Raw genomic sequence first — 50,026 nt, 5'->3', positions numbered from 1 at the left:
GTCTTGTTAAATAATCATTTCTAGAGAATTGACATAGGTAAGTGTTTTGTACATTTGATAATTTATAAATGAACAAAAATTTAATTTTTAAATCAATTCCTAATTTACTAATTTCTGATTTTTACATCCATATTAGAGTTGGCTTGTCTAGAAATGGATATAGCTAATAATCAAAAAAATGCCCATGCACATTTCTACTGGTCTTTGCCCAGTTTACTGGAATATGCTTTATTCATGGCTCTCAATAGTGCTGTATCTACTTGTTTACAGCTTATATCCTAAGAGCTTTTTTGAGTAGACCTCTTGCAAAAAAGTTTTGTGGTAAATTAAAGCGTTAAACAAATTGTCAAAAATTTAACTAGCATTTTGAAGGTCATAGTTATAAATGCCTGCAATTAAGGTATTTAACTAAATGTAATTGTTGTTATTACTATATTGATCTATAAAATCTATACCAAATTTTAGTTCTATGTGTCATGCCAATTTGGCACAAGTTTTTTTGTAACTGGGAGTTTAGACCAGCGCGAACGTATCTTAGGTGATTTCTAAGAAGGAATTTACCAATAAAATTCAGGAAGTTACCCTCCTGACTTAGGCATCCACATAGCAATTACATTAGAGCAGTTAGCTACGTTGGGGAGTTGAACTATTGTGGAAGTTTTTAAAGATGCACTTAAAACTTGACAAATTAATTACCAAAAACGTCTTTGATTTTTCATCTACTTTTACTTGTCCCAACACTAATTTATTTGTAGTCGCCCAAGCGCTTACCATTATAATTGCGCTTTGGTTACTACTTGTATCATAAGAACCGCGTAAAGTTTTCCCATCAATTACAACCACTTCCTTAGAAGTTATCTTCTGTATTGATTTTATCCAATCTAGAAAACATGACTGAAACTGTTGGGGATTTATCTGTGCAAATACTCGTGCGAATGTATCATGTCACGAGATACCATTTGGTAGGTCTAGAAATGTTTTTAATCACTCATACTTGGCACATCCATAAGTCTCTATTGCCACCCAACCATCTGCCCCAAAAATCACAGCACACACGGCAATCGTTATGATATCCATTAAGTTGTGTCGCTTTGTTCGATCTATTCGTGGGTCTTCTATTCTCAAAAAATGGTCAGTAATTGTTATTTTTGGCTTCAGCTTCATAGAGAGGAGAATCAGAATGAAATTCTTTTTGAGAGCAACTGTTAAAATACCATGTTCTTTAACCACTCCCTCTATAATGATTATCATTACTATATAGGTGAATATTTAATTTCCTCAAAGCCTTATTTGATTAGGGTTATCCTAAATTCTACTCTGATTCAGGCTCGTCAATATTTAGATGCGTTTGCTCTGTTAGTAAGTGCAAAGCGGCGCTATGATCCTGATAATTTGCTAACTCCAAGTCCAGGGATTCTTGAAGCATCAGCACCCAAGCAAGAAACGATTACTTGAGATAGCTGTTGGGGAAGTGCGTACTTCTGATAAATGCTTATTTTTTCGATGTCAACAAATCAAAAACAGCGATCGCTTTCTGAAAGAGATTCACTCGAAAAAGCGGCGTTGCATAAATACGGAATGAATTGGCGGGTGAAAGCATTGATAACTCATTCCAAATTTGGCTAAATTATCCCATGATTCAGCAACGCCTGAATCGTTTGTTGCCCTTGTCTTCTTTGCTGATCCAATAGTATCTTTTCAAGATTGGATTGTTAATTAATTATTTTTCGCCTCACCATCCCATAAATTTAACCTATTAACCAGAGTCAATAATTACAAGGTCATAGGCTTCTATAACTGTAATGTGGAGACTATAAAGTCTATTACCTCTTAATACAAACCATTGAAATTAGTTTTTTGACCGTTACAAACTATGCCTAATATATTCAACCGATAAATTTTCAGGTTATCTAAAGCTATTTTTAGTATTGAAGAATTTGTTTTGTGAATTCGAACTACTATCAAGAGTCCATCAGTGTGGGGTGCTATCAGGCTAGCATCAGCTAATCCCACTAGGGGAGGTGCATCATAAATCACTAAGTCAAAATTCTTCTGAAAATCTGTCATTAATTGCTTCATTTTTGAAGATGAGAGCAACTTTGTGGGATCGGATGGTACTGGTCCAGCTGTGATTACAGATAGTTTGCTCATAGAAGGTAGTTGTCGAATTACTTCTCCCACTGGCAAGTTTGTAGAAATTAAATTGCTTAATCCCCAGAGATTATTTAAATGTGAGAGATTGTGAATTGTGGGTTTACGAAGATCAGCGTCTACAAGTAAGACTCGTTGCCCCATTGCTGTAGCTATCTGAGCTAGATGAAGGGCTATGGTAGACTTGCCATCACCAGGCATAGCTGAACTAATAACTATGGAACGAAACGGGCTATCAGAACTGAGTAGTTTAATATTTGTATAAACTACCCTTAAAGCTTCGGAAAAGTTGGAAGAATACTCACCATGTTCTTCCTTTGGTAAAACACTCAGTTTAGCAGTCTCCTTAGAAAGAAAATTTGGTATCCTTAATAAAGAAAAAATTTGCTGAGAAGTGTGGTTTTGCTGAGTTTGAATTTGCTGTTCAAAAGGAATATTTCCTAACAATGGCTGCTTAACTTTTCTTTTCAGATCATCGACAGTATGATAGGCATTATCTAGCTTTTCCATTAGTAAGACAATACCAATTCCTGAGATGATACTTGCAACTAATACTAATACAAAACTGCGTAGGGTATCAGAAGAAGAAATAGGAATGTCCGGTGTAGTTGGTACTTGAAGTAATTGCCAGCCCAGCTCTGTTTGGGATATTTGAATTTGGAGATTCTCGCGGGTTGATAAAAACCGATTCAAACTCTCATTTGCAAATTGCAATTTACGCTGTAATTCAGTGTACTGTCTTGTTAGAATTGGCAGTTGGTTGCGTCGCTGTGCAAGTTTCTGTTCTATTTTGGTAAGTTCTTGACTTTGCACTTCTAATTTCTGAAGTTGCATCTCTACTTCTGCAAATTTTACACCCAATAATTGCTGTGCCTGTTTACCTAGCAAAGGTAAAAGACTAGCTCGTTTCTCTTTCAATGTTTGAATGGTTGGGTTTTTGTCCTGTAAACGAGTTGATTCAGTTGCAATCTGAATATCAAATTGACGTATTTGAGTAATTAACTGCTGATATAAAGGAGCATTATTCAGCATTGCTGTTGCGCCATTTTTTTCTTTTAGACTTGTTAAATTAGCACGAGCTTGAGCTAACTGTAGATCAATCTCTTGTCTTTTTTGAGATAATTCAACGGTTTGTGATGAGATTTGCTCTGCTTGGGATTCTGGATTGTCAAAATTGTAGTTTTGTCTAAAAAATTGCAACTCTTTTTGGAGTTGATCTACCCGATTTTGTGTTAAAGGTAATTGGTATTCAACAAACTGAAGTCCTTGACGTAATTTGGTTTGCCTCCTGATTTTGCTGTAGTCTAAGTAATCTTTAGCGAGCCTCTGTAGTACGGCTTGAGTTTGATCTTGATTGTTACTGTGATAGCTAACTAATATAATCTTGGTTTCACCTAATCGAGTAATTTTTAGAGAATCGATCAGAGAATAATAGTTTAATTCTGGATAAGAAGCTTGTAGCCGTTTAAGAGTATCTCTCATCAGTTCAGGACTTTTAAGAACCTGAATTTGGCTTTCATAATCTAGACTAGACATCTGTGAGTTAGAGTCTTTGACAACATCCACATCTGTGGAGTCATCATTCACAGGTTCCACTAACAGTTGAAAATTGCCTTCATATTCTGGGGGTTTCTGCTTTAGCACTAAGCTAATAACTGCAATTGTCATAACAGTAATAGTTACACCTGTCATAACTAGCGCTCTTCGCCGTAAAACACCCAGAAATTTTTGCACACTCCATTCTTCTTCCTCTTCAACCCACGGAACAAGTTGATTTTGTTGATTTTGAAGAGATGGAGATACAGAATTATTACTGCTATCAGAACTGGAAGGTTGGGAAGGATAATTCTCTATCATATTCTTAAATATTTGGTAATAAGTTAAACAGAATTTAGTAGAAAGAGTTTTATAAGCTTCTGTGAGATAAATTTCGATACGACCAACAATCTATACTATATTTGATATTTACTTAATAAACTTATGATGAAATTACAAGTCTGTATTCTTTAATCCATTACACAAATAACGCAAGCTGCTAGTTAGGCTCGTTAAATAGTATGAAATAATACAAGCAATTTAGTTTAAGTATAAGAAAGTACAAAATTTTAAATTTTCTACTTAATAAACGTGAATTTTGCTAATGATATCCAAATTATTCTCTCATAAAAACAATTTATTTTTGGATTCAGTGGAAACACAGGCAATAGTTAAGTGCTTAAGTTAATAATTAAGGGATATAAATTATTGATGCTTGGCATCAAGTGGAGTTTTCGCCATACTTTTACTACGGCTGTGGCAGCTTGTAAATGCTGATTTCTACCAAATTCTAAGTAAATGCACCGAATAATTAATTCCTCGGTCGATCTCTTTCTTTGCATACTTTGCAGTTCATTAAATAAACATTAAGTATGTTTTAATACAAATGCAGTACGACCTTATTTATTATACTTTTATTTTCCCAGTATATTATCTAAGTCCTGTTCAACAATCAAACAGGAGTCCCGATAGCCCATAAAACTATTATTTTATAAAGTTTTAGATTAGATATACTTTAAAAATATAAATTTTTAATGAAGTAAATGATTCGATATGTAAACATGATATTGTGAAATTCTCAGTGTTGCATATAAAAAGTAATAAAGCCTAAAAGCTTTAGTTATAAAGTTATATGTAACTAGAGAAGCTCAAACAAAAACTAAACACTACTCAAAACAAAACATTCTAGAATCAAATTGTGAATAGTAATCATAACTCCAAATATCTCAGTTGACTGAATGTTACTCAAACAATAGAGACTGCCACCAACTATTAAATCTCTTTTTAGAAGTTTAAGTAAGTACCTGCTCAACCTGTCAAGGACTTGCTTTACCACATAAAAATATTACCTTCTCTCTAAAATAATTTGTTCTCGGCTAGAAGTATTTTCATCATTTTTGTGTTCTCGTATCTGTTAGAGAAGTGTGTATATAAACTAGAAAGAGTGTTCTGTTAGTTAGCCTTAATAGGTTATAAGATAATGCCTAAATGTGCAAGGTTCAGAGGTCTTTTAAGCTATTGTGGGGTGACGAACTATACTCTACTTGGGAGCGTGAACTAAACAAACTACAAGGTTTTCAGTTTAGTTAGGGTATGCCAAGCTGTGGCTAACGTGCCGAAACAAAACTAGTCTTGATAGTAGTTTATATCAATGAATTAGTTTTACGAAAATTGTAGTTTGTTGAGTCAAGCTTTCTTAGTGAATATTAAGCCAGATTTGTAAATTCTTACAATATAGTCTAGATGTGTTTTCTAGATTATTTCGAGTTTATACGGGTTTTGGATAACAGTTTTTTCTATTTCAGACGAGGCCATAGACTATGAGACTTAATCAATGGATTAATCAAAATTTTTTGAAATCCATTTCTACTCCTTTAGATGCAAAAAAAGATACAAAAAACAAGCCTTCTGTAAAAGCTCAACAATCAATTAAGTTATCTGTAGTTACCCAATTTTTCCCTCCGGATTATGCCGCTACAGGGCAGTTGATTGAAGAATTGGTGAAACAGTTAGGGCAGCAAGGAGTGGATATTGAAATTTTTACAAGTCAGCCAGGATATGCATTTCGTTCTGATACGGCCCCAGCAGTTGAATGGGCTGACCAAATCCGAATTCAGCGATCGCGTACTGCTCAACTCTGGCCGGGAAGAATTCGTGGCAAAGCCATTAATGGTGTGCTATACACCTTGCGGGCGACGCTCTATTTGCTGAGAGGTTCGCGTCGCAACAATGTATTATTGCTAACTACAGCGCCCCCATTTTTGCCAGTGATCGGATATCTAGCCTATATCTTATTCAAGTTACCTTATGTATGCGTATTGTACGATTTGTACCCTGATATTGCGATCGCGCTAGGTGTAATTTCAAAGAGTAACTGGCTGGTGCGATTGTGGCGTGCAATCAATAAACAGGTTTGGTTAAAAGCCAAGGGGATCATAGTACTTAGCCCAGCGATGAAACAACAGGTAGTTGCACATTGTCCCCAAGTAGCTGATAAAGTTTCTGTAATTCACAGTTGGGCTAACCCAGAAGCGATCATACCGATTGCTAAGAAAGAAAACTGGTTTGCCTGGAAGTATAACCTAGTTAACAAATTTACCGTACTCTATTCTGGCAATATGGGTCGTTGCCATGATATTGACACCATGTTGGAAGCTGCAAAGCAATTGCAAGATGAGCCAATTCAGTTTATCTGCATTGGTGGTGGTGCCAAACGCCAAGAATTAATTATGGAAGTGGAGCGGTTAGGACTGACCAATTTTACATTTCTACCTTATCAAGATAAGCAGGTATTACCTTATTCTCTAACAGCTTGCGATCTATCAATAGTCAGTGTAGATGCAGCTACAGAGGGTTTAGTTGTTCCCAGCAAAATTTACTCAGCTTTAGCCTCTGGTCGACCAATAGCAGTAATTTGCTCCAAGACTTCATATTTGAGACAACTCGTAGCTGATGCTAGTTGTGGTAGCACATTTGACAATGGAGATGGTCAAGGTCTAGCGCAATTTATTCGCTTTCTGAATCGAGATCCCCAAATAGGAGAGCAGATGGGCAAAGCCGGTCGTCAGTATTTGCGATCGCACTTCACACCTAAAGTGATCTCTAAACAATACTTGCATGTTTTACAGCAGGCAGTATTTGATGAAATAATCACCATGTCTCGAAGCGATGTAAAGTAATCATATTTAGGTTTATTAAATTTCTATGATTTTGATAAACCTTAAACAATTCGATCCACAAATTTTTGGTTGCATGGTATAAGACTATTAGGAGAAAAATAGAGCATTAAAATCTTTTAATCTAGTCAAAAACTAACTCTTTGCAAAATCATTTTTTCAATTGCAGAGGAAGTAAATTAATTAAAAAACAAGGTAAAATAAAAACAAAATCATCATTTATTATTGAATATTTTTGCAATATTTTTTAGGAGTAGGGCTTTGATGGTCTTATTGATCTCAGTCCCTCCAACATAGCCTTCCTTGCTCATGGTTTTTGTCTATACAGGAGGTGAAATTACAGATGAGGTGTGACCGAAATCGGAAACGTTCCAAGCGAAGAGCAATTTACTGCCCGATTCATAGTTGCTATATAGATAGCGTCAGTCAAAAATATAAAATGTTTGCTGACCAAGCAGGTCAATTACAGCAACGAGGTATGAGTCGACGGAATGCTTTGATGTTAGTAGCGAACCAAACCACAGTTCCTATAGAAGGGGAATGGTTAGAAGCTTTCTGGTGTGAAGGATGTCAGCAAACAACTTGGTATCACATTCGTAAGTGTGATGATAGTAATTATGAAATTTTGGTAGCACCACAAGAACTATGGCGGCAAGTCACAGGAGTGATTGATTCTCTAGGGAACCCTTCCGTTGGTGAGTTTACTCGTAAAAGCGCCAGGCAATTTGGTTATCAAGGTCTTAGAGGTTTCCAGTTCGTAAGTTAAGAATTATTAGTTTCATTTAGTTAAAAATATTAATCTTCAATCAAGAACTATGAATAGTCCAAAAATTGTCTCCCAACAGGAGTTAGTGATTGAAGCTGGACGTACAGAGCAGCAATATTGGAAAGATATATGGCGCTATAGAGAATTATTCTATTTTCTTGCTTGGCGTGACATTCTGGTGCGGTATAAGCAAACAGTGATTGGTATGCTCTGGGCACTCATTCGACCATTTTTGACGATGATCGTGTTCAGCGTCATCTTCGGAAGTTTGGCAAAATTACCTTCAGAGGGGTCAGCACCGTATCCAATACTGGTATTTGCTGCTTTGTTACCCTGGCAATTTTTTTCCAATGCTCTAAGTGAGTGTAGTAACAGCCTAATTAGTAATGCCAATTTGATTTCTAAAGTCTACTTTCCGCGCTTAATTGTGCCTGCCAGCTCAGTAATTGTCAGCTTTGTGGACTTTCTAGTTTCTGCAATGATTCTCTTAGGGCTAATGGCCTGGTATAATTTTGTTCCCACTTGGCGGATATTATCATTACCGCTATTTATTGGCATTGCCTTTGCTGCTTCATTAGGAGTAGGACTGTGGTTGGCAGCTTTAAATGTGGAATATCGAGACTTCCGGTACATTGTGCCGTTTATTGTGCAGTTTGGTCTATATGTATCACCCGTCGGTTTTAGTAGCAGCATTGTACCAGAGCAATGGCGTTTGCTCTACTATTTGAACCCAATGGTAGGCGTGATTGATGGTTTTCGCTGGGCAATTTTAGGGGGAGAATCCAAACTTTACTGGACTGGATTCACGTTATCTCTAGGACTAGTTGCTTTGTTACTGGTAAGTGGCATTTGGTACTTCCGAAAAATGGAACGGACATTTGCTGATGTGATTTAGGAGGGATTTGAAATATTTGATCATAACCACATCAATTAGTTAGTCTACTACCCACTCTAAAGATTTTGTACTTCAACTTTTTTATATTAACTAACGTGTTAAGAAAATTAAATTTCTGAACAGCAATGACTCAGCAAAACGATTTCGATAAAATACTTTTAGCCCAATCTCAGACCACCTCGCAAACTTTATTTACAACTCAGGTTCCTGGGTTTGAATGGAGTGATGGCGTATCCTATGAACTTGGAATGAAGTTCCAAAGTGCCAAGAGTGGTCAAATTACCGCAATCCGCCATTGGAAAGCGGTCAATGAGACTGGCAATCATATAGGCAGAATTTGGTCGGCAACAGGATCTATACTAGGAAGTGTTACTTTCTCGAATGAAACTTCTTCGGGTTGGCAGCAACAGGATCTCAGCACACCTGTAAATATATTAGCCAATAGCACCTATATAGTGACTGTCAGTTGTAATAGCTATTTTGGTGTAACTAATAACGCATTAGCTAGCCCAGTTGTAAATGGCGATCTCAGTTCAGTTGCTGATGGCAACAATTCAGTCTTTGGTAGTCTGAATTCTTTCCCAACTAATTCCTATCAGAACAGTAACTATTTCCGCGACATAGTATTTGTGGTTGGTAACAGTCTGACTAAAGTAAGCGGCGATAATCAAACTGGTACGGCAGGTTCTGCCTTAGCGAACCCGTTCGTTGTGAAAGTTACAGATAGTAATGGGAATCCTCAGTCAGGAGTGACAGTCGACTTTGCTATCACCAGTGGTGGAGGTTCGGTTTCATCCGCTAGTGCGGTAACTGGTAACGATGGTCAAGCCAGCACAGTCTTAACTCTAGGCACAACAGTTGGTATAACAAACACTGTGAGTGCAACAGCTTCTGACATAGGCAGCGTGACCTTCAGTGCCAGGGCTAACCCAGCAAACACTAATGCGATTTATTTAGAAAACCAAAAACCTGGTACTACAGATTGGCGGATTCCCCAAGTAGGTCAATCGGATATTGCTGGCTATACGACAGCAACTAGTGTAAACAAGGGCGGCTCGTTGCCAATTAAAGTTTCTCTAGCACAGGCCGGAAATTACACGATTGATGTGTATCGCTTAGGTTACTACGGAGGACAAGGCGGCCGACTAATACTGAGTAGCGGTCAGCTTAACGGAATTACCCAGCCCGCATGTAATTTCGACAGTTCTACCCGCACAGTCTCATGTGAAAACTGGTCAACTTCCTACACGCTACAAGTTGGCAATGACTGGACTAGTGGTTTGTATATTGCCAAGCTAACTGACCAGAGAAGTGGGAGTAAGTCCCAGGTAGTGTTTGTTGTTCGTAATGACAGTGAAAGGTCTGACATATTATTCCAGAGCAGCTTCAATACTTTGCAGGCTTATAACCTCAGTGGTGGTTACTCTCTATACCCAGAACAGAGTACTGGAGGTCAAAGGGGGTTTAAGCTTTCCTACGACAGACCATTCGCACAACATAGCACGTTAACTGGTAGTAACCCTTATAACAACATTATCTTGTCTTGGGAGTACAATATGGTGCGGTGGCTGGAGTCCCAAAGCTATGACATCTCCTACGTAACTAACGTGGATGTCCACGCCAACCCAAGTTTGCTGCAACAGCATAACGTATTTCTGTCAGTCGGTCACGATGAGTACTGGTCGCTAGAGGAGTTTAATAGTGTCCAGTCCAGCAGCATCAACAAGGCTTTTTTCTCAGGGAACAGTGTCTATCAGCGAGTGCGGTTTGAAAACTCTAGTATGGGAGTAGCTAACAGGGTTATGGTTTGCTACAAAGATGCCTCAGATCCTGTGGCACCAACCAACAAATTCCGCAGCCCAGAAAACAACAAGCCAGAGAGTGCCTTGAAAGGCAATATGTACATTGGAGGTAGATGGCGGGATTTCTTTTCTGATGGGTTCGATTTTGTGGTAAAAAACAGTACTCACCCCTACTATGCCAACACAAACCTGAATGATGGGGATAAATTAAGTGGTTTGGTGGGCTTTGAATGGGATGCAATCAATTTAAATGCATCTCCAAGTGGGTTGGTCGTTCTCGGCGAATCCATACAGTTGCAAAACTTTGATCAAGCTGAACTAGAGGGTTTTCCTGCTGGAACAGACCCACGGATTTGCCAAGCAGTTTGCTTCACTTCTGCTAGTGGTGCCAAAGTCTTTTCGACTGGCTCTATTCAGTTTATGTGGGGGTTAGACAGCGAGGGCGTTAGTGGACCACGCGAAGATACTCGCGCCAAGCAAATGGTTGTCAATATCTTAGCAGACATGGGAGCTAAACCTTTGACTCCCGGTTCCGGCATAATTGTGCCTTGAAAAACCGTAACAAAATTCACAAATATTATGCTCTACCCTTGCGGGAGTACTGTCTGTACCACCTAAATGGATGCATCACAGTTATCTTTCATAATTGAGCAAATACTAATCCCAGTTGCTTAGGTAGTGTAGGTTATGAATTTGAGAATCAGACGACGAAGATTTGGGCAGTTGGCTATCGTCAGCGCTGTCACCGCAGCAAGTGCTAAATTTACATCTAAGGTGTTTGCACAAGAGTCGGAGCAGCTTTATGGAGTGACCCTTTCTTCAGCTAGCAAAAGTAAAACACAAGACTTAGTTGACGCTGCTACTGCTAACACCATACCAGGAATTATCTTTCAGTCTATAAACTTTACCACTGGTCAGGTGTTATTAACTGCCGAAATCGCCGCCGACAGCGTTACTAACTCCCTAGAAACCACTGAGACTGTTGCTAAAGCCTTGGTTGTTAAAAAGCCCAGCGAGCGGATAACTGCTTTTACTGTCCTACCCGATAACACATTTGTTATTGCCGCTGTTGCAGCCACTAAGAAAGGCGATTTTAGTCGCCTGATATCTATTGCACCTCCTAAAAAAAGTGAGATAAAGTCTCCAAAAGGCTTGAAAATCAAAAAAACCAAGGACAAGAAGTATAGTACTGTTGAAGGGTTATTATCAACCAATATAAAAGGTAAGCAGGTATTACTTGGTGTAATTAGTCTTGCAGAAGGTAGCCCCCCTTTTGAGTTGGCATTTATTGACCAAAACTCAGGGCAAGTAGATTCTAGTGTTACAACAGGTCTACCATATATTTCCCTCAAGGAGAGGCTCGGTAATCTTGCTCAATCTCCATTAGATGGAAAAATTTACGCTACTAGTGTCGGCGGTGAAGGTAATCTAAGTTTAGTGCAACTAGACCTAGAGAACAGGGCAGTAGTTAGTGGCAGAGGAAAGATTATCAGACTGGTGGAATTAAGCTTCAAGAACAAACCTCTGGAAAATGACTTGGCAAGTTTAGCCTTTTCTTCATCAGGTCAACTATTTGCACTTGCTGACCCCAAATATGAGGGAACAAATTCCCTATTTACTGTGGATATAAAAACCGGAGCTATGACTCTGGTGAGAAAATTTGCGGTCGATAAAATTTTATTTGCGCGAGCCTAAGAAGTCCTTGTTATCTCAGTGATTATCATATACAAGTATGAAAAAATATTGCTGCTTAAATAGTTTATAGTATTTTATGCTTAATCTCTGAGAACCGATTCACGAAACAACCGGCAGAGATTTGCATGCTTAGATGTTTGGAAGTTGAAAAATATGCTCCACATTCGTTTACCTGGTTTTGCTATCAAAATACTATACGGGGCTGTATTCATATTTTTTCTGGCTTTTACCTTTACTCTTCCTGTGTCCGTACAAGCTAGGAAATATAGAAACTACATCAATACCCAACATCCCGTGGGAACTGTGGTCAAAGCCTCCGGCCCCTGCTTCAATAACAGCGATCGCTATGTAGACTGTGGTAATGGCACGGTGACTGATACTGTGACTCGACTTATATGGCTCAAGAAGGCAGATTGTCTTGAAGCAACAGATTGGGCAACAGCCAATTACAAAGCAGCTGAGATTAAGAGCGGCGACTGCAATCTGTCGGATAACTCTTCTTCTGGCGATTGGCGTTTGCCGACCAAAGACGAGGTTACGGCGATATTACCTCCTTCAAATCTAAACTGTACTACTCCGACATTGGTAGACCAAGAGGGTTCAGGCTGCTTTGCACAGGGGACACAGTGGGCTACTGGCATCCAATTCAACTACTGGTCTAGTACTACGGGACCTTACCAGGAGGCTGGGAATTCCGCCTGGGCAATCTTCCTAAACTTCGGCGGCGTTGTAAACACCAGTAAGCCGAGCCTCGTCTACGGTTGGCCTGTCCGTGGTACACCATAGTAGCTTGGGTGTTTTAAAAGAAAAGTTTTCGATCTACTGAGAGTAATTTAATAATGTCTGATACAGTAATTAGGGTTGAAAACCTCAGTAAAAAATACGTGTTGAGTCATCAACAAGAAGGAAGCAGCAGATATAAGTCTTTGCGAGAATCCATCAGTGATAGAGTCAGTTCACTGGGTAAAAAATTGGTGAAGCCTTCTGGCAAAGAAATATATAATCCAGCCCGTGAAGAGTTTTGGGCATTGAAGGATGTGTCATTTGAAATTAAACAGGGCGAGAGCATTGGAATTATTGGTCGCAACGGTGCAGGAAAATCAACTTTACTCAAAATTTTGAGCCGCATTACTGAACCAAGCAGCGGCTGTATTTCTCTAAAGGGTAGAGTCGCAAGTCTTTTAGAAGTGGGCACAGGTTTTCACCCAGAATTGACAGGTCGAGAAAACATTTATCTCAACGGTGCCATTCTGGGGATGAGCAAAACAGAGATTAAAAGAAAGTTTGATGAAATTGTCGCTTTTGCTGAAGTGGAGAAGTTTTTAGATACACCTGTTAAACGCTATTCATCAGGGATGTATGTGCGTTTGGCATTTGCCGTAGCGGCGCATTTAGAGCCAGAGATTTTGATTGTGGATGAAGTTCTGGCGGTAGGAGATGCCCAATTTCAAAAGAAGTGCTTGGGAAAAATGAATGATGTTTCTGAAAAAGAAGGGCGTACCGTCTTGTTTGTTAGTCACAATATGGCAGCATTAAAAAGTCTATGCGACCAAGCCATACTGCTCAAGTCAGGATGTTTAGTAACTCATGGAGAAGCTCATCAGGTCGTATCTCGTTATTTGGAGTCTGACAATGACTCTAAATTTCTTGAAAGAATCTGGGATGATATTGAAACTGCTCCCGGAAACGATAAAATTCGCATACATCAAATCAGTGTAATTCCAGATATTGATGACTCAGTAGATGAGATTACGGTTAAAACCCCTCTCAGGATTGAATTTGAGTATTGGAATTACCTTGATGGTGCTCATTTAAATTTGAGCTTACACGTCTACACACTGGAGGGAGTTTGTGTTTTTAATTCAATCTCAAGATCAATTCCTTGTACTTCAGGTCTAATCAGAGGAGTTTGTTACATTCCTGAAGATTTTTTTAATGATGGAAGTTATCAAATTACGATGATGGTCGTTCAAGATACTTCAACTGTACTTTATACATGTGAAAATTTACTGAGTTTTACTGTGCATGATATTGAGAGAGAATTCAAATGGTATGGCAAATGGCAAGGAATAGTTCGCCCTAACTTAAAATGGAGGTTTGCTCCCGTTGAAATATTCGCATCTAAGTCCTGCTAAATTTTTGACTAAAAAATGTTGAAGATGAATTAAGACATAGATAATTCAACGAAGATTTTTAGTAAATTTTTATGATATCAAAGTTACTGTTCTGGGGTGCTTCTGGGCACGCTTTAGTGGTCGCAGACATAATTCGCTTACAAGGAATCTATGAAATTGTTGGTTTCCTTGATAATGTGAATCCACAACGTCATGGTGAAAACTTCTGCGGATCTCAAATTCTGGGAGGACAAGAACAGTTAGATTATTGTAAGGATAAAGGGATTAAGTATATAATTTTTGGATTCGGAGATTGTCAGGCGCGATTAAAGTTGTCTGAATTAATTTATAGAAAAGGTTTTTCCTTAGCAACTGCTATCCACCCAACCGCAGTAATTGCTGCTGACGTGTCTATAGGATCGGGAACCGTAATTGCAGCTGGAGCGGTTATTAATCCCGGATCAAAGATTGGTCAGAATGTCATTATCAACACTTCTGCGAGTGTTGATCATGAGTGCGTTATAGAAGATGGAGCGCATATTTGTCCAGGTGTTCACTTAGCTGGACGAGTAACTGTGGGGCGTGCAGCCTGTGTAGGAATTGGAGCGACGGTCATCGATCGCGTGCGGATAGGTGCAGGTGCCCTGATCGGGGCTGGTGCGGTTGTCGTCAATGATATTCCTGATGGTGTCTTAGTCTATGGTGTTCCGGCTAGAGTAATAAGAAAAATTGACTTATAAGGAAGATTGATTTATTTGGTGAGGCTGATTATGGAATTTTATAAAAAAATACAATACACTTCTCCTGAAGAAACTAAAAAAGCTATCCAAGAAGCACTCGATAAATATAAAATAGTTCATTTTTTAGGGTTTGATTTTCAAATAAATATTCACGACTATTTCACGGAACTAAGTGATTTTTTAGGACTAGTGATTAGCATGGATGAAGATAAAGATACAGGTAAACGAACGGGCCAACGTTGGATAGATATTAGCTACGATCCCGCACGTCCAAATAAGTACCGCTCAAGTAAAACTAGGCAGCCCCTTCATACGGATAATTCTTATCTTAATCATCATGATGCGGTGAATTATTTTTATTGCTTATCTCAGGCGCAAGTAGGAGGTGCTACTTTTTTCTTAGATAGCGAATTGCTCATTAAAGTTTTGGAGCTAGACAATGAGCATCAGTTACTAGAAGACCTAAAAAAAATTCCTGTGTCTTTTTCAAAAGAAGGTGTCAGCAAAACTAAGCCCATTATTACAGAAGACGAATTAGGAATTCGCTTAAATTATAATTATTATCCCTTAGATAAAGATAACACCCCAGAAGCTAAAGATTTGGTTGAAAGATTTCAGCACTTCCTTGAAGATCGCGTTCACCATAGTGGAATTTACACGAATATCATATTAACAAAAGGAGATGCTGTATTTTTCCATGACGAAAGAGTTTTGCATGGTAGAAATGCATTTTTTACTCCTAACAAAGGCGACCGTATTCTCATGAAAGGTTCTGTGATTTTGCATTCAAGAAAACACAAAAACTTAGAACTTTTTTGCCCAGCATGAAAACAGAAACTGCTAAATTAGGTTTTGGTACTTGGCAATTTGGCGGCGAAAACCTTATTGCTGGTCAGCATAAAGGATGGGGGTATATTGACGATAAAGAAGCTATTCAGGCAGTTCATCTTGCTCTTGATCACGGTATACAATTCTTTGATACAGCTGATTCTTATGGAGAGGGTAAATCTGAAGAAATTTTAGGTAAAGCTTTTCAAAGCTATCCGAGTGGGAATTTTCTTGTTTGTACGAAGTTTGGCAATCGAAAAGATAATCAAGGTAATTCTTTTCAGGATTTTTCTCCTGAATGGCTCGAAAAAGCTGTAACTAACAGCCTTGAGCGTTTAAATATTGATTGCATTGATGTTTTACTATTTCATAGTCCGCCAGATAATTTTGATTGGAAAAATTACGATAAGTTTATTCTAGAACGACTCAAGCAGAAAGGATATATTAAGGAATATGGTGTGAGTTCAAAAACTATCAAAGGTGCATTAAAGGTAGCAGAAGATAAATTTGGAAGTACGATTGAGGCAATATTTAATGCATTGGATCGGCGTGCCGAAGAATATTTATTTAATAATTTAGATCATGAATATCAATTTATAGCTAGAGTGCCTTTAGCTTCCGGTTTTCTTAAGCAAAAATATTTGTACCAAACTCCCGAATTTGCCGAAAATGATTGGCGGTATTATTTGCCTGAAAGAGATAAAAATTGGTTACTGGAAAGTGCCAGAAAATTGGCTTTTCTAGATGAATTTCCAGGAGGAATTACAGTTTCAGCGTTGCGCTATGTCTTATATCATTCAGGTGTTGGAGTCGTTATACCAGGAATGAGAAATCCTCAACAAGTGAAAGCTAACTTGCAAGCTGTAGAATTTGGCGCACTCGACCCCGAAGTCGTTGAGAAAATTAAACAAGCTGTTAGTGATGTACCAGCACACTGGAAATTTTAGCTTTTAAGTTTGGTTCATAAAAATCATTAATAGCAATTGTTCGAGAAGTCTATTGGTTCTCTATCTCACCTAGTAAACAGACATAAACTAAAAGGTTATTTACAGCAAATGATTAACAAAACTCGATTGGAACACTTAGCAATATTCGGTGCGACTCCTGCCTTTAATGAAAAGCTACATGTGGGTCGTCCTAACATTGGGAACCGCGATCGCCTGTTCCAACGAATTAACGACCTGCTAGATAGAGGATGGTTGACCAATAACGGTGGCTATGTTCAGGAGTTTGAACAGCGCATGGCTGACATGATTGGGGTCAAGCATTGCATTCCTATGTGTAATGGAACTGTCGCTTTAGAAATTGCTATTAGAGCAGCAGGACTCACGGGAGAGGTTATCATTCCTTCGTTCACCTTCATTGCTACTGCTCACGCATTACAGTGGCAAGAGATAACTCCAGTCTTTTGTGATATTGATCCTCATACTTACACTATCAATCCGTGGCGGGTTGAGGCAATGATTACACCCCGCACGACCGGAATCATTGGCGTTCATCTATGGGGGCAACCTTGTAATGTAGAAGCCCTAACAGAAATAGCTCGCAAGCATAACCTCAAGCTGATGTTTGACGCAGCCCATTCTTTTGGCTGTTCCTACAACGGACAAATGATAGGTAACTTTGGCGATGCAGAGGTGTTCAGCTTTCATGCAACTAAATTTTTCAATACCTTTGAGGGTGGAGCTGTCGCCACCAATAATGATGAACTCGCTGGCAAAATTCGTCTTATGAAAAACTTTGGCTTTTCTGGATTTGAGAATGTCAGTTATATCGGCACCAATGGCAAAATGAGCGAAGTTTGTGCTGCAATGGGGCTAACAGGTTTGGAAAGTTTAGACGAATTCGTGGCTGTCAACTATCAAAATTACAAACAATATCAACACGAGGTAAGGAATATTCCAGGTGTTAAATTATTAACCTACGATGAGACTGAAAAATCCAACTATCAGTATATTGTGCTGGAAATTGACCAGGAAATTACTCACGTCAGCCGAGATCAATTTGTAAAAATATTCTGGGCTGAAAATATATTGGCTCGACGCTACTTTTATCCTGGATGTCATCGTATGGAACCCTATCGCTCCTACTTTCCTCATGCAGGACTACTGCTACCGGAAACTGAAAGTTTAGGCAAACGAGTACTGGTTCTGCCTACAGGTACGGCGGTTGGTACAGAGGAAATCAATAAAATCTGTCAGATTATTCGGTTGGTAGTTCAGCATAGTCGTGAAGTCAAGGAGAGACTAGTTGATGCATCTGAGGAGTTGATACGGACACGTCGATGACAAATATATTCCACTTAGGAAAAATCAGACAATGAGAAATCGCGATTAAACAAACTAAGCCGGCCTCCGCAATTTAGGATAATTCAGTCCGCGACAGCTGACTTAGTTTGTATAGCCCCAGACTTTCAATCTGAGGGCAATTTGTTTGAGTCAACATTATTTAGACAGTACTCCTATGAAACTAAGTGTATTAATACTCGCCTACAATCATGAAAAATTCATTACTCAGGCGCTAGATAGTGTTCTAATGCAGCAAGTTGATTTTGACTATGAGATTGTGATTGGCGAAGACTACTCTAAAGATAATACGCGAGATATTCTCATTGGATATCAACAAGAACATCCAGAGAAAATCCGCTTGTTACTACCTGAGAAAAATTTGGGAATGCATGATAATTTCATTCAAACTTTTAAAGCGTGTCGAGGTAAATATATAGCGCTTCTTGAAGGAGATGATTACTGGACTTCACCGTACAAACTACAAAAACAAGTAGATTTTTTAGATACACATACTGACTATACAATCTGTTTTCATAATGCCTTATATCTTTATCAGGATGGCAGTACAAGGTGCTTTTTGCCTCCAGACAATTGGAAAAATACTTTTACTCTTGAAGATATACTTAGCTCAAACATTATGTCATTTGCTTCAATAGTGTTTCGACAGGGTTTTATACAAGAATTTCCAGACTGGATGTATGATATAAACTTTGTTGATTGGATATTGCAAATTTTACTTGCTCAACACGGAAATATTGGATACATCAATGAAACCATGAATGTATATAGAATTCATCCTAATGGGAATTGGTCTTGGAGAACTCAAATAGAAATGCGCTTGGAAATTTTGAAAGCATATCATTACATCGAAAACTATCTAGACTCTAAATACCAGAATAAAATAAGAATAGTCATGTCCGAAAATTATAAATTATTATGTATAGATTATATGCAAAATGATGATAGAAAAAATGCTCGCAAATTTCTAAATAAATTCTTATTGCAAGACTTTTTAAACAATCTTATGTTAAGCGATCTATCATTAAAAACTTCGTTTTTAATGAATATCTATCTTCCAGCTTTATACAAGATTTTAAAAAAAGTAAAGTATACTTTTATAAGTAAAGTAGTATCTGAAAAAATAATTTAAAAAATTCTATTTAGTGAAAAGATATTACAAGTCAATAGCCTGATATTGCTATTATTTTTTTAAAAAATAGCAAAGGCTGTCTAGCTCAAGATATTAATTCGTGTTTCCTGGTAGGAAAAATCAAAATAATTAGCGATCTCGTCACATCAATCAAAGTTACGAAACAAAACTATAATCCAATCAAATATATGAATGTCCTGCATATTAATCAATCCGATATTGGTGGCGGTGCGGCGATCGCAGGCTATCGCCTTCATCAAGGTTTATTGCAGCAAGGTGTTAACTCAAAACTGTTAGTTGGCAAAGTTAAAACTGATAGTAGCCTTGTTGCTGCCGTAGGTCATAAGTATCGCGTAGAAAACCAATTATTGCGTTTGACTAGACGCTTAGGATTAAATTACCTCCATTTACTAAGCACGTTTGACATCTGGAAACATGATTTTTATGAACAAGCTGATATTATTAATTTCCACAACCTGCACACAGGGTATTTTAATTATTTAGGTATTCCTGGATTAACCAAAAGTAAACCTGCTATTTTTACCCTCCATGATATGTGGAGCTTTACCGGACATTGCGCCTATAGTTACGATTGCGATCGCTGGCAGCAAGGTTGTGGTCAATGTCCCTACCCTGAAACTTATCCAGAGATAGCAAGAGATAATACTCGTTTAGAATGGCAACTGAAAGACTGGGTTTACAGTAAGTCTAATCTCACGATAGTGACTCCTAGTCAATGGCTGACTGAGCAGGCAAAAAAAAGTATACTTAACCGTTTTTCAATTTATCACATACCATATGGTCTTAACACTGATGCTTATCAACCTTTAGAAAAAGACAAATGTAAAAATATTTTAGGTATTCCTGCCGATAAAAAAGTTATCATGTTTTGTGCAGATGGCTTAGAGGATTCTCGTAAAGGTGGGGATTTACTTGTGCAAGCGATCCAAACTTTACCTAAAGCGTTAAAAGCGGAAACACTATTACTAACTTTGGGTAGTGGAGGCGAAAAAGTTCTTGAAGTAGTGGGAATACCAACTTTAAACCTGGGATATGTAAGTGGCGATCGCATGAAGTCAATAGCCTACTCTGCGGCTGATGTGTTTATCTTCCCCACTCGTGCGGATAACTTACCTTTGGTACTGCAAGAGAGTATGGCATGTGGTACGCCAATGGTTTCTTTCAAAGTTGGTGGTGTACCTGATTTAGTCCGTCCAGGAATAACTGGTTATTTAGCTCAACCAGAAGATACACAAGATTTTTGTAATGGTATTGTCCAATTACTAGTAGACAGAGAGCAACTGCACAAAATGAGTGAAAATTGTCGAGCGATCGCACTTCAAGAGTATACCCTGGAACTGCAAACAAAAAGATACATTGAGCTATACCAACAGGTGTTGCAATCGCCATAAGCAAAAGAGGGCGTTTCCGTTCTTACGAATTTTCGTAGACTCACAGTCTGGACATTGCACAGTAGATGACCTCAACTCATATCTCTACTAGGCAATGTCCAACATCTTTATGCAGTTTTTGAGGAGGAATCGGTTAGCTCTAATACACATTAGATTTAGATAAAAAACATTAAGTAACACCTGTCAAAAGGATTTATTATAACATTTTAATCTAGACAAGCTAGTAGTATTTGTGAGTTATCACATCGATATTTGTATAATTTTTACATTCCCAACAAACATTCAATTATTCCCACCACAGCCAGATAATTGACTGTGAAATTTACTCAATTATTTTATTTATGAAACAGCATCAACACATTCTTGTTTCACTAGGTAGCGCTCCAAAACAAGGACCTGGTAGCCTTATTATTATTGATCGTCATCTAAAGCGCCTGCCAAGCAGTTGGCAAATATCTATCGTTGCACCAGAGGAATCTTTTGCTGATACAAATATGCCTGATTCATGGCAGCTTCTTTCTATACCAATGCGTAGATGGTGGTGGCCTCCTTATCGTCGTCAAATACCAAGATTACTTGAAACTAGATTTTTGTGTTGGCAGATGGAGTGTGAAAAGATTTTTTTAAGAGAACGCCCAACAGCAATTGTTACTGTTCTTCATGATATTTATTCTGTGTTTGCTGCCTATCTCTCTAAAATTTGGCAAGTTCCATTGTCGGTAATTGTTCATGATCAAGAAGAGCTTTGGGCAAAATCTGAATTAGAGTATCATTGGATTAAACGGAATTGGCAGGCTGTGCTTAATCAAGCTACAAGAGTTTGGACAGTATCATCAGAACTTGCTAATACCTATAATATTATGGATACTAGTAAAGTCAGTATTCTTCTTCCCATTCCTGAAGGAAGGCAACAAAAATTCGTGGAGTGGAAAGATAAATTTAAAACTTCTCCTGTTGTTGCTTATGCAGGTAGTATTTATCCCAGCCAAGTATCTAGTTTTTATAAAATTGCTTCCTTGCTTGAAAAAATTAACGGTACTTTGCTACTCGTTACTCCTCTAAATCGTCCGGGTATACCAGATTTAATCAATAATTGTCCAAATATAGAGCATCGAGAACTATTCGCTACTAATGTAGAAGTTATAAATTTTTTGGCGGAAAAAGCTAGTTGTATATTGGTACCTTATCCTCTTGATCTTGCTGAACACCCTTGGGCCGCTACTTGTTTTCCTAGCAAGTTAGTTGAGTTTTCTCATCTAGGTTTACCAGCTATTATCCTTGCACCGTTAGATACTGCTTTAGGAAATTGGGCAATCAGGCATAAGTGGGATAGCTATCTGACAAATATGGATGAAGAAATGCTTTTAGAAATTCTCTATGAGCTAACAGAAAAAGAAAAATGGACTAAGATGGCCAACCAGTGCCAAAGAGTTTCTCAAGGGGAGTTCAATCCTGAACTTATTCAGTCTCAGTTTGAATCAGAACTTGCAGTAAGTAGCAAAATTAATGGGTTAGTAAAACAGTCAATCAACTAGTTTATTTCTGGAAGTTAAATTAATTTATGAGGCTACTTTTTATCATCCCTGAATATCCTCCCCATTCTGGGGGTGGTATTGCTACTTTTTATAGCAACACATTGCCAGAGATTGTTGCTCAGGGTCATCAAGTTGATGTTTTAGTAGGAAGTGCCTTTACATCCAAATTGCCAAATTATCAGAAAGATGGTGTTAACGTTGAGTTTTTAAATGAAAACTTAATCTCGTCCAATTTATACAAGTTCAACCGTTACCAAGCCATCCCAGAATTTCAACGCCATTTAGCAGCAGCTTGGACTGCTTGGGAACAGGTAAATGAAGGTCAGGGTTATGACTTAGTGGAAACAACAGATTGGGGTATGCTGTTTGCTCCCTGGATAATATCAGCAAAAAGTCCACCTACTGTTGTGCAACTTCACGCCAGTATTGGTCAAATAGATTTTCACGATCCCCAAGTTGATAGCCAACTGCAAGGCAATTTAGTTCGCTTATTAGAAGTAAACTTACTCTCAGTTGCAGACCAATTACAGACCTACAGTCAATCTAATGCTCAAGCCTGGAAACAACTAATTGGGCGAGATGTTAGCTATATTCCTCCGGCTATGCCGCTTGTACCTAATATTCAACCATTCAAAAAATCTGCTCATGGTTTAGTAGTAGGAAGGATTCAATACTGGAAAGGCACAACAATTGTTTGTGAAGCTTTGCGATTATTAGGAGAAAAAGCACCCATAATAGATTGGATTGGTCGTGATACAACTTATCGTGATTTCAACACTTCTATGGCTGCTTATCTTGCCCAGACTTATCCCGATATTTGGGGAAACAAGGCACAGCCACTCGGCACTTTCTCACCAGAAGAAACTCGCCAACTTCAAGCAATGGCAAAGTTTATAATTGTACCGTCTATTTGGGACGTATTTAACTACACATGTGTAGAAGGAATGGCACAAGGACAGACTGTATTGTGTTCCCTGGGTGCTGGTGCAGCAGATTTGATTACTGATGAAGTAAACGGGCTAACGTTCACAGCAGGCGATGCCCAAAGTTTAGCCAATAGCTTGGATATTTTACTGAGTTGGAGTCAAGCAAAGCAAGAAAAAATTGGCAAAGCTGCTCAAGAGACTATACAAACTTTCCTTAATCCCAAACTTATTGCTCAACAAAGACTGGAAGTTTATGAGAAACTGATTAAACATGGCAGACATTCCATTTCCCCCAACTCTTGGTTAATTGAAGCTGTTTCCCCTCAAAAATCTTTAGAAAAACCTTTAGCATTTCTAGATCGCCTACCTTTACGGGAGTTAGCAAACTATTTGCTAGAACGCAGTCTTAAAAAATTGGTAAAACGCTAGCCATGAGCCATCCTTCTTTAGCACTATGTATTCCTGCATACAACGCTACAGCTTACTTACCTCGATTACTTAAGTCTGCTTTAGCTCAAACAATCCAATTTGATGAAATATGGGTGTACGACGATTGCAGTACAGATGAAACAGGAAAAATTGCCGCAGAGTTTGGGGCAAAGGTGATTAGAGGTGAGATAAATCGTGGCTGTTCTCATGGTAAGAATGTCTTAGCAGCGCAAACAACTTGTGAGTGGATTCATTTTCATGATGCCGATGATGCTTTATATCCTAATTTTGTAGAACAAGCTCATCAATGGATGGCGTTAGAGAATCCGCCAGATGTTGTGCTATTCAATTATGAATGGCGACGGGATGATACTGGAGAGTTGCTCGGCATTTACAAGTTTGATGATGCTGAATTGAGACGAGATCCGATCGCATACACAATTCAAAAACAAATTAATCCCTTTTGTGGATTGTATCGTCGTTCGGCATACTTGCAAGCGGGTGGTTATGACACTGATCCATTAGTACTTTACAATGAGGATGTAGCATTTCACTGTCGCATGGCGATCGCAGGTTTAAAATTTGCGGCTGAACCGACAACTACAATCATTAATTACTATCGAGCTAATTCTATGTCCTCTGCTAACCAAATTAAATGTGCCCAAGCACAATTTCATGTTATGCGGAAGGTATCTGAATCTCTCAAAGGGGAATACTCTGATGAAATTTCTCAAAAACTTTGGGGAATTGCTGGAGTTTCTGCTGCTTATTTAGACTGGAACACTGCTGATAGCTGTGTGAATCTAGCTTTCTCCCTCCACAGTAAAACTCCTAATAATTTAAGTGCTTTATTCCGGCTATTATGTAATTTTAATCCTTATTTTGCTATTCGCTTTAGAGAGTGGTTAATTAGATTCTTTAAGCCACAGCTTCGCCAGCAAATAATCACTGGGTCTGAGAGACTCTAAATTTGTTGCTGTATGTGAATGGTCAAGATTTTACGGGCTATCTAATAGTTTGAGCAAGCAATGCTCAAGAATCAGTCTGGAATCAGCATTTCGCTCTTTAGAATTGGCTACAAATAACAATTAAAATGTCAATAAGTCCATTAGTCTCAATACTCATACCTGTTTACAATGCCGATCCATATCTGCGAGAAACTTTAGACTCGGCTCTAAATCAAACTTGGCGAAATATAGAACTAATATTAGTTGATGATGGCTCTAAAGATGACAGCTTGGCGATAGCTAAAAGCTACGAATCAAAGGGCGTAAAAGTGATTTCTCAAGGTCAAAATAAAGGACAAACGGCTGCTTTAAATAGATGTTTGGCAGAAGCAAAGGGCGACTTTATTCAATACCTTGATGCTGATGACATTTTAGAACCACAAAAAATTGAAGTACAAATTAAGCGTCTTTTAGAAGAACCTAGCGGTACTTTGGCGATCGCACCCTGGGCAAGATTTTATCAAAATGATTTGTCAACCGCTAAATTTGTACCCAACAACGACTGGTGCGACTTTGATGATCCCATCGCTTGGCTGGTGGAATGTTGGACAGGTCACGGAACAATGCCCCCAAGCTCTTGGCTATATCCACGAGAAATTATTGACAAGACTGGCTTATGGCATGAGGAACTAACACTGAATAATGATATGGAATATTTCACAAGAGCCGTACTTGCCAGTAGGCGCTTAGTTTTTTGTCCTGAAGCTAAATGGTACTATCGCTCAGGAAATCCTAGTTTAAGTGGACAACGCTCTGAAAAAGCCTTGTGGTCTCAATATGAAGTCATTCGACTCAGTACAGAACGATTATTAAGTGTTGAAAATAGCGATCGGACACGTTATGCCACTGCTTGCTCTTGGCAGTACTTTGTTTTTCTTGCTTATCATCGTTTACCAGAGTTAGTGCAATATGCAGAGAAGAAAATTACTGAACTTGGCGGTTGTGATCTCAAGCCAGACGGTGGCTCACTATTTAGAGTCTTGAGAGATATTTTTGGTTGGAAGGCTGCAATGAATTTGCAAAGATTTTACTATCGATATCGCTATCAAATAAATTATTGAATAGTTTATTAACTCCAGTGCAGTCATTTTTATAATTTTAATTGCTATAAAAAAGAGGAAATCACTTGTCAGACAAAACAAAGAAAGGTCTTTTTGTAACTTTCTCCGTCTATGTTAATAGTGCTTTTGGTGGAGTGCAGCGCTGCACAAAGGAATATCAAGAAGTTATTGAAGCGGCAGGATGGAGCTTAGAAGTTTTAGCGTATGAAATAGATCGCCGATGGCAGGCGAGAATTTTCCGCAAACTTAAACCATCGAGCTTTTATAATCGCATTCCGCAATCTTTTATTGATGCCTTAATTGCACAAGTTCAATCAGAACATATTCCTTACGTATTTCTCAATCAAGTGGATGCATTATGTATTGCACCATACTTAAAAAAGGCCGTACCAGATGTCAAGATTGTCTTGTTATCTCATGGGGCGCAGTTTGTCGATGATTTTCTTGCAGTGCAGAATCAGACTTCAATATCTTCAAGGAAGCGATCGCACCTAGCTAATACAATTCTTGATGAGATGCAACTTAGGCAACATATAGATCATGTATTTACATTAAGTGAGCAAGAAGTCGCATTTGAGCGTTGGCTAGGCGCAAAGTCCGTAAGTTGGCTGCCTCGCATTATTTCACCAAAGCCTCTAGACTGGAAACCGATTGCTGGTCGTGCAGGGTTTGTTGGCACATTAGATCATCAACCAAACTATGAAGGACTGCTAAGTATCTTGACTAACTTGCAAACTAGGAAAGATTTTGAAGGAACTATCAGAATAGTCAGTAGTTCAAAAGAACTTGGCAGATATTTAGAAGAGCGGTTTCATTTCGTTAAATATCTAGGTCGCCTTGATAACGAAGACCTTAAAAATGAAGCATCAACTTGGACATGGTTCATTCATCCTTTATTTATATGGTCTCGCGGCTGTAGCACTAAGCTAGCCGATGCGCTGGAGTGGCAAATACCTGTCCTAACCACTGAAGTAGGTTGTAGAGGATACACATGGCAAAAAGGCAATGTGATTAAATTCGATGCAATAAACGAGTATTCTTCTTATTTATGTGGCAAGGACTCAGAATATGATATATCTTTAGTCAGACAAAAACTAATCCTAGCCTCAGAAACATCTCCTTCTGTTCTTGATGTCGCTGCACTAGCTAAACTAGCTTTGAACAAAATAAGCTAATCGGCATTTTAATTTTTGGGCTGAGTCCCTAACAGCAATGGCTTCATAGCGATCATCTTACAATTTTGATGCGTGACAGATGCTCGTAAAAAAAACTAGTCATTATCTAAAGTTATGAATAATTTTTTAACATCATTAAAAGAAGAAATTAAAAATCAAATCTATAAAAGAGGATGGATAGTTTGTAAACTCAAGAGGTTGTCAACAGGTGTAGATATTTCCGCAGATTTCATTTTTTACCACGTCATAGTTCTCTAAATATCTGATAAGCGTTGGGCAACCTAAAATGCGTATTCTACTCACTGCCGATCCTGAACTACCAGTACCACCAAAATTGTATGGTGGTATTGAGCGCATTGTTGATTTATTGGTTACAGGATTACAAACTCGTGGTAACACCGTGGGACTAGTTGCTCACCCTGACTCAACCTCAAAAGTAACTCAATTCTTTCCTTGGCCGGGGAAGCGATCGCAAAACAAATTTGATGCGTTGCAGAATACAATGACCCTAGGGTCAGCAGTAAAAAAGTTTCAGCCCGATATTATTCATAGTTTCTCTCGCATCCTTTATTTATTACCCCTGTTACCATCTAGTCTCCCCAAGGTGATGTCTTATCAGCGAGATCCCAGCCATCGCACCACTCGCTGGGGTACAAAGCTTGCTAAGGGTTCTCTGACCTTTACAGGTTGTAGTGATTATATTTGTAGCATCGGACGAACTGCCGGGGGAGTTTGGCATACCATCCACAACTGTGTGGAACTAGAAAAATACACTTTCCAACCACAGGTAGCTCCCGATGCACCACTGGTATTTCTCGGCAGAGTAGAGCAGATTAAAGGAGCGCATAATGCGATCGCTATTGCTAAAAAAACTGGACGCAGCTTAATCATTGCTGGTAATCACGCCACAACTGGGGAAGCAGGTCAATACTGGCAACAACAAATTCTCCCTCACTTGGGAAAAGATGGAATTGAGTATGTTGGGCCTGTCAACGATGCTCAGAAAAATGATCTATTAGGACAAGCTGCTGCCATGATTGTACCAATTGAATGGGAAGAACCTTTTGGTATTGTCTTTGCTGAAGCCTTGGCTTGTGGTACTCCTGTAATTTCCTGTCCCAGAGGTGCATTGCCAGAGATTGTGCGTCAAGGTATTGACGGTTACTTAATTAACAGTATTGACGAAGCAGTTGTTGCTGTTAACCAATTACTAAATATTGATCGTTATCAATGTCGTCAACGGGCTGAAAAACATTTTTCAGCTTCTGTTATTTTAGATCAGTACGAAAAACTTTATCATAACCTATTGTTTTAGTTAAAAGAAGATGAGCATACAAACAATTTCTTTACCTTTACCTCTAACTTGGATACAAGCGCTGGATTTTAAACATAAATTGGGAATTTGCGAACGATTGTTTGGTGAGGCGATCGCATTAAAAGGCATTTGTTGGGTGGAAACCGGAGCAGGAATTCCCTGGAAGCTTGATTTGACAAATTCCACCCATCGCTGGATTGTTTATGGCAAATATGAAGGAGCAGCATTTCTAAACTGGGCGAAAAAATTTCTCCCTAGCGATGGTATTGTTGTAGACTCAGGTGCAAATATTGGCCAAATGTTAATGTACTTAGCTCAGTGGCTACCGCAAGGTAAAATACTAGCATTTGAACCCGGTACTGAAGCAGGCAACTGGCTAAAAGAATGTTTAGCAATTAACACCACTCTGCCCGTAGAAATAATTAAGGCAGGACTTGGTGCATCTCTGGCTCAATTACGTCTCAACCATATTGGAGATAGCTTGGGACATGGTGCTTGGAGCCAAATATCTGAAACTGAAGGTGAAAAAATTCAGATAGTACGTCTAGAAGACGAATTAGCTGCACGTTCTATTACAACAGTAGATTTGTGGAAGTTGGATGTAGAAGGTTATGAAATTTCAGCCTTACAAGGTGCAGAAGCATTTTTGAAGGAGCAACGAATAAAAGCTATTTACGCAGAGATGATAGATGAAAATGGGCAGCGAATTCGAGATTATCTTACTCAGTTTGGCTATAGCTGTTACCTGTTTGACTCACGAGGAAAAATATATTCTCCAAGTCAATTGCCAAATCATACTAACGGACTTTTCCTGCCTAATTAAATTGTAATATGCAATGTATCCTAGTTTAAAGCGTAAAGTTTTAATCATCAGTCCCCACTTCCCGCCCATTAATGCCCCCGATCATCAACGGGTAAGAATGTCTCTACCCTACATGGAACAATTTGGTTGGGAAGCTCACGTTCTCACGGTTCAACCAGACTATGTTGCAGGTATTGAAGACTCTCTACTAGCAAAAACAATTCCCGATCGCATCCCTGTAACTTATACAAAGGCATTACCTCTGCAACAAACTCAGCGTATTGGCCTAGGTAGCCTGGGTATACGAAGTTTTCCCTATTTACTCAAAGCTGGCGATCGCTTACTTCAGCAAACAAAATTTGATTTAATATACTTTTCAACAACTGTATTTATCACAATGGCTCTGGGTACCCGATGGTATCGCCGCTTCCGCATACCTTACGTCTTAGACTTTCAAGATCCCTGGTTAAGCGATTACTACAAACAGACAAACACACCTCCACCAGGGGGACGCTGGAAATATGGGTTTTCTCAACTCCAAGCAAAACTGCTGGAACCCAGAGCTATGAGCAAAGTCAGTCATGTAATTAGCGTATCACCAGCCTATCCAAAAACCCTACAACAGCGATATCCACATTTGCTTTCAGAACAATTTACTGTTTTACCCTTTGGTGCGCCTGAGCCTGATTTTGAGCAACTACCTTACCTCAATATTCAACAAAAAATATTTAACCCTCATGATGGTAAACGTCATTGGGTTTACGTAGGTCGAGGTGGTAACGATATGGCTTTGGCACTGCGGACTCTATTTCTCGGCATCCAGTCAGAGCGTCGCCATCACCCTGAAAAATGGCAAGCAGTTGAATTACATTTTGTAGGTACTAGTTATGCACCAGGAAATCGCGCTGTCAAAACCGTAGAGCCGATTGCTCAAGAATTAGGTGTTGCCGACTTAGTTCGAGAACATGTCCATCGTATTCCTTACTTTGAAGCCCTACAAGTTCTTGTCGATAGCGATGCTATTCTAATGATTGGTTCTGATGACCCAGACTATACCGCTTCTAAACTCTATCCTTGCATTCTAGCCCGCAAACCCGTTCTGGCCATTTTTCACCAGCAAAGTTCTGTAGTCAATATATTACAGAGTTGCCAAGCTGGTAAATCTGTAACCTTCACTTCCCAAAACAAACCAGAAGATTTGCTCCCTAAGATAGTTGACCAGCTCAATTGGTTATTATCTATCCCAAAAGGTTATAAACCAGAAACTAACTGGTCTGCTTTTCAAGCTTATACCGCTAGAGAAATGACTAAAAAGCAATGTAGTATATTTGACAATTGCCTTACTAATGCCAAAATTAACAAATCATTATGAACGGATACTTTGAGTCTAATCCTCAACCTTGGGAATACTTTCCTCGCCCCCCAAAGAAAAAACAAGATCAGCTATTGAGAGTATTTTGGATAATCGCTTTAGGGCTTTTTGCTTTTGAAATCTTCTTCAATGAAAATACCTCTTTACTTAGTAAAGCTGGAGCAATATTGATTACCATTGCTTCTCTAGTACCTAGCTATCTTTGGTGTTCAGGTCGCGCTCATGGAATGCCTATCTTCCCATTTTTTGCTCTCACTTTCCTTTGGACTTATGCTTTACCACTTGTCAGTAATCATCCAACCGTTATTACTTATTCTCCCAGTAGCCATTTGTTTGCTGGTCTGACGGTCGCTGGATTTTTAGGACTAGGAACCTTAGTCTGGTTCCGATTTGTCAAATCTATTCCTCCAATGCCTAAGTTTTATCGGAGTTTGAACATTCGTAAAGGCATTAACTTTTTCTTATTTATATTGATAACCAGTGTTTTATTTAATGTATATAGTAATGCTGGCTGGCTTGAATCTATTAATGGAGGAACAATTGCTGTAGTGCGCGGTACAATTTTAGGATTAACCGCACTAGGTGTTTTTGTCCTTTCTTATCAATTAGGAAAAAAAGAATTATCAAAATTACAGTCTAGATTGTTTATATTATTTCTAATTGCCAATTTAGTGACAAGTACAGTTACATTGCTGCTTGTCTCTGCTTCTAGTATCGCTTTGCTCGCTATAATTTCCTTTGTTATTTCTCGGAAAAAACTACCTATAATATCAATTATAATTCTTCTGGTTATATTGAATTTTTTGCACTATGGCAAATCCGAGATGAGATCGAAGTATTGGTTTGCTAAAAATAGCTCTTGTTATGTTCAACCCTGGAATTATCCTGCTTGGTATTCTGAATGGATAGGCTATTCACTAACTTATATAAATAGAAATAAGAGTGAAGATAATTTACCTATTAATTCCGAAGAAAAAGCTTCTTTTGTTGAACGATCTAGTGTAATCCAAATGCTACTTTTAGCTCAGGACAAGAGTCCCGATAGAATACCTTATTTATACGGAGCGACCTATGCAATTTTACCCGAACTTTTAGTCCCTCGGATATTAAACTCTAATAAAATCAGGTCTCATGAAGGTACAAGCATTTTAAACGTACACTATAAACTACAGACATACGAACAAAGTGTGAAAACTACTATTGGCTGGGGTTTGCTAGCTGAATCCTATGCCAATTTTGGATTAATTGGCTGTGGAGGACTGGCTATTATTTTGGGTGCAGCTTATGGAAAAGCAACTCGTTGGAGTATGAATGCTCCAATTTTATCATTCCAGTCTCTGTTTGCTGTACTGATGATGTCATACTCCTTCCAATCTGAATTTTCTGCCGGAGTATATGTTGCTGCTTTATTTCAATCAAGCACAACAATTGCTGGTATTTCGTTAGTTTTGATGAAAAAGCAGCGGGTTTCACGACATGCTTTTCAGGGGGGACAAATGAATTAAATTATGAATACGATAAAACTGGCAATTATCACATCTCACCCAATACAATACTACGCACCTTGGTTTCGTTACCTGGCTAGTGCTGGTGATTTGCAGATTAAGGTATTTTACTTGTGGAACTTCGGTGTTACATATCAGATTGATACAGGCTTCCAGCAAGCCCTACAGTGGGATATTCCCCTCTTAGATGGATATGAATACGAGTTTGTACCAAATGTTAGTTATAAACCAGGAGTTGATCATTTTTGGGGGTTACAAAATCCATCTTTAATCTCACAAGTGAAAGCTTATAATCCTGATGCAGTCCTCTTGATGACCTACAACTACGCTAGCATCTATAAATTTCTCTGGAAATGGAATTCATCTGAGATACCATTGCTATTTAGAGGTGATTCCCATCGACTACTACAGCCTAGTGGAATTAAAGCATGGGCGCGTCAGCAGTTTATTACCCAGATTTATCGCCGCTTTGCTGCTTGCCTCTATGTAGGTAAAGCTAATTATGGCTACTTTCAATATCATGGTGTACCCAGTAATCATCTATTTTTTTCTCCCCATGCTGTTGATAACGATCGCTTTTTTACTCAAGCTGAGAGTGCCAAACACCAGGCAACTATATGGAAGCAAGAATTAGGTATCCCATCGGATCATGCAGTGATTCTATTTGCAGGTAAATTTGAATCCAAAAAACGTCCTTTGGATTTGCTACAAGCTTTTTTGGCAGCAAACCTGTCTCAAGTATCGCTGCTATTTGTCGGTGCAGGTTCTTTAGAAGCAGATTTAAAAACCGCAGCCGCCCATCATTCAAATATCTATTTTGCTCCTTTTCAAAATCAAAGCTTGATGCCTCGCACCTATGCTATTGCTGATTTAGTTGTGTTGCCCAGTTACGGCGCTTCAGAAACTTGGGGACTGGCAATTAACGAAGCAATGTGCTTATCTCGCCCAGTAATTGTCAGCAGCCACGTGGGTTGTGCCCAAGATTTGATTCATCACAAACACAATGGGCTTGTATTTCCGGCTGGTAATGTATCAGCTTTAGCCAGTAGCCTGCAAGACGCATTTTCTGATTGCCAGCGTTTGCGGCGCTGGGGAGAGGAAAGCCAAAAAATTGTGTCTCAATACAGCTATACTCATGCAAGCAAGGGTTTAAAACAGGCGCTTGATTATGTATGTCGCGCCAAGCAAGGAGAAGTTACAGCTAAATAAATAAAAAACTTATCTAAAAAGTTTCCTACCCTGAATTTGCTGATAGTTAATAACAAAAAGTGAGTAAGAAAAACTTTAGTAAACATAACCAACACTATCATCTCTGGTTTCCTGGCCTATTCAACTCAACAGGTGGAATTGAATGTTACTCTTCTTTGTGTTTAAAAGCATTTGAAAGTCTCTACCCCGATTCTGCTTACGATATCGTAATTAAGCACGATACAGATGTGCCATCCAAGTCACCTAATTTGTGTTTTCATGCAACCGGTAATTGGCCTTTATCCCTACGTACTCCAATACTTGCAGCGCAAATGATTGGTCTTGGTCTTTGGCAACGACCAAAACTCATCTTTTCTACTCATCTCAACTTTAGTGTGATAGCGTACCTATTGAAACGATTAATTGGCATTCCCTACTGGGTTGCAGCGCATGGAATAGAAGCCTGGGACATCCAAAATCCTACCCTTAAAAAAGCCCTCAAGAATGCTGACTTAATTCTAGCCGTTAGTAATTACACTCGCGATCGCCTACTCAAAGAACAAAATCTCCAGCCAGATCAAGTTGTCGTCCTGCCTAATACTTTCACTCCTAATCGCTTTAGGATTGCACCCAAACCAGATTATCTCCTCCAACGATATGGCTTAAATGCACAACAACCAATTATTCTTACTGTGGCTCGGCTTTCTCAATCAGAGCAATACAAAGGCTACAATAAAATCCTTAGCGTCTTACCCCAAATTCGTCAAGCTATCCCAAATGTACACTATGTTATAGTCGGTAAAGGAACTGACCGACCAGCAGTTGAACAGTTAATTGCCGAGTCTCAACTTCAAGATTGTGTAACCTTAACTGGCTATGTTCCTGACCGAGAACTGGGAGATTATTATAATCTTTGCGATCTGTTTGCCATGCCAAGTAGAGGTGAAGGGTTTGGTATTGTTTACCTAGAAGCACTAGCGTGTGGTAAACCTACTTTGGCAGGGAATAAAGATGGAAGTGTTGATGCTCTATGTCAAGGAGAATTAGGCGCACTGATTGACCCTGATGATGTCGAGGCGATCGCTGAAGCTATAATTCAAATCCTCCAAGGTAAATATCCTAACCCTCTAATATATCAACCCGAAGAATTAAGAAAGCGGGTAATTGATAAATTTGGTTTTGAACGCTTTCAACAACGCCTTAATTATTACTTAGAAAAGCAGTTTTCCCAGACTTGATATTGTGTCTTTGCTGTGGAATAGAATGAATTTTGTATAAAAGAAAGTAAATGATGGTAATTTAAGGTGAGCTTCCAAAGAACATCATTCGTTATGCCTTAAGGAAAATAATCAAGTTTCCTAAAAGTTTTACGATTAAAAAATTTCTTTCCAGAGCTTGCTTTTCTAAGAAACTTACGCGAATCCATAGGTATCTCTGTCGTACAAAGAGTAGCTAGCGTCAAGAAAAATTGTAGATTCTTTGCCGCTAAATTAAGCTAATCTACTATTAATTGTCATATTTATATTTTCTGTATTTCTTAAGAGGTCTTAAATGTGTGGTATCGCCGGAATTTTAACTAAAACAGAAATAAATCATGATCTGGAAAATTTGGTGCTAAAGATGCAAAATGCTATTAAGCACCGTGGCCCAGATGATTTAGGTACTTATATATCAGAGGATCGACGAGTAGCCCTTGCTCATACTCGTCTGTCAATTTTGGATCTCAGCCCTGCTGGACATCAGCCAATGTCTACACCTGATGGTCGGTACTGGATTACTTTCAATGGTGAAATTTATAACTTTTCACAACTGCGGCAAAATCTCATTTCTCAAGGAGAGCAGTTCCAGTCCCAAACAGATACAGAAGTTATCCTCAAGCTCTATCAAAGAATGGGTTCTAAGTGTTTAGAACATTTAAGAGGTATGTTTGCTTTTGCTATTTGGGATGACTGGGAAAAAACCTGCTTTATGGCTCGCGATCCTTTAGGAATCAAGCCATTATACTATTGGGAATCTGGTTCTACTTTAGTCTTTGCTTCAGAGCTTAAAGCTATCCTTGCATCTCGTTTACCTGCCCTTAACTTGAGTCCAGAAGGATTATATGGCTATCTGGTATATGGTTCAGTTCCAGAACCATATACCCTGATTGCAGATATTCATTGTTTAGCAGCTGGTCATTGGTTGTATTGGCAAGGCGATCGTGTCACAAAACAACAGTATTGGCAAATTAACTTTACTCCACAAGCAATTTCACCAATAGAAGCCCAAGAAAAAGTTCGTAATGCTTTAGTTGATACAATCGAACATCACTTGGTAAGTGACGTGCCTGTTGGCATTTTTCTTAGTGGTGGAATTGACTCTACAGCTATTCTAGCTCTAGCTACAAAGGTGCAGAATAAACAAATATCTACATACTCTATAGCTTTTGAAGAAACCCAATGGAATGAAGGCGAAGTTGCAAAAAAAGTTGCCAATTTATTTGGAGCAAAACATACAGAATATAAAGTTACGGCCTCTGTTGCAAAACAGTTCTTTCCTGAATTCCTACAAGCTATTGATCAGCCCAGTATTGATGGATTTAATACTTTTTTTGTATCACAGATTGCCCACGAAGACGGCATGAAAGTAGTCCTATCTGGGCTAGGTGGAGACGAAATTTTTGGTGGATATAAATCATTTGAAAAAATTCCCCAGATGCTAGCATGGGGTAAAACATTGCAAACAATTCCTGTTCTAGGAAAAAATATAGGTAAAGGATTATCGCGTTGGGGAAAATCACCAAAACTAAAACGCCTGGGTGATTTTTTGGAACAGTCTCCAAGTTCTGCATCTGCCTATTCTACTTTCAGAGGAATTTTCTCTCACCAAGAAGCATGTGCAATTATGCAGCAGTATATTCATAATCAACCTTTAACTACTTATATCTTTCCATCAGCCGATACTCATAAAGCAGATTTGACAATAGAAGATGAAGTAAGTTTGTTAGAAATAAGCTGCTATATGCGTAATCAGCTGTTAAGGGATAGTGATGTAATGAGCATGAACTGGGGATTAGAATTACGGGTTCCCCTAGTTGATCGTAATCTATTTGAGGCAGTAGCTTCTATTCCTAGTAATATCCGTTTAGCAATTGGTAAAAAACTATTAATTCAATCAGTTCCTGAATTGCCAGAATGGGTTGTTAACCGTCCTAAAAAAGGATTTTATGTTCCCGTTGATAAGTGGATTTCTGGGGATTTACAAAATCATTTTAATAATATAAAGGTTCCCGATAATATTTCTCTTACTCATTGGTATCGGCACTGGAGTTTGATGATGTTACAACATTGGCTAGAGCGAACTTATGCCTAAAAAATTGTTCAATTTTAAAGGTAACTTGTGAGGACTGCCAAAAAAAGTTAGATTAATAATTAAAAACCTCACAATTTTGAATAGAAATGAAAATTCTTCATATTATTCCTTCAATAGCATCAGTAAGAGGTGGCCCAAGTCAAGCAGTAATAGAGGTAGTTAAAGCATTAAGAGATGAAAATATTGAAGCAGAAATTGTTACTACTAATGATAATGGTAATGATTTGCTTGATGTACCCCTTGGTAGGCGTATTGAGTACAACCAAGTGCCAGTAAATTTCTTTAAGCGATTTTCTCCTAAAGTTGGCTCCATCAGAGAATTTGCCTTTTCTAGAGAGCTAACTATATGGTTGTGGCAAAATGTTTCTAAGTATGACTTACTACACGTCCACGCTATTTTTTCCTATCCTTCTACAGTAGCAATGGCGATCGCTCGCTTCCAAGGAGTTCCTTACATCGTTCGCCCTTTAGGACAGCTATGTGAATGGTCTTTACAACAAAGCTCTCGCAAAAAGCAAATTTATCTCCAACTCATAGAAAAAGCCAATCTAAATTATAGTAAATCCATACATTTTACCTCAAAGCAAGAACAACAAGAAGCTTCGCAATTAAATCTAAGTTCCCCAAGTTTTATTTTACCGCACGGTGTTGATATTCCTAATATTAACCCTAACGCGCGTCAGCATTTGCGGCAATACTTAAACTTACCAGACGATGAACCAATTATTTTATTTTTATCTCGCCTACATCACAAAAAAGGTTTAGAATACCTAATTCCAGCTTTAGGAAAATTATCAGATTATCGCTTTACATTTGTGTTAGCAGGTAGTGGTTCACAAGAATATGAAAGTGAAATTAAATCACTTCTCGTATCCAATGGCATTAAAAACCGCACCCATATTACAGGATTTGTTAAGGGAGAAATTAAAGATTTATTTCTGCAAGGAGCGGATTTATTTGCTCTGACTTCTTACTCGGAAAACTTTGGTGTAGCAGTATTAGAAGCTTTATCTGCGGGTATTCCTGTTATAGTTACTCCTGGTGTTGCTTTAGCTAATCTAGTTGCACAAGAAAATCTTGGTTATGTTGCAGAGTTTGATGTAACTGCGATCGCGGCTGCTATACAGCAGGTTTTGGATTGTCCCGAAGAAGCACAAAAGCGAGGCGATCGCGCTCGTAAATTTGTATTAGAAAATTATACTTGGGATCGTATCGCATCAAAACTAATTTCAGTTTATACTGATATCATTGAAAGTCAGACTGTTTCTACTGCCCGTTAACATAAATGATAAATAATAGGTGATTAAACATATAAATTCAAAGATTACTAACCAATACGAATATCAATCTTCTAATCAATCACATCATTATCTTTATCTTATAAAACCTCTGATGGAGATGATATTGGAATATAATTACAAACATTAAATTTAAGTTTGCAGGTAGATTTCCCTTTCTTTGGAAGTCTATGCTTTGTTCTCGCACTTTACTCGGGAATTGATCTGATTCTGAAAGATTTATTTTTGATATGCTAAAGCTGATTACTCCTCTTATTCTCACGTATAATGAAGACCCAAATATTGAACGCACACTCCAGCAACTCACTTGGGCAGAGAAAATCATAGTTATTGATAGCTATAGTAGTGATAAAACTCTAGAAATTCTTAACTCCTATCCACAAGTTCATATATTCCAACAGGAATTTGATACCCATGCTAGGCAGTGGAATTATGGTTTAGAGCAAGTTCAGTCGCCTTGGGTGCTTTCTCTAGATGCAGACTATATAGTAACTAATGAGTTAATTTCTGAAATTGCTGCTCTACCGATTGATGGAAAGATTGATGGCTATTTTGCCAGATTCCAGTATTGTGTGTTTGGTAAACCAATGCGTAATTGTATACTTCCACCTCGTCAAGTGCTTTTTCGTAAAAGCAAGGCTAAGTACATCGATGATGGACACACACAACTTTTGCAGATGTTTGGTAACTCTGCAACACTTTCTGCCTATATTCACCACGATGATCGCAAACCCCTAAAGCGTTGGTTATGGGCACAGGAGCGTTATATGGTATTGGAAGTAAAAAAATTACTAGAGACTCCTACTAGTGAACTTAGTTTAGGCGATCGCATCCGCAAACAAAAAATTATTGCACCTTTTATAATTTTATTTTATTGCTTAATTATCAAAGGCGGTATTCTAGATGGTTGGCATGGTTGGTACTATGCCTTTCAACGTGTTCTGGCAGAAATACTCTTGAGCATTCGACTTATAGAAGCTGAGAAATTTAAAACTTAATTAGTCAGTAGTTATTAAGAATTTATTTTAATATATTATAAATATTTACAATACTTAGATACATTCAGTAAGCATCAGTAGGAGATTCAGTCCTACAGCTACAAAGGTTGACCACTAAATCTACTATTTGGTGGGGTTTTAAAACCATCTATTCAGCGTTCGACTGAGCCTTGTCGAAATGTCACACCGAAGTCAAAGTCCGCCAGTCGTATAGAATTCATGTTGAATTCTAGCTCATGAATGCTATTTCGATAAATTTAACCACCGTATGCGCCTAAATCAATATACTGTTAACGACTACACTCCAGGAGCACCATACTGGAAGCAACTTCTTTGGTATTTTATTGGATCGCCCTTAGTTGAAACTTATTGGCTACCATTTTCAGTTTTTAAGATTTGGGTACTCCGCAGTTTTGGAGCTACAGTTGGTCAAGGTGTCCGCATTAAACCTGGAGTGCGGGTAAAATTTCCCTGGCGGTTAGACATTGGTGATTTTGTTTGGATTGGGGAAAATGTATGGATAGATAACCTCGCTTGTGTCACCATTGAAAGCCATGTTTGCCTATCTCAAATGGTCTATCTCTGCACCGGGAATCATGACTGGAATCATCCCGATTTTAAATTAATTGTTGCCCCAATCAATATTCAAGAGGGTAGTTGGATTGCTGCCAAGTCTGTAATTGGGCCAGGGGTCACTGTTGGTCGAGGAGCAGTACTAACATTAGGTGGAGTTACTGGAAAATCGCTACAGTCGATGACCATTTATGCAGGTAATCCGGCTCAACCCATCAAGCAACGAAAGCTTTAATAAGACATATCTGAAAACAGGCAAAGCCTCTGTGCAAAAAGCTTCAAGCAGGCGATCGCAGATTTCACTCTTAACGTAAATTTAAACTGATAATAGTACTTTGAGATATTTTTCGTTGTAAATAGGTCAGAATCTAAGCTTATAAATAATCAGACAAAATTACAAAATTAATTATATATGGTTCTCGAACGGTTTGATCCCTGATATACTCTCTGCGTAGTAACGAAAGAAGGATGCCTAGCCTAGATTAATGGAAAAGTGATAGTCATCACATTTTGAAAAAACGACATTTTCAAAATTCTTCCACCCGAATAAATACTGAAGTTGTTAGTTCAATCTCTAATCTATTAGCTCTGATATATTTCAAGAGTCATTAGTAGATGTAGTAACTAACAGCCTGTTGACTGCGGCTAGTTTGTTTATATTTTGATTCAGCAACGCCTTTTAATTTCAGAGGATAAATGATGTGAACCCTAAATTAAGCAGATTTTTTCTGCACACTGCTATTACGTTACTGTTACTACTGAGTTTATCCGGCATTAGTCATGTATTAAATATTCCGGTTGTTGAGCCACTGAAGGTTATAGCGGCTACCAGCACATTGACTATTCCGTCGAGCGCATCGGCACCTTGGCCTGTATTTAAGCGTGTAGATGCTCTCAACTCATCGTTTCGTTCTGGACTAAACACAGCCTGGGGAGACTATTGGGAGCGTAGCGAAAATCCTTTTGATCTTGTGTATACAGAGCAAACCCAGGAACTAACCAACACCGCCAATGGTAACTATGCAATATACAACAACCTTGACTTAGGTAGTGGTGTAGAGGCGTTGATGATGCGTATCGCTTTACCTTCTGGGACAAACAGCGTTGAAGTGCGCTTAGGTTCAGTTAGCGGCACTGTAGTGGGAAGCTGTACCATCAACAGTACTGGTTCTCTGTCAAACTATCGTACAGTTCCGTGTCCTTTGAATAAGAGCCTTGCAAAAGGAAAACAAAACCTTGTCATTAGGTTTACAGGCTCTAACAGTTCTATGCGCTTTAATTGGTTTGCTTTCTGGGCAAAGGATACAGTGCAAAAAATTGACGAGATACAAAAAATCCAATCCAACAGTGTAAACCAAGGTTCGCCTGTTATTCCTATTTCTGGCAGACCGATACGAATACAAAACCTACTACCAACCAGTTCCCAGATTCTGGCCAAATCCTATGGGCTGTGGTCTCCTGGCAAAACATGGGAATGCCCCAAGTGGATGCACGATACTTATTTCACCAACGGTGAGGATGGCAAAGTCTACCCCACATGGCATCCACCTGTAGATTTCAACCCTGAAACAAATACGTATTGTACATACGGTCACGAGCATGGTGACGATCCGCTCAGTTCAGAGGTATTTAATATTGCAGGGATGCCAGCTTTTGGCTATGTAAATGAGCAACTAGCAACTAATAATCCATCTAATCCATCTGTTCATAGAAATGAAGATCACTTTGGGCATAAGGTTCTTGTTGCCAACAATTGGCAGATGTTCGATGCCAGCAACAGCAGTTTAATTAAATCCTGTGACGTGAGCTTAAAACTGCACATGGGTACACATTCGCCGGATGCGCTAGTAAATACAGCCCATGAAATGTTTGCGTCTGGTAAATGTGATGGGCTTGAACCCTTCAATTTAAAGCATTTTGCTTTGTTTGGTGCTGCCGGAGAATTTAAAGAACCTGAAACTTCTTTGTGTAACTTATCAACGGTAAATCCTGGCATTCCTCCCTCCCCTACGAATCAACCCTATGGTGATGCCCATCGCGCCATTCCTACTGCTGGTTGTTACCAGCGTGGGACAGTTGATCAAAAAACGGCAGATATAAATTCAAGAAATACTGAATCTTGGCTTACTGGCTTTGCTGGAAAAAGTTTTTACTTTAAGGTCGCAAATCCTTCCCGTTTTTATGATCCGTCTACCACAACGAAGATCAATAGGACTGTGAATAGCTGCTATGACCCAGCACATCCTCTTTCTACAACTCTAATTTGCGAGGAAACATTAGCTGCTGGTAGCAAAGTCGAGTGGGACGACCCGCGATCGCCCTTCCGAGGAACAACTCAAAGAGAAACTCACTTTTCTGGTCTTGCATTTAGCAATTCTGCAAATTCAGTAATCTATACAGATGCTTATGGGAGAAACGCAAGCATATCACCCGCTCCCGCTCAAGGGATTACGTTCAAGCAAATTGTTCCTGTCAAAGGATTTAAGTATGATGTAAATGGTCAAGCTAGCCTTTTCCCACCCAGAGACTATTCTGCATTGGGACAAAATGGGGTAAGAGCGCCTAATTAAAAGAAACCGAGCAATTCTAAATCTGTAATGCAGGGCAATCGTGCCTGCATTCCATAAGAAACTCAAAGCTTCAGTTTCTCCATTCGCCGATGTCACGCCTTCGACCGAGCAGCAATAGCCTCATTAGACTATTTGTCAAGGTGTGGCATGGGCGGTGAAAAATACTAGTTTTCATGATGAGTTGTTAATTATAAAGACTTTTTCAGACGGGGATTTATTTAAACCCAGATTCCGCAGGTGATCTCGTAAATACTGTATTTTTGGAAATGACCTAAATGCTGCATTTTAGAAGCATTACAATCACTATCAACCGATTTTGTCACTCCCCGAAAACTTTTGCCATTTTTGAATTCTAAAGCTTTTGTATACCAAGCGATGGCTCCGCCTGCCGCAGGCATCGCAAGATTTTTCGGCGTTGCTGAGTGCGGTATGAATTAATTGAACACCAGGATAAAATGATGCTTCAAGTGCTGAAGTAATAATAGAGTAAAGTATTTCAGTATTTTTACGGTCTTAGAATAACATAGTATTTTGCGATAGCGAAGCGGTAGCGACTTAGGAGGGTCAATAAACTGAGGGTAAACTTTCCATCCGTCAGTAACATAAAAATAACAATTTATGAGTCAAAATATTGACGCAGCTAGAATTTCTATTATTATTCCGACTCTTAATGAAGCAGGGAATATCAAAAAAGCAATTGTAACTACTCAACCCAATACAAATATAGAAGTAATCATAGTAGATGGTGGCTCTAAAGATGACACCATAGAAATAGCTCAGTCTTTAAATGTCAAAGTTATCTCATCATCTCCAGGTCGTGCTGTGCAAATGAACGCGGGTGTAGTAGCTGCTAGCGGGAATATTCTCTTATTTCTTCATGCAGATACCCGTTTACCGACTGGGTTTGATGACATGATTCGCACAGCGCTACAACAACCTGGGACTGTGGCTGGTGCATTTAAGTTGCGGATTGATGCACCACTTTTAAGTTTACGATGGGTGGAGTGGGGAGTAAATGTGCGATCGCATTTTTGCCAAATGCCCTACGGCGACCAAGCAATTTTTTTAACCAAAAAAGTATTTCAGCAAATTGGTGGTTTTCCTGAATTGCCTATCATGGAAGACTTTGAACTCATACGTTGCTTAAAATCCATTGGACGAATTGTAATTATTCCTACACCAGTTGTTACTTCAGCCCGTAGATGGTTGCAAAAGGGAGTATTCAAAACTACGCTGCTTAATCAAATAGTAATTATTGCTTATTTACTCGGCGTTTCACCTGAGCGAATTCGTTGTTGGTATCGCCGAGAAAAATTTAAAAGAATTTAAGCTGTTTCTCATCTGAGTACTATATCTTAGGAGCAGTGAATTTAAAATCTAGGTTTCAAACTTGAGCCTCAGAAGGTCAAACTTATAAAAATGAAAAAACCTTTATTAACTTCTAAACTCAAACTACTACTCCTAAGTTGCCTGATTTTCACTTTAATAATTGCTGCTAAACAGTTAAACTTTCAGGGACTTTTACACACATCAATCATTTGGGTTGAGAGTCTTGGAGTTTTAGGGCCTATCGCTTATATATTCATTTACAACTTGGCAACATTATTATTTATACCGGGTTCTCTCTTGACACTCAAAGGTGGTTGTCTGTTTGGAGTATTTTGGGGGTCAATATATGTGCTAATTGCTGCAATAGCCGGAGCAACTTTAGCTTTTATTATTGGACGCTACCTTTCACGAGATTGGATTTCTCGACAAATGGACAAACATCCTAAATTTAAAGCAATTGATTTAGCAGTTGCGAAAGAGGGATGGAAAATAGTTTTTCTAACTCGTCTCTGTCCCGTTTTTCCCTTCAATTTATTAAATTATGCTTTTGGAGTCACACAGGTTTCTCTCAAAGACTATATATTAGGTTCCTTTGGCATTATTCCTGGTACTGTGATGTACGTTTATATTGGTTCTTTAGCTGGTAATCTTGCCATGATTAACACATCTCATCAACCAACTACTCCAGAAACTCAAGTCTGGCAATGGATAATGCAAGTAGTTGGGTTGATTGCTACCGTTGCCGTGACTGTACATATCACAAAAGTTGCTCAAAAAGTATTAGCTCAAAGTGTGGCATTAGAAGAAATAACAACCCATGAAAAAAATAACAATCATTCAGATATTTAAAAGTATTGATGCCAGAAACTTACAGAAGCTTTTTAGCCTAGGTGTATTAATATTATTGATATTGGCGAGTGCTTTCGCATTAAACACAGAAGCGGCTCTAGCAGAAGAATCTGCAAATCCAAATTATTTCAATCCTCAAACCATTTTACGGGATTCGTTGCAGTGGATTGATAGCCTGGGTGCATTGGGAGCCATAGCTTTTATTGCACTTTACATTATCGCTACCGTCGCTTTTTTCCCTGGTTCTATTCTCACCTTGGGTTCTGGCGTTATATTTGGCGTAGTTTGGGGTTCTTTGTACGTCTTCATTGGTGCAACACTTGGCGCTACAGCAGCTTTCCTCGTGGGACGTTATTTAGCAAGGAACTGGGTTGCTGGTAAAATTGCAGATAACAAAAAATTTGCCGCCATTGACCAAGCTGTTGGCAGAGAAGGATTAAAAATTGTCCTGCTAACGCGACTCTCGCCAATATTTCCTTTCAATTTATTAAATTATGCCTTTGGTATCACGGGAGTTTCACTTAAAGATTATTTCATTGGCTCTGTAGGGATGATTCCTGGAACCATTATGTACGTTTATATAGGTTCCCTTGCAAGTAATCTTGCCATGATTGGTACTGAAGCTCAACCTACTAACCCAACTTTACAATGGGCAATTCGGATTTTGGGTTTGATTGCGACAGTAGCCGTTACAGTTTATATAACCCGGATTGCACGTAAAGCTTTAGAAGAGGAATTGTAGGTACTCTATTGTGGGCTATTCAACAGCAAATTGCTGTAAATTATCGATTGTTGAAACGTTTATACAGGAAAACTTTAATCGTATCTGTCAATTCCCAAACGGACAAAACAATTCAAAGGTTGTATTTATTATTAAACAAACATAAAAAACAAGAGACTGAGCCAACTAAATTTATCAGGATTCTTAATTTTCAATTCCTCCCAAAGGTAGTTGACTTTAGTATTTTCAATTCTTAAAAGAGGTTTCGCCAATGACCAATTCAGATTTAGAGAGAGTCACGGTTCGCCCAACGGATGAATATAACCAAAAGTTGGTATCTTACGTGCATCCGCCAAATTGGGTTAATCCTCAACCGGCAGATGTTTATGATTTGGTAGTAATTGGGGCTGGTACGGCGGGATTAGTGGTGGCGGCGGGGGCTGCGGGTCTAGATTTGGGTTTAAAAGTGGCGTTAATTGAAAAGCATCTCATGGGTGGAGATTGCTTAAATGTTGGTTGCGTACCATCTAAAACTATTATTCGGTCTGCCCGTGTAGTTGGCGAAATCTGGGATGCTAAAAACTTGGGAGTTAATATTCCCCAACATAATATAGATGTTGATTTTCCCAAAGTTATGGCAAGGATGCGGCGGATAAGGGCTGATATCAGCCACAACGACTCGGCGGAGCGGTTTCAAAAGTTGGGTGTCGATGTCTTTTTGGGTAGCGGTCGATTTGCGAGTAAGAATACCGTGGAAGTTGGCGGTAAAACCCTGCGGTTTAAAAAAGCTGTAATTGCTACTGGCGCAAGAGCCGCACAACTGTCGATTCCGGGAATTGAAAAGGCGGGTTATCTAACGAATGAGACGGTTTTTTCCCTAATTCAACGACCGGAACGTTTGGCAGTGATTGGCGGCGGCCCCATTGGTTGCGAATTGGCGCAAGCTTTCCGGCGTTTGGGTTCTGAGGTGGTACTTTTCCATAGCGGTTCTCATCTTCTGAATAAAGAAGACGCTGAAGCTGCTGAAATTCTCCAAAAGGTTTTGATTAGGGAAGGAATTCGCGTAGTGTTGAATTCCAAGTTGGAAGAAGTGGTAACTGTGACTGAAGGGAAACGGCTTTACTTTTCTTCTAATGGTCATCGAGATTCGGTGACAGTAGATGAAATTTTAGTCGGTGCGGGGCGATCGCCAAATGTCGAAAATCTAAATTTAGAAGCTGTGGGTGTAGAATACGACAAACGCCAAGGTGTGAAGGTAAATGATTATCTTCAGACGACCAATCCCAAAATTTATGCGGCTGGCGATATCTGCATGAACTGGAAATTTACCCATGCTGCTGATGCTGCGGCGCGGATTGTGATTAAAAATACCCTGTTCTCTCCCTTTGGTATAGGACGCTCGAAACTCAGCAGTTTGGTGATGCCGTGGGTAACTTATACTGACCCAGAAATTGCCCACGCAGGGTTGTATGAACACGAGGCGCAGAAATTGGGTATTGAGGTGACGACAATCAAGATACCTTTTAGTAGTGTAGATCGCGCGATCGCAGATGGTGAAGAATCAGGATTTCTCAAAATCCACCATAAAAAGGGGTCTGATGAAATAATTGGTGCAACTATTGTCGCCAGTCACGCGGGTGAGATGATCTCAGAATTAACTACAGCAATGGTGAATAAGCTCGGTTTGAGTAAGTTAAGCAGTGTAATTCATCCTTATCCCACTCAAGCCGAAGCTATTAAAAAAGCCGCTGATGCTTATCGCCGCACACTCTTGACATCAAATACCAAAAAATTGTTGGGATTTCTAACAAAGTTATCTTGACAAAAATCAGTGAACAGTCGAATAACTGTTCACTGACCTCCTTCAAGTCATCTCTAAGCAGGTCGGAAGCGAGCAATTTCACCCCCGGTCAAGTTTACGTAGTACAGATTACCATCTTTTCCAGTGGTGATCTGTGTAGGCACTCCTAGATTTGGCGTGTCTGCTGGGGAAGCAAACCGCTTAACAGAGACAAGTTTGCCCTGGCTATCGAATGTCAAAGCATCGATAGTTCCTTGACTGAAATCACCAACGAATAACGCACCTTGATAGATTGAGGGGAAAGTATTGCCTGTGTAAAAGTCACCCATAGTAATCGAATTGGAACTAAAATGCTTGTAAGTATAAACTGGTGCTGTAACAGTTTTGCCACTACTATAAAAGTCTTTTGCTGCATTTAGGGTCGCATATTTTGGTTGTTGCAAGCTGACGATGTTGCCTTTTGCATCAAGACCTCCTTCATAGAACGGCCAGCCAAAGTTAGCTCCTGGTTTTCCGACATTGACCTCTTCGTAAGAATCAAAGCCAACATCACCAATCACAGGGTTATTATTCTTATCAATTGTGAAACGGAAGGGGTTACGTAAACCTAAGTTATAAACCTTGGAACGATTGCTATTGGGATCGCCGTTGTAGAAAGGATTACTTGATAGACCTTGACCAGTAATCGCATCAATATGCAGGATCTTGCCGGACAGATTATCGATATCCTGAACGCGAATTGCTCGCGGATCTATCCCGTTGTAGGAAGTCCCGTCTCCTAAGCTCACAAACAGAGAACCATCGGTACCAAAGCGCACAGCACCAACTGAGTGAGATTCACTATCGTTGGCTATAAAATTCTGGACATTTTGGACTTTATCAAGATTATTGAGATAATCCTGCAAGCTAGTAAACGGCTTACCAGTATCTTTGTTAATAATTCCTGATGGTGCGTAGCCAAGTGAGACATTTGTGCTATTTCCATCTGGACGGCTAATATTATCCCAAGTGGCATTAGTACCCAGTAGCACAAATTGGCTGCCGGCAATGGCAGTAGTGTAATTTGTTTTGGGGTCAGCTGTTACCCGAATTAGCTGTGCAGTCCGATTCCCATTCTGATCGGGATTGTCCAATGTGCTATTGGGATTGTTTTTAGGGTTGTTTGGATTAGTTTCTGGTGGATCGTAAGTATACAATAGGTAAACATAGTTATTGCCGGTTGGACTTTTGCCAAAATCTGGATGTACAGCAATGCCTAAAAGACCGCGATCGCGCGTGTCATTTACCTGTGCAGAAATATCGATAAATGGTGTTGCTAATAATTTGCCGTTGTCTAAGACTCGCACTACCCCATTTTTCTGGGCAATGAACATCTGCTTTTGGTCAGCTGTCCAGTCAAAAGCTGTGGGTTGATTCAAACCAGAAGCTACCGTATCTAAAGCAAACTTAGTAGAGTCATTATCAAGAATCGTGATAGTTGTTTGTTGATTAGTTAGTTGGACTCCAACTGCATTACTAAAGTTGAGAGTAAATGTTTCATTTGATTCCTCAACGTTGTCATTAATAATGGGGATAATAATGTTTTGCTGGCTTTGTCCTGCAATAAAACTCAAGGTTCCAGATTTACTTTGGTAGTCAGATCCAGCTTTAGCCGTTCCATCCACAGTTGTGTAGTTCACACTAGCAGCGCCTACAGTGTTACCCCGTGTAGCTGTCACCGTAGCTGTACCAGCACCCTCATTAATTACTGGCGCACTAAAATCGATGCCAGAGCGATCGTTATCTTGAATCGTAATTCCAAGAGTTCTTTGGAGTCCTAGTGTTGCTCCCCCTGGCTGATCGATAACAAAACTAAAAGTTTCATCTACTTCTATTAATGAATCGTCATTGATCGGAATTGATACCTGTCTGCTGCTTTCACCCGGCGCAAAAATTATTGTTCCAGCGCTTTCGGTGCCATCACTTCCGTAGTCAACTCCTGCTGTGGCAGTACCAGCTATGGTTGCATACTTGATTGAAGATGTGCTGCTTAAATCACCACTCCTGAGCAAAGTTATGGTAGCATTAACAGCGCCTTCGTTCAGAGTTGTGGAAGATGATCCTAATGTGATTGTGGTCTGAAGAACTGGTGAATACAGTTGTGATTGAGGAATAATTTCTTTGGTCTGAGAAGCACTCGACCAAGCCAACTTGGAAACGGCATTGACAGTATTTTCGAAGTATTCAAGCTTAATATCATACTTCTGACCTGCAACTAGTGCGATCGAGCCGCTAAATTCAGTGGCAGATTGATTGACAAACTGATTGATGATTTGCTGACCATTCACCCAGAGTCGCACACCATCATCACTAGTGGTATAGAAGTTGTAAGTCTCGCTGTACTTGGCTTGCACTTGACCTGTCCAACGTGCTGAGAAGGTATCTGGAGCAATGAACGATTCTGGAGAACCAAAACCCCAGTCAAAGTTCACTGTCGTATCTGTACGGGTTTGCTTCAGGTTGGTAAAGTCGATGTTGTCGTAGTACTCTGCTTTGAGTCCGTTGCCGTTGCCATTAGCACTTTGACTATAAAGTTGGGACTGAGGAATGATTTCTTTGGTTTGAGAAGCACTTGACCAAGCCAGCTTGGAAACGGCAGTGACTGTATTTTCGTAGTATTCAAGTTTAATATCGTACTTTTGACCTGCAACCAGAGCGATTGAGCCAGTGTTTTCTGTAGGTGATTGATCGACAAACTTATTAATGATTTGTTGACCATTCACCCACAGCCGCACACCATCATCATTACTTGTGTAGAAGTTGTAAGTCTCGCTGTACTTGGCTTGTACCTGACCTGTCCAACGTGCTGAGAAGGTATCTGGAGCAATGGTCGGATCTGGAGAACCAAGACCCCAGTCAAAGTTCACTGTCGCATCTGTACGGGTTTGCTTCAGGTTGGTAAAGTCGATGTTGTCGTAGTACTCTGCTTTGAGTCCGTTGCCGTTGCCAATCGCAGGTACGTCGCTCTGACTATAAAGTTGGGACTGGGGAATGATTTCTTTGGTCTGAGTAGCACTTGACCAAGCCAGTTTGGAAACGGCAGTGACGGTATTTTCGAAGTATTCAAGCTTAATATCGTACTTCTGACCTGCAACTAGTGCGATCGAGCCGCTAAATTCAGTGGCAGATTGATTGACAAACTGATTGATGATTTGCTTACCATTCACCCAGAGTCGCACACCATCATCGCTAGTGGTATAGAAGTTGTAAGTCTCGCTGTACTTGGCTTCTACCTGACCTGTCCAACGTGCTGAGAAGGTATCTGGAGCAATGGACGAATCTGGAGAACCAAGACCCCAGTCAAAGTTCACCGTCGCATCTGTACGGGTTTTCTTGAGGTTGGTAAAGTCGATGTTGTCGTAGTACTCTGCTTTGAGTCCATCTCCCTGAGAAAGCAGACTGGCACTAGCTTGAGAAGAAATACTTGGCAGCAGCGTCTTATCAAGGGTTTGTAGAGATTTATTATCAATTACCGTTGGGTTAGAATTTTGATTCTGTAATTCATTCATTGAAATATATGCCTCACAATAGCGCTAGAACTAATTCCATAATTAATGTTGTGGAATTAGTTTTATAATGGATATTTCCAACAAAAAAAGCGTAGCTATACTAGGTGTAAACATATTAAT

39 protein-coding genes and 1 pseudogene are annotated in these 50,026 nt (G+C 39.2%); 35 read left to right on the top strand and 5 right to left on the bottom strand.

All coding sequences use genetic code 11. The features are described from left to right. Nucleotides 1-708: 708 nt before the first annotated feature. Nucleotides 709-1,164: pseudogene (locus tag G1O98_RS39915) on the bottom strand (ISAs1 family transposase); the annotation flags it as partial. A gap of 51 nt (nt 1,165-1,215) precedes the next feature. Here G1O98_RS39915 and G1O98_RS11975 point away from each other — a divergent pair. Continuing rightward, on the top strand, nt 1,216-1,455 hold the full coding sequence (locus G1O98_RS11975; protein WP_163928989.1) for a hypothetical protein: 240 nt from the start codon (nt 1,216-1,218) through the stop codon (nt 1,453-1,455). A 48-nt stretch (nt 1,456-1,503) separates the two neighbouring features. Continuing rightward, the gene (locus G1O98_RS40685; protein WP_275941773.1) at nt 1,504-1,626 is read left to right on the top strand and encodes a hypothetical protein; all 123 of its coding nucleotides are present in this window, start codon (nt 1,504-1,506) and stop codon (nt 1,624-1,626) included. Between the two features lie 204 nt (nt 1,627-1,830). Here the strand turns inward: G1O98_RS40685 and G1O98_RS11970 are convergent, their stop codons facing one another. Together G1O98_RS11970 and G1O98_RS11965 are read right to left on the bottom strand one after the other, a co-directional pair. Continuing rightward, complete coding sequence (locus G1O98_RS11970) at nt 1,831-4,008, bottom strand: polysaccharide biosynthesis tyrosine autokinase (protein ID WP_175586644.1); 2,178 nt, start codon at nt 4,006-4,008, stop codon at nt 1,831-1,833. Nucleotides 4,009-4,358: 350 nt separating this feature from the next. Then, complete coding sequence (locus G1O98_RS11965; protein ID WP_163929024.1) at nt 4,359-4,529, bottom strand: hypothetical protein; 171 nt, start codon at nt 4,527-4,529, stop codon at nt 4,359-4,361. A gap of 978 nt (nt 4,530-5,507) precedes the next feature. Between G1O98_RS11965 and G1O98_RS11960 the strand changes: the two genes are divergently transcribed. The 29 genes from G1O98_RS11960 to G1O98_RS11820 all read left to right on the top strand — a co-directional run bounded on the left by G1O98_RS11960 (nt 5,508) and on the right by G1O98_RS11820 (nt 41,658). Then, a complete protein-coding gene (locus tag G1O98_RS11960; RefSeq protein ID WP_163929023.1) occupies nt 5,508-6,866 on the top strand; it encodes a glycosyltransferase family 4 protein in 1,359 nt (452 codons plus the stop codon). 340 nt (nt 6,867-7,206) lie between these two features. Then, nucleotides 7,207-7,629 (top strand): hypothetical protein, encoded by a 423-nt coding sequence (locus G1O98_RS11955; RefSeq protein ID WP_114081653.1) that lies wholly within the window; start codon nt 7,207-7,209, stop codon nt 7,627-7,629. 49 nt (nt 7,630-7,678) lie between these two features. Further along, nucleotides 7,679-8,524, top strand: coding sequence for an ABC transporter permease (locus tag G1O98_RS11950; RefSeq protein WP_163929022.1), 846 nt, complete (start codon nt 7,679-7,681; stop codon nt 8,522-8,524). 125 nt (nt 8,525-8,649) lie between these two features. Beyond that, nucleotides 8,650-10,878 carry a N,N-dimethylformamidase beta subunit family domain-containing protein gene (locus G1O98_RS11945; protein ID WP_163929021.1) on the top strand — a complete coding sequence of 743 codons (2,229 nt, stop codon included), beginning with the start codon at nt 8,650-8,652 and terminating at the stop codon, nt 10,876-10,878. 135 nt (nt 10,879-11,013) lie between these two features. Further along, the gene (locus G1O98_RS11940) at nt 11,014-12,021 is read left to right on the top strand and encodes a hypothetical protein (RefSeq protein WP_163929020.1); all 1,008 of its coding nucleotides are present in this window, start codon (nt 11,014-11,016) and stop codon (nt 12,019-12,021) included. 153 nt (nt 12,022-12,174) lie between these two features. Continuing rightward, nucleotides 12,175-12,807: a DUF1566 domain-containing protein gene (locus G1O98_RS11935; RefSeq protein ID WP_163929019.1), complete on the top strand. Its 633-nt coding sequence runs from the start codon at nt 12,175-12,177 to the stop codon at nt 12,805-12,807. 53 nt (nt 12,808-12,860) lie between these two features. After that, nucleotides 12,861-14,156, top strand: coding sequence for an ABC transporter ATP-binding protein (locus tag G1O98_RS11930; RefSeq protein ID WP_163929018.1), 1,296 nt, complete (start codon nt 12,861-12,863; stop codon nt 14,154-14,156). 71 nt (nt 14,157-14,227) lie between these two features. Then, nucleotides 14,228-14,875, top strand: a complete 648-nt coding sequence (locus G1O98_RS11925) for an acetyltransferase (RefSeq protein WP_163929017.1) — start codon at nt 14,228-14,230, stop codon at nt 14,873-14,875. A 30-nt stretch (nt 14,876-14,905) separates the two neighbouring features. Continuing rightward, the gene (locus G1O98_RS11920; protein WP_163929016.1) at nt 14,906-15,703 is read left to right on the top strand and encodes a TauD/TfdA family dioxygenase; all 798 of its coding nucleotides are present in this window, start codon (nt 14,906-14,908) and stop codon (nt 15,701-15,703) included. Then, on the top strand, nt 15,700-16,650 hold the full coding sequence (locus G1O98_RS11915; RefSeq protein WP_163929015.1) for an aldo/keto reductase: 951 nt from the start codon (nt 15,700-15,702) through the stop codon (nt 16,648-16,650). Before G1O98_RS11920 ends, G1O98_RS11915 begins: the two co-directional genes overlap by 4 nt. 108 nt (nt 16,651-16,758) lie before the next feature. Further along, nucleotides 16,759-17,991 carry a DegT/DnrJ/EryC1/StrS family aminotransferase gene (locus tag G1O98_RS11910; RefSeq protein WP_163929014.1) on the top strand — a complete coding sequence of 411 codons (1,233 nt, stop codon included), beginning with the start codon at nt 16,759-16,761 and terminating at the stop codon, nt 17,989-17,991. A gap of 175 nt (nt 17,992-18,166) precedes the next feature. Then, nucleotides 18,167-19,141: a glycosyltransferase gene (locus G1O98_RS11905; RefSeq protein WP_163929013.1), complete on the top strand. Its 975-nt coding sequence runs from the start codon at nt 18,167-18,169 to the stop codon at nt 19,139-19,141. Nucleotides 19,142-19,329: 188 nt separating this feature from the next. Further along, on the top strand, nt 19,330-20,553 hold the full coding sequence (locus G1O98_RS11900; RefSeq protein ID WP_163929012.1) for a glycosyltransferase family 4 protein: 1,224 nt from the start codon (nt 19,330-19,332) through the stop codon (nt 20,551-20,553). A gap of 341 nt (nt 20,554-20,894) precedes the next feature. After that, on the top strand, nt 20,895-22,088 hold the full coding sequence (locus G1O98_RS11895) for a glycosyltransferase family 4 protein (protein WP_163929011.1): 1,194 nt from the start codon (nt 20,895-20,897) through the stop codon (nt 22,086-22,088). 26 nt (nt 22,089-22,114) lie between these two features. Further along, nucleotides 22,115-23,443 carry a glycosyltransferase gene (locus G1O98_RS11890; RefSeq protein ID WP_163929010.1) on the top strand — a complete coding sequence of 443 codons (1,329 nt, stop codon included), beginning with the start codon at nt 22,115-22,117 and terminating at the stop codon, nt 23,441-23,443. A gap of 2 nt (nt 23,444-23,445) precedes the next feature. Continuing rightward, nucleotides 23,446-24,411 (top strand): glycosyltransferase family 2 protein, encoded by a 966-nt coding sequence (locus G1O98_RS11885; protein WP_163929009.1) that lies wholly within the window; start codon nt 23,446-23,448, stop codon nt 24,409-24,411. Between the two features lie 125 nt (nt 24,412-24,536). Next, complete coding sequence (locus G1O98_RS11880) at nt 24,537-25,511, top strand: glycosyltransferase family 2 protein (RefSeq protein WP_163929008.1); 975 nt, start codon at nt 24,537-24,539, stop codon at nt 25,509-25,511. A gap of 65 nt (nt 25,512-25,576) precedes the next feature. Next, on the top strand, nt 25,577-26,686 hold the full coding sequence (locus G1O98_RS11875; protein ID WP_163929007.1) for a glycosyltransferase: 1,110 nt from the start codon (nt 25,577-25,579) through the stop codon (nt 26,684-26,686). Between the two features lie 286 nt (nt 26,687-26,972). Then, complete coding sequence (locus G1O98_RS11870) at nt 26,973-28,001, top strand: glycosyltransferase (protein ID WP_163929006.1); 1,029 nt, start codon at nt 26,973-26,975, stop codon at nt 27,999-28,001. Between the two features lie 10 nt (nt 28,002-28,011). Continuing rightward, nucleotides 28,012-28,824, top strand: a complete 813-nt coding sequence (locus G1O98_RS11865) for an FkbM family methyltransferase (RefSeq protein WP_163929005.1) — start codon at nt 28,012-28,014, stop codon at nt 28,822-28,824. 13 nt (nt 28,825-28,837) lie between these two features. Then, nucleotides 28,838-30,175: a glycosyltransferase family 4 protein gene (locus G1O98_RS11860; protein WP_163929004.1), complete on the top strand. Its 1,338-nt coding sequence runs from the start codon at nt 28,838-28,840 to the stop codon at nt 30,173-30,175. Beyond that, nucleotides 30,172-31,680, top strand: a complete 1,509-nt coding sequence (locus G1O98_RS11855; protein ID WP_163929003.1) for a hypothetical protein — start codon at nt 30,172-30,174, stop codon at nt 31,678-31,680. The genes G1O98_RS11860 and G1O98_RS11855 overlap by 4 nt, the downstream gene beginning before the upstream one ends. Nucleotides 31,681-31,683: 3 nt before the next feature. Further along, nucleotides 31,684-32,889, top strand: coding sequence for a glycosyltransferase family 4 protein (locus tag G1O98_RS11850; RefSeq protein WP_163929002.1), 1,206 nt, complete (start codon nt 31,684-31,686; stop codon nt 32,887-32,889). 59 nt (nt 32,890-32,948) lie between these two features. Then, nucleotides 32,949-34,106 carry a glycosyltransferase gene (locus G1O98_RS11845; RefSeq protein WP_163929001.1) on the top strand — a complete coding sequence of 386 codons (1,158 nt, stop codon included), beginning with the start codon at nt 32,949-32,951 and terminating at the stop codon, nt 34,104-34,106. A 313-nt stretch (nt 34,107-34,419) separates the two neighbouring features. After that, on the top strand, nt 34,420-36,219 hold the full coding sequence (asnB, locus tag G1O98_RS11840; protein ID WP_163929000.1) for an asparagine synthase (glutamine-hydrolyzing): 1,800 nt from the start codon (nt 34,420-34,422) through the stop codon (nt 36,217-36,219). Nucleotides 36,220-36,305: 86 nt separating this feature from the next. After that, entirely contained in the window at nt 36,306-37,499 is a 1,194-nt protein-coding gene (locus G1O98_RS11835; RefSeq protein ID WP_163928999.1) for a glycosyltransferase, read from the top strand. 248 nt (nt 37,500-37,747) lie between these two features. Further along, nucleotides 37,748-38,515, top strand: coding sequence for a glycosyltransferase family 2 protein (locus tag G1O98_RS11830; protein WP_163928998.1), 768 nt, complete (start codon nt 37,748-37,750; stop codon nt 38,513-38,515). Between the two features lie 268 nt (nt 38,516-38,783). Beyond that, nucleotides 38,784-39,323, top strand: a complete 540-nt coding sequence (locus G1O98_RS11825) for a WcaF family extracellular polysaccharide biosynthesis acetyltransferase (protein WP_163928997.1) — start codon at nt 38,784-38,786, stop codon at nt 39,321-39,323. A gap of 466 nt (nt 39,324-39,789) precedes the next feature. Then, entirely contained in the window at nt 39,790-41,658 is a 1,869-nt protein-coding gene (locus tag G1O98_RS11820) for a carbohydrate-binding protein (RefSeq protein WP_163928996.1), read from the top strand. Between the two features lie 218 nt (nt 41,659-41,876). Here the strand turns inward: G1O98_RS11820 and G1O98_RS11815 are convergent, their stop codons facing one another. Then, nucleotides 41,877-42,056: a hypothetical protein gene (locus G1O98_RS11815; protein WP_163928995.1), complete on the bottom strand. Its 180-nt coding sequence runs from the start codon at nt 42,054-42,056 to the stop codon at nt 41,877-41,879. A 220-nt stretch (nt 42,057-42,276) separates the two neighbouring features. Between G1O98_RS11815 and G1O98_RS11810 the strand changes: the two genes are divergently transcribed. The 4 genes from G1O98_RS11810 (at nt 42,277) to G1O98_RS11795 (ending at nt 46,379) form a co-directional block, all read left to right on the top strand. Next, nucleotides 42,277-42,987 carry a TIGR04283 family arsenosugar biosynthesis glycosyltransferase gene (locus tag G1O98_RS11810; RefSeq protein WP_163928994.1) on the top strand — a complete coding sequence of 237 codons (711 nt, stop codon included), beginning with the start codon at nt 42,277-42,279 and terminating at the stop codon, nt 42,985-42,987. Between the two features lie 90 nt (nt 42,988-43,077). Continuing rightward, nucleotides 43,078-43,836, top strand: a complete 759-nt coding sequence (locus G1O98_RS11805; protein WP_163928993.1) for a TVP38/TMEM64 family protein — start codon at nt 43,078-43,080, stop codon at nt 43,834-43,836. Then, on the top strand, nt 43,805-44,578 hold the full coding sequence (locus tag G1O98_RS11800) for a TVP38/TMEM64 family protein (RefSeq protein WP_163928992.1): 774 nt from the start codon (nt 43,805-43,807) through the stop codon (nt 44,576-44,578). Before G1O98_RS11805 ends, G1O98_RS11800 begins: the two co-directional genes overlap by 32 nt. A 250-nt stretch (nt 44,579-44,828) precedes the next feature. Next, nucleotides 44,829-46,379, top strand: coding sequence for a mercuric reductase (locus G1O98_RS11795; protein ID WP_163928991.1), 1,551 nt, complete (start codon nt 44,829-44,831; stop codon nt 46,377-46,379). 53 nt (nt 46,380-46,432) lie between these two features. Here the strand turns inward: G1O98_RS11795 and G1O98_RS11790 are convergent, their stop codons facing one another. Continuing rightward, a complete protein-coding gene (locus G1O98_RS11790) occupies nt 46,433-49,906 on the bottom strand; it encodes a PA14 domain-containing protein (RefSeq protein WP_163928990.1) in 3,474 nt (1,157 codons plus the stop codon). Nucleotides 49,907-50,026 lie beyond the last annotated feature (120 nt).

It is taken from the genome of Nostoc sp. UIC 10630 (assembly GCF_010747425.1).
Taxonomy (GTDB): Bacteria; Cyanobacteriota; Cyanobacteriia; order Cyanobacteriales; family Nostocaceae; genus Nostoc.
This window is presented reverse-complemented; position numbering and strand designations above follow the sequence as displayed.

Coding starts and splice junctions, on each gene's coding strand:
- G1O98_RS11835 (WP_163928999.1), top strand. CDS start 36,306: ATGAAAATTCTTCATATTATTCCTTCAATAGCATCAGTAAGAGGTGGC.
- G1O98_RS40685 (WP_275941773.1), top strand. CDS start 1,504: ATGTCAACAAATCAAAAACAGCGATCGCTTTCTGAAAGAGATTCACTC.
- G1O98_RS11870 (WP_163929006.1), top strand. CDS start 26,973: ATGCGTATTCTACTCACTGCCGATCCTGAACTACCAGTACCACCAAAA.
- G1O98_RS11895 (WP_163929011.1), top strand. CDS start 20,895: ATGAAACAGCATCAACACATTCTTGTTTCACTAGGTAGCGCTCCAAAA.
- G1O98_RS11925 (WP_163929017.1), top strand. CDS start 14,228: ATGATATCAAAGTTACTGTTCTGGGGTGCTTCTGGGCACGCTTTAGTG.
- G1O98_RS11865 (WP_163929005.1), top strand. CDS start 28,012: ATGAGCATACAAACAATTTCTTTACCTTTACCTCTAACTTGGATACAA.
- G1O98_RS11830 (WP_163928998.1), top strand. CDS start 37,748: ATGCTAAAGCTGATTACTCCTCTTATTCTCACGTATAATGAAGACCCA.
- G1O98_RS11905 (WP_163929013.1), top strand. CDS start 18,167: ATGAAACTAAGTGTATTAATACTCGCCTACAATCATGAAAAATTCATT.
- G1O98_RS11935 (WP_163929019.1), top strand. CDS start 12,175: ATGCTCCACATTCGTTTACCTGGTTTTGCTATCAAAATACTATACGGG.
- G1O98_RS11900 (WP_163929012.1), top strand. CDS start 19,330: ATGAATGTCCTGCATATTAATCAATCCGATATTGGTGGCGGTGCGGCG.
- G1O98_RS11790 (WP_163928990.1), bottom strand. CDS start 49,906: ATGAATGAATTACAGAATCAAAATTCTAACCCAACGGTAATTGATAAT.
- G1O98_RS11915 (WP_163929015.1), top strand. CDS start 15,700: ATGAAAACAGAAACTGCTAAATTAGGTTTTGGTACTTGGCAATTTGGC.
- G1O98_RS11940 (WP_163929020.1), top strand. CDS start 11,014: ATGAATTTGAGAATCAGACGACGAAGATTTGGGCAGTTGGCTATCGTC.
- G1O98_RS11860 (WP_163929004.1), top strand. CDS start 28,838: ATGTATCCTAGTTTAAAGCGTAAAGTTTTAATCATCAGTCCCCACTTC.
- asnB (WP_163929000.1), top strand. CDS start 34,420: ATGTGTGGTATCGCCGGAATTTTAACTAAAACAGAAATAAATCATGAT.
- G1O98_RS11955 (WP_114081653.1), top strand. CDS start 7,207: ATGAGGTGTGACCGAAATCGGAAACGTTCCAAGCGAAGAGCAATTTAC.
- G1O98_RS11920 (WP_163929016.1), top strand. CDS start 14,906: ATGGAATTTTATAAAAAAATACAATACACTTCTCCTGAAGAAACTAAA.
- G1O98_RS11805 (WP_163928993.1), top strand. CDS start 43,078: ATGAAAAAACCTTTATTAACTTCTAAACTCAAACTACTACTCCTAAGT.
- G1O98_RS11825 (WP_163928997.1), top strand. CDS start 38,784: ATGCGCCTAAATCAATATACTGTTAACGACTACACTCCAGGAGCACCA.
- G1O98_RS11910 (WP_163929014.1), top strand. CDS start 16,759: ATGATTAACAAAACTCGATTGGAACACTTAGCAATATTCGGTGCGACT.
- G1O98_RS11890 (WP_163929010.1), top strand. CDS start 22,115: ATGAGGCTACTTTTTATCATCCCTGAATATCCTCCCCATTCTGGGGGT.
- G1O98_RS11795 (WP_163928991.1), top strand. CDS start 44,829: ATGACCAATTCAGATTTAGAGAGAGTCACGGTTCGCCCAACGGATGAA.
- G1O98_RS11880 (WP_163929008.1), top strand. CDS start 24,537: ATGTCAATAAGTCCATTAGTCTCAATACTCATACCTGTTTACAATGCC.
- G1O98_RS11950 (WP_163929022.1), top strand. CDS start 7,679: ATGAATAGTCCAAAAATTGTCTCCCAACAGGAGTTAGTGATTGAAGCT.
- G1O98_RS11815 (WP_163928995.1), bottom strand. CDS start 42,056: ATGCCTGCGGCAGGCGGAGCCATCGCTTGGTATACAAAAGCTTTAGAA.
- G1O98_RS11960 (WP_163929023.1), top strand. CDS start 5,508: ATGAGACTTAATCAATGGATTAATCAAAATTTTTTGAAATCCATTTCT.
- G1O98_RS11810 (WP_163928994.1), top strand. CDS start 42,277: ATGAGTCAAAATATTGACGCAGCTAGAATTTCTATTATTATTCCGACT.
- G1O98_RS11800 (WP_163928992.1), top strand. CDS start 43,805: ATGAAAAAAATAACAATCATTCAGATATTTAAAAGTATTGATGCCAGA.
- G1O98_RS11945 (WP_163929021.1), top strand. CDS start 8,650: ATGACTCAGCAAAACGATTTCGATAAAATACTTTTAGCCCAATCTCAG.
- G1O98_RS11975 (WP_163928989.1), top strand. CDS start 1,216: ATGTTCTTTAACCACTCCCTCTATAATGATTATCATTACTATATAGGT.
- G1O98_RS11885 (WP_163929009.1), top strand. CDS start 23,446: ATGAGCCATCCTTCTTTAGCACTATGTATTCCTGCATACAACGCTACA.
- G1O98_RS11965 (WP_163929024.1), bottom strand. CDS start 4,529: ATGCAAAGAAAGAGATCGACCGAGGAATTAATTATTCGGTGCATTTAC.
- G1O98_RS11855 (WP_163929003.1), top strand. CDS start 30,172: ATGAACGGATACTTTGAGTCTAATCCTCAACCTTGGGAATACTTTCCT.
- G1O98_RS11850 (WP_163929002.1), top strand. CDS start 31,684: ATGAATACGATAAAACTGGCAATTATCACATCTCACCCAATACAATAC.
- G1O98_RS11930 (WP_163929018.1), top strand. CDS start 12,861: ATGTCTGATACAGTAATTAGGGTTGAAAACCTCAGTAAAAAATACGTG.
- G1O98_RS11970 (WP_175586644.1), bottom strand. CDS start 4,008: ATGATAGAGAATTATCCTTCCCAACCTTCCAGTTCTGATAGCAGTAAT.